This window comes from Actinoplanes sp. NPDC051537 (assembly GCF_055586105.1).
In genome coordinates, this window is record NZ_JBVJIU010000002.1 from 620348 (window position 1) to 677602 (window position 57255).

Genomic DNA, 57255 nt, shown 5'->3' on the forward strand with positions numbered 1-57255 from the left:
TTCTCCGTGGCTGGTGTGGGGGTGGGTTTCGGGCTCGTTTGGTGGGGGGTGTTGTTTTCTTCCTTTCTTCCTTGGTTGGTTGCCCCCTGGGCCCCGGCCGCCTCGCCCTCGAGCTTGAGCGAGTGCCGCAGGAACTGCCCGGTGTGACTCTCCGGCACCTCGGCGACCTCCTCGGGCCGGCCGACGGCGAGCACGAGACCACCCTTGCTGCCGCCCTCGGGGCCCATGTCGATCAGCCAGTCGGCCGTCTTGATCACGTCGAGGTTGTGCTCGATGGTGATCACCGTGTTGCCCTTGTCGACCAGCCCGTTGAGCACCAGCAGCAGCTTGCGGATGTCCTCGAAGTGCAGGCCGGTGGTCGGCTCGTCGAGCACGTAGACGGTGCGGCCGGTGGACCGCTTCTGCAGCTCGGACGCCAGCTTGACGCGCTGCGCCTCGCCGCCGGAGAGGGTCGGGGCCGGCTGGCCCAGCCGCACGTAGCCGAGGCCGACGTCGACCAGGGTCTTGAGGTGCCGGTGAATCGAGGTGATGGGCTCGAAGAAGGTCGCGGCCTCCTCGATCGGCATCTCCAGCACCTCGGAGATCGTCTTGCCCTTGTAGTGCACCTCGAGCGTCTCCCGGTTGTACCGCGCGCCCTTGCACACCTCGCACGGGACATAGACGTCGGGCAGGAAGTTCATCTCGATCTTGATGGTGCCGTCGCCCGCGCAGTTCTCGCAGCGGCCGCCCTTGACGTTGAACGAGAACCGGCCCGGGCCGTAGCCGCGCACCTTGGCCTCGACAGTCTCGGCGAACAGCTTGCGGATGTTGTCGAAGACGCCGGTGTAGGTCGCGGGGTTGGACCGCGGGGTGCGGCCGATCGGCGACTGGTCGACGCCCACCACCTTGTCGACGTGCTCGAGGCCGCTGACCCGGGTGTGCCGGCCGGGCACCATGCGCGCGCCGTTCACCTGGTTGGCCAGCACCGTGTAGAGGATGTCGTTGACCAGCGTGGACTTGCCCGAGCCGCTGACCCCGGTGACGGCGATGAACTGCCCGAGCGGGAACTCCACGTTCAGGTTGCGCAGGTTGTGCTCGCGGGCGCCCTGCACCACGAGCTCGCGGCCGGCCGTCTGCGGGCGGCGGGTGGCCGGCGTCGGGATCGACTTGCGGCCGGACAGGTAGGCCCCGGTCGGCGACTGCTTGTTCTTCAGCAGGCCCTCGACCGAGCCGCTGTGCACGATGTGCCCGCCGTGCTCGCCGGCGCCGGGCCCGATGTCGACGATCCAGTCGGCGGTACGGATCGTGTCCTCGTCGTGCTCGACCACGATCAGCGTGTTGCCGAGCTTCTTCAGCCGGACCAGCGTCTCGATCAGCCGGTGGTTGTCGCGCTGGTGCAGGCCGATCGACGGCTCGTCGAGCACGTAGAGCACGCCGACCAGGCCGGAGCCGATCTGGGTGGCGAGCCGGATGCGCTGCGCCTCGCCGCCGGAGAGTGTGCCGGCGCCGCGGTCCAGCGAGAGGTAGTCGAGGCCGACGTCGACCAGGAACCGGAGCCGGGCGTTGATCTCCTTGAGGACCCGCTCGGCGATCATCTTCTGCCGGTCGTCGAGCTCGATGGTGGACAGCAGCTCGGCGCAGTCGCCCACGGACAGGTTGCAGACCTCGGCGATGCTCTTGCCGGCGATGGTCACGGCCAGCACCTCGGGCTTGAGGCGGGTGCCGCCGCAGACCGGGCACGGCACGTCGCGCATGTATCCCTCGTACTTGTCGCGGGACCAGTCGCTCTCGGTGTCGTTGTGCCGCCGCTCGATCCACTGCACCACGCCCTCGAAGCCGGTGTAGTAGGAGCGCTCGCGGCCGTACTTGTTGCGGTAGCGGACGTGGACCTGGTCCTCCGACCCGTACAGGATCGTCTTCTGCGCGCGGGACGACAGCGCCCGCCACGGGGTGTCGACCGAGAACTTCTCGGCCTGGGCCAGGGCCTCGAGCAGACGCAGGAAGTACTCCATGGTCTGGCCGCCGGCCCACGGCTGGATCGCGCCCTCGCGGACCGACCGCTCCGGGTCGGGGATGATCAGCTCGGGGTCGACCTCCTTCTTGGTGCCGAGGCCGGTGCACTCGGGGCAGGCGCCGTAGGGCGCGTTGAAGGAGAAGACCCGGGGCTCGAGGTCCTCGATCGCCAGCGGGTGGTCGTTGGGGCAGGCCAGGTGCTCGGAGAAGCGGCGCTCGCGCTGCGGGTCGTCCTCGGGGAGGTCGACGAAGTCGAGCAGCACGATGCCGCCGGCCAGGGTCAGCGCGGCCTCGACCGAGTCGGTCAGGCGCTGCTTGCTGGCCGCCTTGACGCTGAGCCGGTCGACCACCACCTCGATGGTGTGCTTCTCCTGCTTCTTCAGCTTCGGCGGCTCGGTGAGCGGGTGCACCACGCCGTCGACCCGGGCCCGCGCGTAGCCCTTGGCCTGCAGCTCGGCGAAGAGGTCGACGTACTCACCCTTGCGGCCGCGGATGACCGGGGCCAGGACCATGAAGCGGGTGCCCTCGTCCATGGCGAGGACCCGGTCGACGATCTGCTGCGGCGTCTGCTTGCTGATCCGCTCGCCGCAGACCGGGCAGTGCGGGATGCCGGTGCGGGCGAAGAGCAGGCGCAGGTAGTCGTAGACCTCGGTGATGGTGCCGACCGTCGAGCGCGGGTTGCGCGAGGTCGACTTCTGGTCGATCGACACCGCCGGGGACAGGCCCTCGATGAAGTCGACGTCGGGCTTGTCCATCTGCCCGAGGAACTGGCGCGCGTACGACGAGAGCGACTCGACGTAGCGCCGCTGGCCCTCGGCGAAGATCGTGTCGAACGCGAGGCTGGACTTGCCGGAGCCGGACAGCCCGGTGAAGACGATCATCGCGTCGCGGGGCAGGTCGAGGTTGACGTCACGCAGGTTGTGTTCGCGCGCGCCTCGAATAGTCAAACGGTCGGCCACCAGCCAGCCTCTCCGTACATGTGTATGAAACGAGCAGAGCCGCGGCCACTCTAGCCATGGGGTACGACAAGTTTTCGCCGGAACCGGCCCGCCTAGGTGCAGCGCCTGTCACATGCTGCACATTCCCGCAGTTCAGGCGGGGCAATCTCACTCTGAAGGGGGAACTGGAAGAGAGCGTACGTCCCACAGGTCCACGCCACCGACCCGTGCCGGGGCGCCCAGCGCATCCGTCAGCGTGGCCAGCAGGGCGCCGCCGTTGCGGGTGTCCGGGATCAGCACCACCACGGCCGCCCGCCAGAAGATCAGGTCGGCCTTGATCCGTTCCCGGTCGGCGGCGGTCAGCACCGGACGCTGCCCGTACTCGCGCACCCGCCACAGCAGGTTGGAGGTGAAGCGGGCCGGGGCGTTCCACGAGCCGGTCAGGTCGGCGGGCGGGTTCGCCGGGCCCATGAAATACCCACGGGGCGATCGGTACGACAAACCCGACAGCGCGAGCCAGCGCATGCCGGCGCGGCCGGTGGTGACCTCGGGCAGCGGAACCGTCACGAGTGTGCGGTCGTCGGCGACGTACGAACGCCAAGTGTTCTGGGTTATGAAAGCGGGCAGCGGGGCGGCCGGCACCGTCGGGAGCGGCTTCGGGATGAGTGGCACGAGCGCCAGCACCAGCCCGGCGACGAACCAGCGGCGCCGCGCCGGCGAGAGTGCGGAAAGGCGATCGGTGGCCAGGGCGAGCAGCACCCCGGCGATCGTCGCGGCGACCATGCCGAACCTGGTGACGCTCACCAGGTTGATGATCGGCAGATGGCTGACGGCGCCGAACGGCAGCGGGATGCCGGTGTCCCGCCCGGCGACCTGGAGCGACGGGCCCATCGAGACCACCAGCAGCACCAGGCCGGCGATCGCGGCGGCCCGGGCGGCCACGGTGCGCCACAGCAGCACCACCGCGACCACGATCATCACGAGGCCGATCGGGCCGAAGAACGTGTTGTCCTCGGTGCCGCTGACGCTCAGGTGCCGGGCCAGGGCCCCGTTGCCGGCCAGCGACTGCCGGGCGAACGCGCCGACGGCGAGCAGGTCGGTGACGTACTCCCCGGCCTCGAACGGCTGGCCGTGGTAGCTGCCCGGGCCGGTGAACTGGAAGTGCAGCGGGTAGGCCAGGAGCACGCCGGCGGTCACCCCCGCGACCCCGAGGCCGGCGAGGAAGTGCCGCGCGGCGCGGATCGCGAGGCGGGGCGCCATGGCCGCGTACGCGATGACGAACGCACCCAGCGTGAGAGCGGTGAAGAGCAGGGTCTCCTCGTTGATGAAGACCTGAAGGGTGATCAGCAGCCCCAGGATCACGCCGCCGCGCAGGGCCCGGCCGGGCTCGCGCAGCCGCAGCACCTGCCAGACGATGAACGGCGTCACGTACTGGCTGACGAAGTTGACGTGCGCGTTCGCGTGCGAGACCAGCGCCGGCGCGAAGCCGCACCACAGGCCGCCGACCCAGGCCGCGACCCGGCTCGTCACCAGATGCCGGGAGAGCACCCAGTACCAGGCGTACGCGGTGCCGGCCAGGCCCAGCGTGAGCGCCAGCACCAGCGACACCCCGGGACCGAGGAGGTGGGTGATCGGCGCGAACGGCACGGTGATCGCCAGCACGGTGGTGTTGGCCATCATGTTGACGCCGTCGGGCACGTTCATCCGGCCGTCGAACAGCGGGTTGTCCCCGTGGAACAGCACCCGCTCGCCGTGCGCGAACACGTACAGGAAGAAGCCGTGGTCGTCGTCGTTGCTGGACAGCACCCGGCCGGCCGGGTCGATCCAGAGCCGGATCATCACCAGCACCGCCAGCACCAGGTAGCTCAGCGGGGCCAGCAGGTCGGTGCGGTCACGGGAGCGGCCCGCCGGGGGAACGGGGGCGACCTCGTTCTCGACCGCGGCCTGCATCGCAGCATTGTCGCAGAAGGCGCCTCAGTGCCGCCGGCGACGGTGCCCGGCGGCCACCCGGGCCTGCTGGCGGGCGCTCTCCACCTCGATCTCGTGGTGCAGCTTGCGCCAGCTCGCGAGCCGCCGCGGCGCCAGCGCGCCGGCGGCGAGCGCGGCCTGGACCGCGCAGCCCGGTTCGGCGCCGTGCCGGCAGTCGCCGTAACGGCAGTGGGCGGCCAGGTCGGCGATGTCGGCGAAGGCCCGGTCGAGGCCCTCGGCCGTGTCGAGCAGGCCGACCCCGCGGATGCCGGGGGTGTCGAGCACGGCGCCGCCACCGGGGAGCGGGACGAGGTTGCGGTAGGCGGTGGTGTGCCGGCCCTTGCCGTCGGCGTCGCGGATCGCCTGCACCGGCATCACGGCCGCCCCGGCCAGGGCGTTGACCAGCGTCGACTTCCCGGCGCCCGATCGGCCGAGCAGTGCCAGGGTGCGGCCGTCATCCACGTACGCCCGCAATTGCTCGATGCCGGGCGTGCCGCGCACGCTCACTGGAACCACCGGCACGCCCGGCGCGAGCTCCGCGAGCTGCCGGGCCACCGCCGACGGGTCCGCCGAGGTGTCGCTCTTGGTCAGCACCAGCAGCGGTTTCGCCCCCGACTCCCAGGCCAGGGCCAGCAACCGCTCGACCCGGGCATCGTCGGGCTCGGGGTGGATCGGCTCGACCACGGCGACCGTGTCCATGTTCGCGGCCAGCAGCTGGCCGGTGGCGTCCTTGTCGGAGGTGCGGCGGATCAGCGCCGTGCGGCGGGGCAGCACGGCCTCGAGCGTGGTGCGGCGGTCGGGCCAGTGCCGGACGACCACCCAGTCGCCGGCGCAGGGCAGCTTGACCGGGTCGCCGGCCGCCGCCAGCAGCACGCCCCCGGCGAGACTGGCGCGGAGGACGCCGGACTCGCCGAGCACGGTGCAGACGCCGCGGTCGGCGCGCAGCACCCGGGCGGGCTCGGCGTCGGGACGGTCGAAGGGACGGTACGCGGATGCGAGGGAGTCGTCCCAGCCGAGCCGGGACAGGTCGTGCGACATGAGAACCCTTTGCGGGACGGGAGGGCGCCTGGCCGGGCGGGTCAGGCCGCGGCCTCCGGGTGAAGGGACGCGGTAATGACGAACTGCACGTTCCCCACCTCCTCCGCGGGCCGGTCGGCGCGTCTGCCACCGACGGTACGGTCACCACTACCCCAGCGAAAGTGAATTTGGGTCCACTAGGGTTTGCCAGGTGACGATGGATCCGCTCGTGCTTCTCACCGAAGTCGACCGAGCCACCGAAAGCCTGCTGCGCACCGCGGCCGACCTCGACCCCGCGACGGTCTCCGCGCCGTCACTGCTGCCCGGCTGGACCGTCGGGCACGTCCTGACCCACGTCGCGCGCAACGCCGACATGTACACGCGACTGCTCACCGGCGCCCGCACCGGCGTGGTGGCCGAGGCCTACGCGCCCGGTCAGCGGGAGTCGGACATCACGGCGGGCGCCGGCCGGCCGCTGCGCGAGCAGGTCGAGGACATCCGCGCGTCGCACGAGCGGTTCGCCGACGCGGCCGCCGCGATGCCGGCCGAGGCGTGGACCTTCCGCCTGGAGTTCATCAAGCTGCCGGCGGCCGGGGTGCCGTGGGCGCGGCTGCGCGAGGTCGAGGTGCACCACGTCGACCTCGGGCGGGGCTACGCGCCGGGCGACTGGTCCGACGCGTTCGCGCTGCGGATGCTCCGCGAGATCGTCACCGGCGCCGGCCCGGACGCGCCGCCGATGGTCCTGCGCCCGTACGGCATCGACCACCCGCTGACCATCGGCACCGCGGACGACCCACCGGTCGTCGGCGGCCCGACCAAGTCCCTCGCCGCCTGGCTGTCCGGCCGCGGCGACGGCGCCGACCTGACCGTCTCGCCCGACGGCGAGCTCCCGACACCCGTGAGGTGGAAGTGACCATGGCCTACACCGGAGACGTCACCCGTGGCGGCGCGCCCGCCGTCCGCGACCTCGGCCACCTGACCGTCACCAAGGTCTCGGTCGGCCCGATGGACAACAACGCGTACCTGCTGCGCTGCGCCGACGGCGGTGAGCAGCTGCTGATCGACGCGGCCAACGACGACGAGACCCTGCTCGCGCTGATCGGCGACGGCGGCCTGGCCACGGTCGTCACCACGCACCGGCACGGCGACCACTGGCAGGCCCTGGAGGACGTGGTCGAGGCGACCGGCGCCCGCTCGCTGGCGCACGCCGACGACGCCGGTGAGATCCCGGTGGTGACCGGCACCCTCACCGAGGGCGACACCGTCACCGTCGGCGACTGCGCGCTCGAGGTGATCCACCTGGTCGGGCACACCCCGGGCTCGATCGCGCTGCTCTACCGCGACCCGGAGGGCCACGGACATCTCTTCACCGGTGACAGTTTGTTCCCGGGCGGTCACGGGAAGACGGTCACGGTCGAGGACCACATCTCGCTGATGAACGATCTCGAGGCCAAGATCTTCGGCAAGCTGGGTGACGACACGATCTTCGGCAAGCTGGGTGACGACACCTGGTTCTACCCCGGGCACGGCCGGGACTCGACGCTGGGCGCCGAGCGGCCGTCGCTCGCCGAGTGGCGCGAACGCGGCTGGTGACCCGGCCGTGGCGGGCCGCCGCTCGCCAGGACCGGTAAGGATCGAGTACACGGCGCCGATACACAGGTGTGGCAACTCGACGAGAGGCTCCGGTGCGCACGCCGACCGCGTTTCTCATGATCGCGGCCGCAGTGCTGCCGGCGGTCTTCGTCCTGGGCGACGCGACCCAGCGGCAGACGGCGCTGCTCGCGGCCGGCGTCGTCGCCCTGATCGCGGCCACGGCGACCACGCGTATGCATCGCCACGCGTACCGGTTGCCGTGGAATCTGGTGGCCATCGCACTGTCACTCCTGACGGTGGTGAACGTCCTGGCCTGGATACGGATCGCTTCGCACGGGAGTGTCGCCGCCTGGCCGATCGCACCGTTCCAGATCGCCGGCTATCTGGCGATGCTGGGGGCGAGCCTGCTCGTCGTCAGGCAGCGGGCCGCACGCGACAGCGGCGATGTCATCGATGCGGCCGTCGTCGGTATCGCCGCCGCCGCGCCCGTCTGGGAATACGCGCTGCGCCCCGCACTGCTGGACGCCGGCACACCCACTCCCGGACAGATCAGAGTGCTGGTGCAGATCTTGGCGCTGATGGGCATTCTGGGCTCGATGCTCCGGGTCGCTCAGGCCGCCGGACGCCGGCAGGTCAGTGTGTGGCTGTTCCTGGGCGCGCTTGCCTGCGCCGTCCTGGGTGACGTGTTGTTCACGGCCGGCGGCAACGCTCCCGGCATCCCCTCGGCGGCAACCGGCCTGTGCTACCTGATCAGCTATCTGCTCATCGGAGCGGCCGCGCTGCATCCGACGGCAGGCACCTTGACGCTGCCGATCACCGATCGCGAACTGGTGAACACGAAGATCCGATTCCGCCTGTTCGGCGGCGCACTCGTCGTCATGCCCGTGGTGGGCGGCATTCCCCAGCTGGTCGGCGAGGCCCCGGACGGATTGCTGCTCACTCTCGGTCCCCTGACGATGGTGCCCCTGGTCCTGATCCGCGCTCGTCAACTTCTGGCTCAGCGATCACAGGACCGCGATGAACTGGAGTACCAGGCCGGCCACGACGACTTGACCGGCTTGGTCAACCGGCGAAAACTCTTCGCCGACATCAATCACGCCTTGACCGGGGCTGCGGGAAGCCCACCGTCTCCGGCCACCGTTCTGTACTGCGATCTCGACGATTTCAAGCCGATCAACGACCGCTACGGCCACGAAGCCGGCGACGAAGTACTTCGATGCGTTGCCCGCCGCCTCACCGATACTCTGCGACAGAACGACATCGTCGCCCGCGTCGGCGGCGACGAGTTTCTCGCGTACTGCCCCGGCGTTGATGAGGTCGCCGCCGGGCTGGTTCAGCAAAGCGTCGAGGACGCCCTCAAGAAGCCGATCAGGTGGAACGACACGTCCCTGACCGTCGGTGTGACGGTGGGAACGGCAACCAGCGTGCAAGACGGGATTCCTTCGCCGGATGCGTTGATCGCCGCCGCCGACGATGCCATGTACACGCGTAAACGCGCCCGAAAGGACCGCATTTCGCCGATGAACGGCCTCGAGGCCACGGTCTTCGGCAAGCTTGGGTGACGACACCTGGTCCCACCGGGGCACTGCCGCGGCCCGGCGCCGGTAGGACCAGTGGCGCGAACGCGGCTGTGACCCGACCTATCCTCGCCCGCCGCCGCTCCGAATACCCGGCGTGGGATCTGTGCGGCGAAGGGTGGGCTCATGACGGGACCGGGTATCGGCCGGCGGCCGGATCACTTGTCGGCGGTGCCGGACGCGCCACCCGACCCCGGTCAGCTGCTGCGGGCCGTGGCCCGCGGTGACGAACGGGCGTTCGAGCAGCTCTACGAGCTGGTCGCGGCCCGGGTCTACGGCCTGATCCGGCGGGTGCTGCGCGATCCGGCGCAGGCCGAGGAGGTCGCCCAGGAGGTGCTGGTCGAGGTGTGGCGCACGGCCGCCCGCTTCGACCCGGCCCGGGGCTCGGCCACGTCCTGGGTCTTCACCATCGCGCATCGGCGGGTGGTCGACCGGGTGCGGTCCGAGCAGGCGGCGACCGACCGGGACATGCGGGTCGGCGCGGGGTCGATCGACACCCCGTACGACGCCGTCGCCGACGAGGTGACCGGCCGGCTGGAGCGCCAGCAGGTGCGGCGCTGCCTGGACGACCTCACCGAGCTCCAGCGCGAGGCGGTCACCCTCGCCTACTACCAGGGCCACACGTACGCGCAGGTGGCCGAGCTGCTCGGCGCCCCGCTGACGGCGGTGAAGGCGCGCATGCGCGACGGCCTGGTCCGGCTGCGCTACTGCCTGGGGGTGCCGGCATGACCATTCATTCCCTGCTCGGCGCGTACGTCCTGGACGCCGTCGACGATGTGGAACGGGCCTCGTTCGACCGGCACCTGCGCGAGTGCGAGGAGTGCCGGACCGAGGTCGACGAGCTGCGCGAGGCGGCGGCGCGGCTGGCGGGCGGCGCCTGGTCGGTGCCGCCGCCCGGTCTGCGGGCGAACGTGATGGCGGCGGTCCGCACGACCCGGCAGCTGGCGCCCGAGACGCGTGTGGCGCGTCCGGCGATGCGGTGGCGCCGGTGGACGGCCGCGGCCGCCGCGGTGGTCGCGGTGGGTGGGGTCACCTACGCCATTCAAGATCAGCGCGTACGCCGTGAGCACGCGGCCGCCGAGGCGGCTCGGTCGTCCGAGGCCCAGGTCCGCGCCGTGCTGGCGGCCCCCGACCTGGTGGTGCGCGACCAGGTCGTGGACGGCGGCGGACGGGTGACGGTGGCCGTCTCCCGGCTGCGGAACTCCGGCGTGATCATGCTGGCCGCCGGGTCGGCCCCGACCGGCCGGGTCTATCAGCTGTGGACGGTCCGCGACGGGTCGCCGCATTCCGAGGGCGCGCTCGACCCCGGGCAGACCTCGGCCGTGCGGATCGTCGAGGGCATCGACCAGGCCTCCGACGTGGGCGTCACGGTCGAGCCGCCGGGTGGTTCGCGCACGCCGACACTGCCGATGGTCGCCGATCTCAAACTCGCGTGAAGTCGCACGTCTCCAGGACGTCGTTCGCTCCGAATTAAGGGTGTAAATCCCGACAATGGAGGAACGAAAATGCGCACGACGCGATTCACCGCCCTGGCCGCCGCCGCTCTCTTCTCGATCTCGGTGGCGGCCTGCGGCTCCTCGTCCGGCGACTCGTCCGCGGCACCGGCGACGACCACCACCACCACCACCGCGCCTTCACCGATGGCCACGTCGGCGATGCCCACGATGGACGCGATGACCAACTTCGGGACGGGCTGTTCGGCCGTGCCGACCGACCCGTCCGACAAGGGCAGCTTCCAGGCCATGGCCCAGGTGCCGGTCGCCACCGCGGCCTCCGGCAACCCGCTGCTGTCCACCCTGGTCAGCGCCGTCAAGCAGGCGGGTCTCGTGGACTCGCTCAACTCGGCCGACGGCATCACCGTGTTCGCGCCGACCAACGACGCGTTCAAGAAGATCCCGGCCGCCGACCTCAAGAAGGTGCTGGCCGACAAGAAGACGCTGACCAGCATCCTGACCTACCACGTGGTGTCCGGGAAGCTGACGCCCGCCGACCTGGCCGGCAGCCACAAGACGCTGCAGGGCGGCGAGCTCACGGTGAGCGGCAGCGGCCAGGACTTCAAGGTGGACGGCGACGCGTCGGTGATCTGCGGCAACGTGCAGACGGCCAACGCGAACGTCTACATCATCGACACCGTCCTGATGCCGAAGAAGTGATGCGGGGCGCGATCGCCGGCGTGCTCGGCGCCGGCACCGGGGTCGCGGTCGCGGAACTGCTCGCGGCCGTGACCCGGCCCGCCTCCGGACCCCTGGTCGCGGTGGGCGGCGCGGTGATCGACGCGACCCCGACCGCGGTCAAGGAGCTCGCGGTCCGCGAGCTCGGCACCCACGACAAGCCGGTGCTGCTGACCGGCATCGCGCTGGTGGTGGCCCTGGCCGCGGCGGCGGTCGGCGTGCTCGGCCGGCGGCGGCGCTGGGTGATCCCGGCCGGCGCCGGGGTGCTCGGCCTGGCCGGGGCCGGCGCCGCGCTGTCCCGGCCGGCCGCGGTGGCGTTCGACGCGGCGCCGGCCCTGCTCGCCGCCGCGGTCGCCGGACTCATCCTGTGGTGGCTGACCCGCGTGCCGGCCGCCACCCGGCCGACTGGCATGCCGGCCGCCACCCAGGCGGTCGGCGCGCCGGCCGCCACCCGGGCGGACCGCCGGCGCTTCCTGCGGGCCGCCGCCCTCATCGCCGCCGGCGCCGTGGCGGCCGAGGGCGGGGCGACCGTCGTGAAGCGCACCCGGGGCGGCGCGGCGGCCCGGTCCCGGTCGGCGATCCGGTTGCCGGCCCCGGCCGACCCGGCACCGCCGTTCGCGGCGCCACCCGGTTTCCGTACCCCCGGCGCCGATTTCTACCGGGTCGACACGGCGCTCACCGTGCCTCGGCTCGACCCGGACACGTGGTCGCTGCGCGTGCACGGGATGGTCGGCCGGGAGCTGCGGCTGTCCTTCGCCGATCTGCTCGACCGGCCGCTGATCGAGCGGGACGTCACGCTGAACTGCGTGTCGAACGAGGTCGGCGGCCCGTACATCGGCACCGCGCGCTGGCTCGGCGTGCCGCTGGCGCCGCTGCTGCGCGAGGCCGGCGTCGACGCCGGCGCCGACCAGCTGGTGGCCCGCTCGGCGGACGGCATGACGATCGGCACGCCGGTCGCCACGGCGCTGGACGGGCGGGACACGATGCTGGTGGTCGGCATGAACGGCGAGCCGCTGCCGCTGGAGCACGGCTTCCCGGTGCGGATGCTCACCCCCGGCCTGTACGGCTACGCCGGCGCCTGCAAGTGGCTGACCGAGCTGGAGCTGACCCGGTTCGACCGCTTCGACGCGTACTGGGTGAAGCGGGGCTGGGCCGCCGACGGCCCGGTGAAGACCGCCTCCCGGATCGACCGCCCCCGCCCGTTCGAGCGGCTCGCCGCCGGCCGGGTCACGGTCGCCGGCGTCGCCTGGGCGCAGCGCCGGGGCATCCGGAAGGTGGAGGTCAGCGTCGACGGGGGCGCCTGGTCACCGGCCGAGCTGCTGCCCACGGCGTCGGCCGACACCTGGGTGCAGTGGCGGTACTCCTGGGCCGCGGCGGCGGGCCCGCACTCGCTCTCGGTGCGGGCCACCGACGGCACGGGGGCGGTGCAGCCGGCGGCCCGCGCCACCCCGTTCCCGAGCGGTGCGACGGGGCGTCACACCATCTCGGTGACGGTTGCCTGAGGGACCGATTACTCGAGGGATCAGCCCCGGCCCTGCACCGCGCCCGGCAGCACGTGGATGCCGGCGCCGAACTCGACGATGGCGGCGTCCGACCAGCCGCGCGAGTCCCAGATCTGCACCTGGAGCCAGCCCTTGGACGGCACCTTCACCCACAGGTTCTTGACGTGGTCGGTGCCGAGCCCGACGTTGATCACGCCGGGGTTGCCGCCGACCTTGACCGCGGTGCCGGTCGGCGTCGAGTGGTCGTCGGCCGACTGCAGCATGATCGCGATCTTGCCGACGAAGCTGTCCGGGTTCTTGTCCTTGAGCCCGACCGGCCCGATGGTCAGCACGGCGGCGTTCACGCCCTGCACCTCCCAGCCCGCGGGCACCTTGTCGATCGTGAAGCCCTTCGGCTGCTCGCCGCGGTAGGCGACGAGGCGGGTGGCGACCACGGCGGGGTCACCGGCGGCCGGCGAGCCCACGGCCGGTGAGCCGGCGGCGGGCGAGCCCGCGGCCGTCGCGCCGGACGGGGACGACGCGGCGCCGCCCCCGGCCGAGACGCCGTAGCTGATCGCCGCGGCCACGGCGGCGGCCGCGAAGACCGAGGCGCCGGTGCCGCGGACCGCCCGGCGGCGCAGCAGCGCCCGCCGGCCACGGGCCACGTCGGCGTCCGCCTGCTCGGCGGTGGCCGGGCCGGCCGGCCCGGCGAGGGAGGAGAGCCGGTCGTGCAGATCCATCATCGGATGACTCCTGTCAGGGGGATTTCGGTCTGGGCCAGCACGTCCCGCAGGCGCTCGAGCGCCCGGGCGGTCTGGCTCTTCACCGTGCCCTCGGAGCAGCCGAGGGCGTCGGCGGTGTCGGCGACGCCAAGGTCGTAGAAGTACCGGAACACGAGCGCGGCGCGCATCTTGGGCGGAAGCTCCCGCATCGCGGCCCGGATCCCGTCGTTCCCGTCGTCGGTCTCGCCGGTCTCCGACAGCGGCCGGTCCGGAAGCTCGGCCACCGTGCGCTCGTGCCGGCGCCACCACCGCCGACGCTCGTCGGTCAGCGCGTTCACCAGCGTGCGGCGCAGGTAGCCCTCCGGGTTGTCGGCCCGCCGGAACGCCGGCCAGGCGACATAGAGCTTCGTCAGGGTGGACTGGACCAGGTCCTCGGCCAGGTGCTGGTCACCCGCCGTCAGCAGTGTCGCCGTACGCACCAGCTGGGCGCGGTGGCTGAGCACGAAGCTGTGGAACTGCTCGTCACGCTCTGTCTTCACGTGCCCTCCTTCGCTCTCACAGACCCCTGACGTTTCACCGCACCGGCCAGGTTGCATGAGAACGCCGCCGGATCAAAAAGATCCGACGGCGGAAGGTGATCTTCATCAAGCGGGTTCCGGCACACCACCCGGTTCCCCGGCCGGTTCCTCGGCCGGCTCGGGCGCCGGCTCGACCGGCGCGGGCGGCAACGGCTCCGGCGCGTTCGGCTCGAGCTCGCCCGGGTCGTCGGGAATCGGCGCGCCCGGGTCGAGCGGCGGATAGCGGTCGGGGTCCGGCTGAATCATGGCCATATGCCCGGGTTACCCCCGGTGCGACGATGCCATTCATCCGATTTCCCGCCAGTGCGAAGGATCATCCACGGTGGACGGACGGGGCATCGCGACGGCCCGTGCCGACCGTAAGATCTCTCCGCTGTCGCCGGCCGGGCGTCGCAACGACCCAACCGACCAGGGGGAACAATGCCCGTCAAACCACTCAAATGGGCACGTCACACCATGACCAGGCGGCTGGCCGCCGTCGTCGCGCTCGGCGCGCTGATCCTCGGCATCACGGCCATGCCGGCGCAGGCGAGCTCGAACCAGCAGTGCGCGGTGGTGAGCGGCGAGATCATGGCGGGAACCAACGTCTCGGTGTGCGTGACGTGGTACTGGGAGAGCCGCAACGACAACCCGACCCATCTGGTCATCTACACCGAGCCCTACTTCGGGCCGAACTGGCAGACCAGCGCCACTCGCTGCACGGTCAGCCTCAGCGGGCAGCTGTCCACGTCCAGCGGGACGTGGAACATCCCGAGCAACAGCAACAACTGCTACACCAACATGAAGCACACGGCCGAGTACGTCTACCGCGGCTACGAGTCGGACACGGTCGCCACCGGGTTCCACCCCACGGTCAGCGCCGTCATCTACTGGGGCGCGACCACCCACAACACCTACGCCCACACGTTCGGCTGGATCGGCCGGGCCGACGGCTGCTGCGACTGACACCCGGTCCCGGTGATCCGGCGGGACGGCGGCGTTGATCCGATTCCCCGATGATGGGGTCATGACCTATCCGCCACCGCTGTACCACGGGGACGAGGGCGAGATCAGCGCCGTCCACCGTCCCGCCGCCACCGAGCCCGAGCTCGTCTACCCGAACGGCACCAAGGTCCACTACCTGTCGACCGGGGCGTCGACCGGCGGGCTCTTCGGGATGTACCGATGGGAGTGCGGACCGGGCGTCACCGGCCCCGATCCGCACTTCCACCACACGCTGTCGGAGTCGTTCTACATCCTCTCCGGCGCCATGCGCATCTATGACGGCCGGAAGTGGCTCGACACCGAGCCGGGCGACTGGGTGCACGTGCCCCCGGGCGGCGTGCACGGCTTCAAGAACGAGTCCGGCGCGCCGGCCTCGATGCTGCTGCACTTCTCCCCCGGCGCGCCGCGCGAGGGCTACTTCGAGGGCCTCGCGCACCTGTCGGAGATGAGCGAGCAGGAGCGCGTCGCGTTCTACCTCGAGCACGACAACCACTGGCTGTAGGGCCCGGGTATCGCCCGGCGTGATGCCGCTCTACGCCCCGGCGGGAGGCTGCGCCGCCACGAACGGGGTGTCCTTGTCGATCTTGCCGATCTTCGCGGCCCCGCCGGGCGAGCCGAGGTCCTCGAAGAACTCGTAGTTCGCGTTCGTGTAGTCCTTCCACTGCTCCGGCACGTCGTCCTCGTAGAAGATCGCCTCGACCGGGCAGACCGGCTCGCACGCGCCGCAGTCGACGCACTCGTCCGGGTGTATGTAGAGCATCCGATTGCCCTCGTAGATGCAGTCGACGGGGCACTCCTCGACGCATGCCTTGTCGAGCACATCAACGCAAGGCTCCGCGATGATATACGTCATGACTGCAATGTAGAGCACGCCGCGCTTGCCGCTTACAGCGCCGCCACCACCTGGGACGCCTCCACCGGGATGGAGAACATCGGGTAGTCGTACGCGATCGCGTTGTCGTGCTCCTCGGGCGAGGTGGCCGCGGTGCAGTCGGTCAGCGTGATGACCCGGTAGCCGTTCTCGTAGGCGCTGCGCATGGTCGACTCGACGCAGCAGTTGGTCAGGAACCCGGCGAGGATCACGGTCTCGATGCCCTTGCCGCGCAGGATGAAGTCGAGGTTCGTGCTCGCGAAGGTGTCCAGCCCCCGCTTGCCCTCGATCACGATGTCCCCGTCGGCCGGCGCGAGGCGGTCGACGATCGCCGCGCCCCACGTTCCCTTCACGAACGCGTTCCCGTCCACGACCCCCTTGAGGATCCCGTACGGATGCCGCGACAGCTCGCCGTACCCGGGCGCGAACGTGATCGGCGCGTGCATGATGGTCACCCCCGCCGCGCGGGCCGCCTCCACCAGCGCCACGGTCTTGTCCAGCATCCCGGTCTTGTCCATCACCGGCGCCACCGCCCCGTGCAGCACGCCGCCCTCGGTGGTGAACTCGTTCTGGTACTCGATCAGCACGACCGCGGTCTTCGCCGGGTCAAGCTGCAAGATCTCGGACATCCCAGCCTCCTGTGGCCCTCGTCACTCCCCCCTAAGCAAGCACGCCGGCCCCGCCCGGGCAACCCCCTCCCTCTGCTGACAGCGGAAGCCGTCGATCCCGGGTCCGCGCGCTGGATACGCTGGCCGCAGCCGACGAGAAGGGGTTTCGGTGAACCTGCGACACGACCCGATGCGCTGGGGACAGCCCCCGCACCACTCCCCCGAGCCCTGGCCGCCGCCGCATCCCGGCGGCGCGGCGCTGCCCGGATGGCTCGAGGAGCGGCTGTTCGACCAGCGGATCGTCATGGTCCGCGGCCAGCTCACCAACGAGGTCGCCACCGGCATCGCGGCCGCGCTGCTCAGCCTCGACGCGGCCGGGCCGGCCCCGGTGCAGCTGCACGTGGCCAGCGACGGCGGGGAGCTCACCGCCGCGCTCGCGGTGATCGACGTGATCGACACGATGGCCGCGCCCGTGCACGCGCTGGTCACCGCCCAGGCGGCGGGCGCCGTGATCGCGGTGCTCGCGGCCGCCGACAAGCGGATGGCCTACCGCCACGCGCGCTTCAAGCTCGCCGAGCCGCGCTCGGCCGGGGTGACCGGCACCGCCGACGAGGTGACCCGGGCCGCCGGGCAGCACCTGCGGGAGCTGGAGGAGGTCGTGCTGCGCCTGGTCGACGTGACCGGGCAGACGCGCAGCCGGATCGAGGACGACCTGCAGGCGGGCCGTTCGCTCAGCGCGGCCGAGGCGGTCGAGTACGGCCTGATCGACGAGATCGTCGGGAAGGCATGAAAAAGGGCCCCCGATCGGGGGCCCTTTTCACAAGCTGCGGGTCAGCTGGGGACCTTCACGCCCATGGACCGGGCGGTGCCCGCCACGACCTTGATGGCCGCGTCCATGTCGTTCGCGTTGAGGTCGGGAAGCTTGCGCTCCGCGATCTCCTTGATCTGCTGCTCGCTGAGCGTGCCCACGGTCTGGGTCAGCGGGTTCGACGCGCCGGACTGGATGCCGAGAGCCTTGCGGATCAGGAAGCTGGTCGGCGGCGTCTTGTAGACCAGGGTGTGGCTGCGGTCCTCGTAGACCGAGACGATGACCGGGATGATCTCGCCCCGGTTCTTCGCGGTGGCCTCGTCGTACTCCACCTTCACGGCACGCATGTTGGCCCCGGTCGGACCAAGCATCTTGCCGAGGTCGACCATCGCGGCGTTACCCGCCTCAAGCGCGAGGGTTACCTCATGGGTCTTTTTCTTGGGCGGCATTGCGTAGGGCTCCTTAGGGTGAGCTGCAAGCCGAAAAGTATGCAGCTCGCCAGCATCATCAACACACGACAGCCCCGGGACCTTACTACCGCGTCGAAGGACGGGTCAAAACCGGGCCCCGGGTCTCAGTCGTCAAGTGTAGCGCGACTCCGGCCGGGGCCCCGCGTGGGGCCGCCGGTCAGTAGCTGTCGCAGAAGCAGGACTTCATCAGCGCCCGCACCACGCCGACGTAGTCGCTGCTGGGCACCTGTTTGCTCGAGCCCGCCGCCTCGACGGTGCCGACCCCCGCGTGGTACGCCGAGATCACCAGGTTGAGCAGGCACCAGGACGACGACGAGGAGCATTTCGACGTACTCAGGCTGTAGTTCGCCTTGAAGTAGAGGTCGCCGATGTACTTCGTCAGCCAGGCCAGATAGTTGGCGCCGAGGACCGCGTTCTGCTTGTAGTTCTTGACGTCGTAGGACTGCTCGAACCGCGAATTGATCATCGAGACCGTGTCCGGCATCAGCTGCATGAGGCCGAAGCCGCCGTCGCAGTTCACGATGTTCGACTGCCAGCCGCTCTCGTTCCACGCGACGCTGCGCACCAGGTCGGACGGCACGGTCAGGGTGGGCGCGCTCTTCGGCCAGTACTTCTTCGCCGCGGCCGCGTTCAGCGCCGACTTCGCCGACGTCTTCGAGATCGCCTTGCCGTCGTAGTGGAAGCATGCCGCGTGCTCGAAGTTGTTCACCGGCCCGGTCGGGGTCGGCTTCGTCGTCTTCGGCTTCTTCGAAGGCGTCTTCGACGGCTTCGGCGAGGGCGACTCGGTCGTAGGCTCCGGCGTTGGCGACTCGGCCAGCGGCTCGAACGACGGCTCGTCGGCGGCGGCCGCGGCCGCGGTGCCCGAGTCGTTGTTGTCCTTGCCACCGGTCAGACCACAGCCCGCGGCGACCACCAGGGCGACCGCCACTACAAGAATTCGTGCACGCATCGACGAACGACCTCCCCGTGAGACGTCGATGGCGAACGCTAACAGGCCCCCCACAAGATCCGCTGCCCCGCGAACCCGACAAAACCCCCATGATCGGGCGCTCTACCCCGGACCCGTGACAGCAACCGAGACCGGGGACAATGGATGCATGCAGACCCGCACCGACCTCCGCAACGTCGCCATCATCGCTCACGTCGACCATGGCAAAACCACCCTGGTCGACGCCATGCTCCGGCAGGGCGGTCAGTCCCACGCCCGCGGCGAGATGACCGACCGCGCCATGGACTCCATGGACCTGGAGCGGGAAAAGGGCATCACCATTCTCGCCAAGAACACGGCCATCAGCTACCAGCCGGCCGACGGCGAGCCCGTCACCATCAACATCATCGACACCCCCGGCCACGCCGACTTCGGCGGTGAGGTCGAGCGCGGCCTCACCATGGTCGACGGGGTGGTCCTGCTGGTCGACGCGTCCGAGGGCCCGCTGCCGCAGACCCGCTTCGTGCTCCGCAAGGCGCTGCAGGCCCGGCTGCCGATCATCCTGGTGATCAACAAGGTGGACCGGCCCGACGCCCGGATCAAGGAGGTCGTCGACGACACGTACGCCCTCTTCTTCGATCTCGACGCCGACGAGGGCCAGATCGACTTCCCGATCGTCTACGCCTGCGCCCGCGACGGCGTCGCCTCGCTGGGCCAGCCCGCCGACGGCACCGTCCCGCAGGACAGCGACAACCTCGAGCCGCTGTTCACCACGATCCTCGAGACCATCCCGGCGCCGACCTACCACGAGGACGCGCCGCTGCAGGCCCACGTGGTCAACCTCGACTCGTCGCCGTTCCTCGGCCGGCTCGCGCTGTGCCGCGTGCACGAGGGCACGATCCGCAAGGGCCAGACCGTCGCCTGGTGCAAGACCGACGGCACGATCGCCAGCGTCCGCATCTCCGAGCTGCTGATGACCGAGGGCCTCGAGCGCAAGCCGGCCGAGAGCGCCGGCCCCGGCGACATCATGGCGATCGCCGGCATCCCCGAGATCATGATCGGCGAGACCCTGGCCGACGCCGAGAACCCGCTGCCCCTTCCCCTGATCACCGTCGACGAGCCGGCCATCTCGATGGTCCTGGGCACGAACACGTCGCCGATGGTCGGCCGGGTCAAGGGCGGCAAGGTCACGGCCCGCATGGTCAAGGACCGGCTCGACCGCGAGCTGGTCGGCAACGTGTCGCTGCGCGTGCTGCCCACCGACCGGCCGGACGCCTGGGAGGTGCAGGGCCGCGGCGAGCTCGCGCTCGCGATCCTGGTCGAGCAGATGCGGCGGGAGTCGTACGAGCTGACCGTCGGCAAGCCCCAGGTGGTGACCCGGACGGTCGACGGCAAGATCCACGAGCCGGTCGAGCGCCTCACCATCGACGCGCCGGACGAGTTCATGGGCGCGATCACCACGCTGCTGTCGACCCGCAAGGGCCGCATGGAGCAGCTCACCAACCACGGCACCGGCTGGCTGCGGATGGAGTGGCTGGTCCCGGCCCGGGGCCTGATCGGCTTCCGCACCGAGTTCCTCACCGAGACCCGCGGCACCGGCATCATGCACCACCTGTTCGAGGACTACGAGCCGTGGTTCGGCGAGCTGCGCACCCGCAGCAACGGCTCGCTCGTGGCCGACCGGGCCGGCGTGGTGACGGCGTTCGCGATGACCAACCTCCAGGAGCGCGGCCAGCTCTTCGTCGAGCCGACCACCGAGGTGTACGAGGGCATGATCGTCGGCGAGAACTCGCGCCAGGACGACATGGACGTCAACATCACCAAGGAGAAGAAGCTCACCAACATGCGGCAGTCGACGTCCGACGAGACCGAGAAGCTGATCCCGCCGCGCAAGCTGTCGCTGGAGCAGGCGCTCGAGTTCTGCCGCGAGGACGAGTGCGTCGAGGTGACGCCGGCCGCGGTCCGCATCCGCAAGGTGATCCTGGACCAGCAGACCCGGGGGCGCACGGCGGCTCGGCGCAAGCACGCGCAGGCCTGATCCCACAGCAAAAAACGGCCCATCATCCCGTACGCGGGAATGGGCCGTTTTTTGCTGTTGATCAGACCTTGGCGTTGAGTAACTCGCGTTTGCGGTCGCGCGAGGATTTGGCCAGGCTCGCGAGCGTGGCCGCGCCCAGCGTGCCGATGATCACCAGCAGCGAGAGCCAGATCGGGATCTCCGGGGCCCAGTGGACGCCCTCGCCACCGTTGATGAACGGCAGGCTGTTGGTGTGCAGCGCCTCGAGGAAGAGCTTGGCGCCGATGAACGCGAGGACCGCGGCCAGGCCGTAGTTGAGGAAGACCAGGCGCTCGAGCAGGCCGCCGAGCAGGAAGTACAGCTGGCGGAGGCCCATCAGGGCGAAGACGTTGGCGGTGAAGACGAGGTACGGCTCTTTGGTGATCCCGAAGATGGCCGGGATCGAGTCGAGCGCGAAGAGCAGGTCCGTCGTGCCGATCGCGATCATCACGATGAGCATCGGCGTGAACAGGCGCTTGCCGGTCTGGGTTGCGGTCATCATGCGGCCGTCACCGAACGACGAGGACACCGGGAACGCCTTCTTGGCCCAGCGGATGAGGATGTTCTCCTTGAAGTCGTCCTCGTCGTTCTCGCCCTCCTTGAGCAGCGAGATCGCGGTGTAGACCAGGAACGCCCCGAAGATGTAGAAGACCCACGAGAACTGGGCGATGAGGGCGGCGCCGGCGGCGATGAACAGACCGCGCATGACCAGGGCCAGCACGATGCCGATGAGCAGCACCTTCTGCTGGAACTGCCGCGGCACGGCGAACCGGCCCATGATGATCACGAACACGAAGAGGTTGTCGACGCTCAGCGAGTACTCGGTGAGCCAGCCGGTGTAGAACTCACCCGCGGACTGCCCACCGGCCGTGACCCAGACACCGGCGCCGAAGAGAACGGCGAGCCCGACGTAGAACGCGACCCAGGCGCCCGACTCCTTCATCGAGGGCTCGTGCGGTCGCCGGCCGATGATCAGCAGATCGACGGCCAGAACGGCGACGAGGGCGATGAGGGTGGCGATCCACACCCAGGGGGACACGATCAACGACGACCTCCGGCAGACACGGTTCGACGCTGTGTCCACCCGGAGTAGGGCAAGCACAGCGGCGTGCGGCTGTCGGAGGTCTCTTCCGCCGCCTGCGGCGACCGCCGGCCCCGGGTAGCCCACCAGGGCATTCCGTGTTGACGAGACCGGCGCGAGGGAATACTCCCCTCCTACGGCAGCCATTGTGTCTCATCGAGAGACCCAATGACACGGCACCCCGGAAAAGCGTGGGCCGTCTCTCGGTCCAAACCGCCCATCCGGTCATGTAATTCTCACCAGAGTAACGCGTTCCGGACGATTTGCGTTCCGTCGAGGCCGCCGATTCCCCGTCCGGTGGGGGTTCGCCCTGGGCCGGCCGCCGTTTGAGCTGGCCCTCTCCGCCCGCCTATCGCCTGCCGCTCCGAGCCCGCGTTCGTCTTGAGAGTGCTCTGCCCCACGCTCGCCGGCAGCTCGCGCCTGCCTTCAGCCCGCCGCCATCGCCTCACGCCCGCCTGTCCCCCGAGCCCGTGCGCCGCCCCCAACCTCGCCGCTCCGAGCCCGCCCCAGACCCGCCTTCTTGAGCATCCTAGGAACCTAGCCTGTTCGTGTACCGCGCCCGGCGGCCGCGGTGAGCGAACCCGAGCCGGCGATAGAGGGCGGCGGCGCCCGGGTTGTTGACGTTGACGTTCAGCCAGGCCTCGGTGGCGCCGTCCGCGGCCATCCGGGTCAGCGACTCACGCACCAGGCCTGCGCCGAGGCCGCGACCCCGGGCCTCCGGCCGGACGCCGACCTGGACGACCCAGCCGAGCGCGGAGGTGATGAAGCCGACATCGCCCAGGTCCGGAACCGTGACCAGCACGGACCAGGCCGGGCGGAACTCGTCGTCCTCGTCGTATTCGGCGATCCACTCGGCCGGGGGTTCGTCGGGGAAGCCCGGCCGATCGCGGAAGGACGCCCGGTAGACGGCGTGGAAGCGCGCGGCCGCATCCGTCGACCACTCGGTGAGGGTGGCGTCGGCGGGCCAGGTGGCCGGGGTGGTGTCGTCGAGGCCGACTCGCATGACGTCCTCGGCGAAGATCTGCCGGAAGCCGCGCGAGGCGAAGAGCGCATCGGCGGCGTCGGTGAGCGACTCGGTCTCGAGGGTGATCGCGGGGGGCGCGCTTGTCGCTTCGGCCGCCAGGGCCAAGGCCCGGTCGAGCACTTCCGCGCCGAGACCCCGACCGCGTGCGTCGGGATCGACCAGCGCGGTGACGATCACACCATCGCCGCCGGGACACACCGCCCCGGCGGCCAGCAGTCCACCGCCGGCTCCAACCAGGCCGGCCGATGGCGCCGAGCCAACGGGCACCGCCGAGCCAACGGGCACCGCCGAGCCAGCGGGCCCCGCCAGGCCAGCGGGCCCCGCCAAGCCAGCGGGCCCCGCCAAGCCAGCGGGCCCCGCCAAGCCAGCAGGCCCTACCAAGCCAGCAGGCCCCACCAAGCCAGCAGGCCCCACCGAGCCAGCAGGCGCCGCCGAACCGACGTGCGCCGCCGGAACAGGTGCCGCGGCGGGTGCCCCGCCTGCGGAGGCGCGGAGGGCGAACACCCGCCCACCGTCCGCGGCCCAGCGCCGGCGGAGGAACCACGGCTCGGTGGCGAGCGGCATTCCGCCGTCGGCCCGGACGCAGCGCTCGGCCAGGCGCACCAGCTCGTCGGGTAGGCCATCGACCGTCGTCCAGGCAAGAGTCACCCGGCGAGGCTAGCGAACTGGCCTTACTTCACGCCTGCCATATCCATGCCGCGCAGTTCCTTCTTCAGCTCGGACATCTCGTCGCGGATGCGGGCCGCCAGCTCGAACTGCAGCTCGCGCGCGGCGGCCAGCATCTGGTCGTTCAGATCCTGGATCAGCTGCGCCAGCTCGGCGCGGGCCATGCCCTCGCGGGCCGTGCCGCTCGACGCCCGCGCCCTCGACCTGGTCTCGGGGACCGGGGCCTTGCCGCGGGACATCTGCCGGCCGCCGCCGCCGACCATGGGGCCGGAGTTGACGGTGGCGTCCGTGTCCTCCGCCTCGCGGTAGATGTCGTCGAGGATGTCGTGGATCTTCTTGCGGAGGGCCTGCGGGGTGATGCCGTTCGCCTCGTTGTGGGCGATCTGCTTGGCCCGGCGCCGGTCGGTCTCGTCGATCGCGTCGCGCATCGAGGGGGTGACCTTGTCGGCGTACATGTGGACCTCGCCGGAGACGTTACGCGCGGCCCGGCCGATGGTCTGGATCAGCGACCGGCCGCTGCGCAGGAAGCCCTCCTTGTCGGCGTCGAGGATCGCCACCAGCGACACCTCGGGCAGGTCGAGGCCCTCGCGCAGCAGGTTGATGCCGACGAGCACGTCGTAGTCGCCCTTGCGCAGCTCTTTCAGCAGCTCGACCCGGCGCAGCGTGTCCACCTCGGAGTGCAGGTAGCGCACGCGAATGCCGTTCTCCAGCAGATAGTCGGTGAGGTCCTCGGACATCTTCTTGGTGAGCGTGGTGACCAGCACCCGCTCGTCGCGCTCGGTGCGCAGCCGGATCTCGTGCATCAGGTCGTCGATCTGGCCCTTGGTCGGCTTGACCACCACCTGCGGGTCGACCAGACCGGTCGGCCGGATCACCTGCTCGACGAACTCGCCCTGCGCCTGCTGCATCTCCCACGGCCCGGGGGTCGCGGAGAGGAACACCATCTGACCGACCCGCTCGAGGAACTCGTCCCACCGCAGCGGGCGGTTGTCGGCGGCGCTGGGCAGCCGGAAGCCGTGCTCGATCAGGATGCGCTTGCGCGACGCGTCCCCCTCGTACATGCCGCCGATCTGCGGAATCGTCTGGTGCGACTCGTCGATGACCGTGACGAAATCGTCGGGGAAGTAATCGAGAAGGGTGAACGAGGGCTCGCCGGGCGATCGGCCGTCCATGTGCATCGAATAGTTCTCGATGCCATTGCAGAAACCGACCTGACGCATCATTTCAACGTCATATGTCGTACGCATCCGGAGCCGTTGCGCCTCGAGCAGCTTGCCCTGCCGCTCGAGCTCGGCCAGCCTCTCCTCGAGCTCGGCCTCGATGCCCCGGATCGCCCGCTCCATCCGCTCCGGGCCGGCCACGTAGTGCGTCGCCGGGAAGATGATCAGCTCCTCGACCTCGCGGATCACCTCGCCCGTCAGCGGGTGCAGGTAATACAGCTTTTCGACCTCGTCACCGAACAGCTCGACGCGAATGGCCAGTTCCTCGTACGCCGGGATGATCTCCAGCGTGTCGCCACGCACCCGGAAGGTCCCCCGCTGGAATGACATGTCGTTCCGCGCGTACTGAATGTCGACCAGGCGGCGCAGCAGCTTGTCGCGATCGACCTCCTCGCCGACCTTGAGGCGGACGGACCGGTCGACATACTCCTGCGGGGTGCCGAGGCCGTAGATCGCGCTGACCGTGGCCACCACGATCACGTCGCGCCGGGTCAGCAGGGACATCGTCGCCGAGTGGCGCAGGCGCTCGACCTCTTCGTTCACCGAGGAGTCCTTCTCGATGTACGTGTCGGTCTGGGCGATGTAGGCCTCGGGCTGGTAGTAGTCGTAGTAGCTGACGAAGTATTCGACCGCGTTGTTGGGCAGGAGCTCGCGGAACTCCTTGGCCAGCTGCGCGCAGAGGGTCTTGTTGGGGGCGAGCACCAGCGCCGGCCGCTGCAGCCGCTCGATCAGCCACGCGGTCGTCGCGCTCTTGCCCGTGCCGGTGGCGCCGAGCAGCACCGAGTGCCGATCGCCGCGCCGGACGCGCCGCTCCAGCTCATCGATGGCCGTGGGCTGGTCGCCGGCGGGCTGAAACTCACTGATGACCTCGAAGCGGCCGTCGCGAACTGGGATGTCGAGCGCCATGGGACCAACCGTACGTCGGGGGTATGACAACTTCTGCGAACCCCGTGCTGAGGGTGCACATTCCCGCGGTTGTCGGCGGTTGCGCGGCTCGCCTAGCCTGTTCGGGTAGGCCGCTCGCGGCGGCCGACCGGCTCGCTGACGGATCACCACACGGTCCGTCCGAGTCGGCCCGTGGTCGATGCGCCCCGGCTCTCCGGGCAAGCGCACCCATGGCGGTCGCGCTGAGCGCAGACCGGCCGCCGCGAGCGCCTAACTATTCCCGGCGGAGATCATTCCCGCGGGCAGGCGCGGGGCAAGGCAGCCGCATCACTCCACCGCGGAAGGCTGCCACCCCATCTCCTCCGCCCAGTCGTCCGCGGCCCGCGCCTCGGTGTCGAACCACGGTTCCTTCGCCTCGGCGTAGCTGTACCGGTCGCCGTGCTCGCGGGCCCACTGCTCCTTGGCGTCCGCGTACCCCTCCCGCGCCGCCGGCACTGCCCGCAGGTGGTCGCGCATCAGCAGCGCGAACCGCCACCCCGGCGACCCGTGCACCCGGACGTGCAGGTTGACCGGCCGCCCCGGGTCCGCGCCGCCGTGCAGCCGCTTCGGCCAGGTCTCGCCCGGCACGCCCCGCGCGTTGTCGACCCACTCACCCTCGCGACGGGGAAAGCCGGCCTCCCCCAGCCGCCCGGCCAGCGCGTCCGCCTCGTCCAGCGTCCGTACGGCCAGCATGAGATCGATGATGTTCTTGGCCGGCAGCCCGGGCACCGCCGTCGAGCCGATGTGGCTCACGAACGAGCCGTCCCCGACCGCGTGCCGGATGCGGGCGATCAGCCGCGCCGCCTGCGCCGGCCAGGTCGGGTCCGGCTCGGCGATCGTCAGCGCCGTCTCGGGCCGGGCCCTCGTCCTCAGCCGCACGTGCTCCTCGAACGGCACCAGCCGCTCCCGGAAGATCTCATCCACCCGCGCGTGCAGCTCGTCGAGCGTCCCGTCGTTCTCGATCACCACGTCGCACGCGGCCCGCCGTTGCGCGTCGTCCGCCTGGGCGCCGATCCGCGCGGCCGCCTCCTGCCCGCTCATCCCGCGCGTCTCGGCGAGACGGCGGATGCGCAGGTCACGCTGGGTTTCCACGACCAATACGAGGTGGTACGAAGGGGACAGCCCCGTTTCCACCAGGAGCGGCACATCGTTCACCACGATCGCTCCCGGGGGTGCCGTCCGGGTCAGTTCGGCGGTCCTCGCCCGTACGCGCGGATGAATGATCTTCTCCAGCCGCCGCCGGGCCGCCTCGTCGCCGAACACCTTGGCGCCCAGCGCCGGACGATCGAGGTCGCCGGCGGCGGTCAGCACCCCGGCGCCGAACGCCCCCACGATCTCCGCGAGCCCGTCCGTCCCGGCCGCCACGACCTCCCGGGCCAGCTTGTCCGCGTCGATGATCACCGCGCCGAGCCCCGCAAGCCGCGCCGCGACCGCGCTCTTGCCCGCCCCGATCCCGCCGGTCAGTCCCACTCTGAGCACGATGACAAGTATCGCCGCTGAGACCCGGCGAAAGCATCATCGCCGATCCGGAAGCCGGGGCGCGAAACATCACCTCTGATACGGAGGCGAGGCCGCGGTTGCGCCATGCAGAGGCGAGGCGGGGGAAGCGAGGCCGCCGGAAACGGCGCCGCGGAAGGCGGAACGGCGAAAGGCCGCCCCGACCGAAGTCGGGACGGCCTTTCGGACTACGAAACGGCTACCTCACTTGCCGCCCGCGAGCTTCTCGCGCAGGGCGGCGAGAGCCTCGTCGGTGGCCAGGGTGCCGGACGGCTCCTCGGCCGCGCGCGCCGGGGCCGGCGAGCTCGACGACGCGGTGCCGGCGGGAGCGCTCGCCGCGGCCGGAGCCGGGTTGAGCGCGGCCTCGGCGTCGGCGTCGCGGGACGCCTGCACCTGCTTGGTGTGGGCCTCCCAGCGCTCGCGAGCGTCGGCGTACTGCTTCTCCCACGTCTCGCGCTGCTTCTCGAAGCCCTCGAGCCACTCACCCGTCTCGGGGTCGAAGCCCTCGGGGTAGATGTAGTTGCCCTCGGTGTCGTAGGTCGCCGCCATGCCGTAGAGGGTCGGGTCGAAGTGCTCCTCGCCCTCGACGAAGCCCTCGTTGGCCTGCTTGAGCGACAGCGAGATGCGCCGGCGCTCGAGGTCGATGTCGATGACCTTGACCAGGACGTCGGAGCCGACCTGGACGACCTGCTCGGGCAGCTCGACGTGCCGCTCGGCCAGCTCGGAGATGTGCACCAGGCCCTCGATGCCGTCGTCGACGCGGACGAACGCGCCGAACGGAACCAGCTTGGTGACCTTGCCCGGGACGATCTGGTTGATCGCGTGGGTGCGGGCGAACTGACGCCACGGGTCTTCCTGGGTCGCCTTCAGCGACAGCGAGACGCGCTCGCGGTCCAGGTCGACGTCGAGCACCTCGACCTCGACCTCCTGGCCGACCTCGACGACCTCGGACGGGTGGTCGATGTGCTTCCAGGAGAGCTCGGAGACGTGCACCAGGCCGTCGACCCCGCCGAGGTCGACGAAGGCGCCGAAGTTGACGATCGAAGAGACGACGCCCTTGCGGACCTGGCCCTTCTGCAGCTTGTTGAGGAACTCGGTGCGAACCTCGGACTGCGTCTGCTCGAGCCACGCGCGGCGGGACAGGACCACGTTGTTGCGGTTCTTGTCCAGCTCGATGATCTTCGCCTCGAGCTCCCGGCCCACGTACGGCTGGAGGTCGCGGACGCGGCGCATCTCGACCAGCGAGGCCGGCAGGAAGCCGCGGAGACCGATGTCGAGGATGAGGCCACCCTTGACGACCTCGATGACGGAGCCACGGACGACGCCGTCGTCTTCCTTGATCTTCTCGATCGTGCCCCAGGCGCGCTCGTACTGTGCGCGCTTCTTGGACAGGATCAGGCGGCCTTCTTTGTCCTCCTTGGTGAGAACAAGAGCCTCGATGTGGTCACCGACCGACACCACTTCCGCGGGGTCCACGTCATGCTTGATCGACAACTCGCGCGAGGGGATGACACCCTCGGTCTTGTAGCCGATGTCGAGCAGGACCTCGTCCCGATCGACCTTGACGACGGTGCCTTCGACAATGTCGCCGTCGTTGAAGTACTTGATGGTCTCGTCGATGGCGGCGAGGAATGCTTCCTCGGACCCGAGATCGTCGACGGTGACCTTGTTGGCGCTCGAGGTGGCCTCGATGCTGCTCGTCATGTGGACAGTTGCTCCGAACGGATGGGTTTTGTGGTGTCTCGCGCGCTCCACGGAACTGCCGCCGGGCACGGCACGACCGAGCGAAACGATCACCAACGGTTAGTCAGGATCAACGCAGTCGATCATGCCAAGATCGACGACCACGGAACCTGCTCCCTGCCGAGGCACACGATCCGCGAGCGCATCGACTAGCTTACCGTGCGCATTACCACAGGTTGCAAGCCCTCCTGACGACGGCGGCACAATGTTCGGCGGAAACCTCGTAGCATGCCCGTAATATGCTGAATTCGGACGACGACCCTCCCTGCCGTACCGTTGGCGGGTGATCGAGATTCCCGCGCCGTCGCGCCGCCCGGTTACCGACGACGAGAGCCGGCACGCGAGCCGCGCCTGGTGGGATCTCGACGCGGACGTCTACCAGGCCGAACACGGCGCTTTCCTGGGCGATGCCGACTTCGTGTGGTGCCCCGAGGGCCTGCGTGAGGCCGATGCGCACCTGCTCGGCGACGTGCGCGGGAAGCGGGTGCTGGAGCTCGGCGCGGGCGCCGCGGCGGGCGCCCGCTGGCTCGAACGCCAGGGCGCCGAGGTGGTGGCCATCGATCTCTCGGCGGGCATGTTGCGGCAGGCGATGGCCGGGGCCGAACGTTCGGGCGTACGCGTTCCGCTCCTGCAAGCCGACGCGCTGGCGCTCCCGTTCGCGGACAGCGTATTCGACATCGTGTGCACCGCCTTCGGAGCGATCCCGTTCGTGGCCGACTCCGGCGCCGCCATGCTCGAGGTGGCGCGCGTGCTGCGACCGGGCGGCAGCTGGGTCTTCTCGATCACCCACCCGATGCGCTGGATCTTCTGGGACGAGCCGGATGAGAGCGGCCTGATCGCCCGGAACTCGTATTTCGACCGCCACCCGTATGTGGAGACCGACGACGAGGGCCGGGTCACCTACGTCGAGCAGCACCGCACGCTGGGTGACCGGATCCGCGAGCTGGTGGCGGCCGGGTTCGTGCTCCGCGACCTGATCGAGCCCGAGTGGCCGGCCGGCCACGAGCAGATCTGGGGCCAGTGGAGCCCGCTGCGGGGCCGGCTGTTCCCCGGCACCGCGATCTTCGTCTCGGACCTGCCCGGCGGCCCGGACCACTGACACCGCCGTTTCCGGCAGGCCCGGCCGGGTATCCGACCGGGGTGAGCAATGACAAGGACCTCGGCAAGGGCGACAAGGTGAGCTGGCAGAGCCACGGCCAGACCGTCAAGGGCACCGTCGAGCAGAAGATCACCAGGCGCACGAAGACGGCCGGCCGTGAGGTGGCGGCGTCACCGGAGGAGCCGCAGTACCGGGTGACGAGCGACAAGACGGGCAAGGACGCCGTGCACAAGCCGGAGTCGCTCCGCCGCCGCGGCTGACCGCCGCTCGGGCGCGCAACGCGGTAAGGCCGGCGCTCGATGCGGCCGACGCCCGGTGCGGCCGGCGCTCGGTGCGGCCGGCGCTCGGTGCGGCCGGCGCTCGGTGCGGCCGGCGCTCGGTGCGGCCGGCGCTCGGTGCGGCCGGCGCGCGGGAAAGGCCGTCAGCCGCCGCTGATGATGCTTCCGGCGTCGAGCAAGGCGGCCAGGACCGTCAAGCCGGCCGGGATCAAGCGGTAGTAGACCCACGTGCCGCGGCGGTCGCTGTCGACCAGGCCGGCCTCGCGCAGGACTCGCAAGTGGTGCGAGATGGTGGGGCCGGTCAGGTGGAAGGCGCCGGTCAGGTCGCAGACGCAGACCTCGCCACCGCCGGCCGAGGCGATCATCGAGAGCAGGCGCAGACGCACGGGGTCGCCGAGCGCCTTGAACATCGGGGCGAAGCGGCTGGCCTGTACCGGATCCATCGGGCTATTAGTGAGTGGCCCGCCGGCGACAGCGGCGACTGCCTCCTCGGAGTGTTTCCTCACCATCGTCCCTGCCTTACTGAGGTTGTTACACGTACCGCCGGGCGAACATTACCTCCCCGAGCCCGTGGACGTCATCGCGCCCACGGGCACTTGTTCGATCAGTGGTCGGCGCCGTTCCAGTCGCGGCCGGAGCCGACCGAGACCTCGAGCGGCACCGACAGCGGATGCGCGCCGCCCATCTCGCGCCGAACCAGCTCCTCGAGCGCCTCCCGCTCGCCCGGCGCCACGTCGAAGACGAGCTCGTCGTGGACCTGCAGCAGCATGCGCGAACGCAGGCCGGACTCGCTGAGCGCGGCGTCGACCCGGAGCATGGCGACCTTGATGATGTCGGCCGCGGAGCCCTGGATCGGCGCGTTGAGGGCCATCCGCTCGGCCATCTCGCGGCGCTGCCGGTTGTCGCTGGACAGGTCGGGCAGGTACCGCCGGCGGCCCATGATGGTGGCCGTGTAGCCGTCCTGCACGGCCCGGCGCACCACCGCCTGCAGATAGTCGCGAACGCCACCGAACCGCTCGAAATACTCCTCCATCAGGCCACGCGCCTCGTCGACCGCGATGCTGAGCTGGTTGGAGAGGCCGAACGCCGACAACCCGTACGCGAGCCCGTAGTTCATGGCTTTGATCTTGCGGCGCTGGTCGGGGACGACCTCCTCGACCGGCACGTGGAAGACCGACGACGCCGTGGCCGCGTGGAAGTCGAAGGCCGAGTTGAACGCGGCGATCAGCGCCTCGTCCTCGGAGAGGTGCGCCATGATGCGCATCTCGATCTGGCTGTAGTCGGCGGTCATCAGCTGCTCGAAGCCCGGCCCGACCACGAAGGCGCGGCGGATGCGGCGGCCCTCCTCGGTGCGGATCGGGATGTTCTGCAGGTTGGGGTCGGTCGAGGACAGCCGGCCGGTGGCGGCGACGGTCTGGTTGAACGTCGTGTGGATGCGGCCGTCGTCGGAGACCGACTTGAGCAGGCCGTCGACCGTGGACTTGAGCTTGGCCACGTCGCGGTGGCGCAGCAGGTGGGCCAGCAGCGGGTCGCCGGTCTGCGCGAACAGGCTCTGCAGCGCGTCGGCGTCGGTGGTGTAGCCGGACTTGATGCGCTTGGTCTTGGGCAGGCCCCGCTCGTTGAACAGGATCTCCTGCAGCTGCTTGGGCGAGCCGAGGTTGAACTCGCGGCCGACCACCTCGTGCGCGGCCTGCTGGGCGGCCTTGACCTCGGCCGCGAAGTGCGCCTCGAGCTCGGAGAGGTAGTCGGTGTCGGCGGCGATGCCCAGGTGCTCCATCTCGGCCAGCACCCGGGACAGCGGCTGCTCGACCTCGGTGAGCAGGGCCTGCGACTCGCCGCCGTCGCGGGACAGCTCCTCGGTGAGCACGTCGGCCAGGTCGAGCGTGGCCCGCGCGCGCAGCATCAGGTATTCCTCGGCCGCGCCCTGGTCGCCGAGCCCGTCCAGGGTGAGCTGGCCGTTGTCGGGCTCCTCGACGCGCAGCTCGCGCTTGAGGTAGCGCAGGGCGAGGTCGGTCAGGTCGTAGGCGCGCTGGTCGGGCTTGGCCAGGTAGGCCGCGAGGGCGGTGTCGACGCGGACGCCCTCGATGCGCCAGCCGTGCGCGCGCATGGCCAGCGAGGCCGGCTTGGCGTCGTGCACGACCTTGGGCCGGTCGGGGTCGGCCAGCCAGAGGGCCACCGCCTTCTCGTCGGTCTCGTCCAGAGCGGACGGGTCGAACCAGGCGGCCGGCCCGTCGCCGGTCGCGACCGCGATGCCCGACAAAGAACCGGCCCCGCGCCCGAATTGTCCGGTCACGGCGACACCGACCGGCGCGCCGGCGGCATGCGCGGAAAGCCAGTCACCGACACCGGCGGTCAACACCGAACCGGACAAATCGAACCCGGACTCGGCCTCCGGCTCGACGGCATCCAGGTACGAGTACAGGCGCTCGCGCAGCACCCGGAACTCGAGCGCGTCGAAGACCTGGTGCACCGCCTCGCGGTCCCACCCCGGCCAGCGCACCTCCTCGGGCTTGAGCGGCAGCTCGAGGTCGCACACCAGCGCGTTGATCTCGTAGTTGCGCAGCACGTCGGCGAGGTGGGCGCGCAGGCTCTCCCCCGCCTTGCCTTTGATCTTGTCGACGTTCGCCACGATGCCGTCGAGGCCGCCGAACTCGTTGATCCACTTGGCGGCGGTCTTGTCGCCGACACCGGGGACGCCGGGCAGGTTGTCGCTGGCCTCGCCGACCAGGGCGGCCTTGTCGCGGTAGCGGGTCGGGGGCACGAAGTATTTCGCCTCGATCGCCTCCGGCGTCATCCGCCACACCTCGGAGACGCCGCGCACCGGGTAGAGGATCGTGGTGTGCTCGTCGGCGAGCTGGAACGCGTCGCGGTCGCCGGTGGAGATGACCACCTCCATGCCCGCCGCCCGGCCCTGCGTGGCCAGCGTGCCGATCACGTCGTCGGCCTCGTAGCCGGGCTTTTCGACGACCGGGATGCGCAGCGCCTCGAGGATCTCCTTGATCAGGCTGACCTGGCCCTGGAACGGCTGCGGCGTCTCGGACCGGCCGGCCTTGTACTCCGCGTATTTCTCGGTGCGGAACGAGACCCGGGAGACGTCGAACGCGACCACGATGTGCGTCGGCTTCTCGTCACGCAACATGTTGATCAACATGGAGGTGAAGCCGAAGACCGCATTCGTCGGCTGGCCGGTCTGGGTGCTGAAGTTCTCCACCGGCAGCGCGAAGAAGGCCCGGTACGCCAGCGAGTGGCCGTCGAGCAGCAGCAAACGGGGGGTCAGGGCATCGTCGCTCACGTCAGGGAACTCTAGACCCGGCGTACGACAAGAATGGTGACCGCCCCGGTCGCCTTTACAGCACTTTGCTGAGGAATGCCTTGGTTCTCTCATGACGAGGATTGGCGATGATCTCCGAGGGTGTGCCCTGCTCGACCACGACGCCGCCGTCCATGAACACGACGTTGTCGCCGACCTCGCGGGCGAAGCCGATCTCGTGGGTCACCACGACCATGGTCATCCCGTCGCGGGCCAGGTCCTTCATCACGTCCAGGACCTCGCCGACGAGCTCCGGGTCGAGCGCGCTGGTCGGCTCGTCGAACAGCATGAGCTTCGGCCGCATCGCCAGCGCCCGGGCGATCGCCACCCGCTGCTGCTGGCCGCCGGAGAGCTGACCCGGGTAGCTGTCCTTCTTCGCACCGAGGCCGACCCGCTCCAGGAGGCCGGCCGCGCGATCGCGTACGGCCGCCTTGTCCTCTTTTTTCACCCGGCAGGGCGCCTCCATGACGTTCTGCAGGGCCGTCATGTGCGGAAAGAGGTTGAAGCGCTGGAAGACCATGCCGATCTGCTGGCGCTGGCGGGCGACGTCGCCGCCCTTCATCTCGTGCAGCTTGCCGCCGCGCTCGTGGTAGCCGACCAGGTCGCCGTCCACGAAGATCTTGCCGGCGTTGATCTTCTCGAGGTGGTTGACGCAGCGCAGGAACGTCGACTTGCCGGACCCGGAGGGGCCCAGCACGCAGCACACCTCGCCCGACCGGACGACCAGGTCGACGCCCTTGAGCACCTCGAGCGAGCCGAACGACTTGTGCACGTTGTCGGCGCGCACCATCTCATCGGTCATGTCGCACCTCCTCCCTCGGCGGCGATCCGCCCGCTCTGCTCGACCTCGATGTCGCGCAGCTTCTGCCGGGCGCGACCGGCGGCGCCGTAGCCCCGGCCGAAATGCCGCTCCAGGAAATACTGACCGATCATCAGGATCGTGCACAGGATCAGGTACCAGATCACGGCCGCCACCAGCACCGGGAACACCACGAACGTACGCGCCTTGATGGCGCTGAGCTGGAAGTAGAGCTCGATGCTGACCGGCACGAACGCGACCAGCGACGTGTCCTTGATCATCGCGATGACCTCGTTGCCGGTCGGCGGCACGATCACCCGCATCGCCTGCGGCAGCACCACCCGCCGCAGCACCTGCCCGCGGGACAGGCCCAGCGCGGTCGCGGCCTCGGCCTGACCGGGGTCGACCGACTGGATGCCGGCCCGCACGATCTCGGCCATGTACGCGGCCTCGGACAGCCCCAGCGCGAGCATGCCGGCCACGAAACCGGCCAGCAGGTCGCTCGCCTTGACGCTGTAGAACTGCGCGTTCAGGTCGTCGATGCCGAACAGCTTGCCGATCTGCTGGTCGAACGGCAGGCCGAAGCCGATCCGGTTCCACAGGATGTTCAGGTTGCCGAACAGCACCGCGAGCACGAGCCGCGGCACCGCCCGGAAGAACCAGGTGTAGAGGAACGCGACGGCCTTGAGGATCGGGTTGTCGGACAGCCGCATGATCGCGACGATCACGCCGAGCACCACACCGATCAGCATCGACGTGATGGTCAGCAGCACGGTGCCGCGCAGGCCCTCGAGCACGGGACCGGTGAACATCACGCCGCGTTTGCCCGGCTCGTACGAGACGAAGATGAACTTCCAGTCGAACTGGTCGTTCGTCAGCAGCACGTGCAGGAACATCGCGGCCAGCACGCCGATCACCGCGATCAGCGCCCACCGCCCGGGGTGCCGGACGGGCACAGCCTTGATCGGTTCAGGCCGTGCCCGCTCGGTCGTTGTCTGGTCGGTCATCGACTCAGGAGGCGGGGTTCACCGCGGGCGAGGTGATCGCGCCCGCGTCGACGCCCCACTTCGCCAGGATCGTCTTGTACGTGCCGTCGGTGATCAGCGCCTGCAGGGCGCCCTGGATCGCGGCGCCCATCGTGTCGGCCTGGTCCTTGGGCAGGACGTAGCCGTACGGCGCCGAGTCGTAGATGTCGCCGACCAGGGCCAGCTGGCCGTTGGTCTGCTTCACCGCGTACGCGCAGACCGGCGAGTCGGCCAGCATGGCGTCGTCCTTACCGGTCACCACGGCGTTGGTGGCGTCCGACTGGGCCTGGTACTGGTCGACGGTGATCTTGGCCTTGCCGCCGTCGGTGCACTTCTTCGACCGGGCGGCGATGTCGTCGGCCTGAACCGTCGACGTCTGCACCGCGATCTTCTTGCCGCAGGCGTCGTCCGGGGTGATGGTGGCGTCCTTCTTGGCCGCCCACTGGGTGCCCGCGTTGAAGTAGCTGACCATCGTGACCTGCTTCAACCGGTCCGGGTTGATCGTGAAGGAGGACACGCCGGCCGCGTACTTCTTGCTGGTCACGCCCGGGATGATGCTGTCGAACGAGGCCGACTGCCACTCGGTCGTGAGGCCCAGCTTCTGGGCGACCGCGTTGAACAGGTCCACGTCGAATCCGATGACGGTCTTGCCGTCGGCATCCAGGAACTCACTCGGCGCGTACGTCGAGTCGGTGCCGATGACGAGCTTGCCGGCCGACTTGATGTCGGCCGGGACCTTGTCGGCCAGGCTGGTGTCGGCCGAGGCACTGGAGACCGGGGCCGAGCCCGTGCCGGAGCCGTCGCCGGACTCCGAACCGCAGGCGGCGACCGAGGTGGTCAGCGCCGCCGCGAGGGCCAGGCCGAGGATCGCCCGCCGGCCAGGGGTGGTGCGGAACATGGGGATATCTCCTCTGCGAGAGAGTCAATTCAGTTAGGCGACGCCGAGGTAGGCGTCCTTGACCGCCGGATCGTGCAGCAGCCCGGAGCCGGTGCCTTCCTTCACGATCCGTCCAGTCTCCAGAACGTACGCCCGGTGCGCGCGGGAAAGCGCCTGCTGGGCGTTCTGTTCCACCAGCAGCACCGTGGTGCCCTGTTGGTTGATCTCGACGATGATGTCGAAGATCTGCTGAATGAGCATCGGCGCCAGGCCCATCGAGGGCTCGTCGAGCAGCAGCAGCTTCGGCCGGCTCATCAGCGCCCGGCCGACCGCGAGCATCTGCTGCTCGCCGCCGGACAGGGTGCCGCCGGACTGCTTCTCCCGCTCCTGCAGGCGCGGGAACAGGCTGAACGCCCGCTGCAGGTCCTCGTCGATCTCGGCCCGGTTGCGCCGGGTGTAGGCGCCCATCTCGAGGTTCTCCCGGACGGACATGCCCGGGAAGATGCCGCGGCCCTCGGGCGACTGCGAGACGCCCCGGACCACCCGGATGTCGGCGCGCAGCTTGGTGATGTCCTGCCCGTCGAAGCGGATCGAGCCGGACTGGACCGGGCGCAGGCCGGAGATGGCCCGCATCGTCGTCGACTTCCCGGCGCCGTTGGCGCCGATCAGCGCGACGACCTCACCCTCGCCGACGGTGAGGCTGATCCCGTGCAGGGCCACGATGCGGCCGTACGCGAGGGAAACGTTGTCAAGCTCAAGCAGCATCGGTCGGCACTCCCAGGTACGCGGCGATGACCGCCGGGTTCTCCCGCACCTCGGCGGGCGTCCCCTCGGCGATCTTCTTGCCGAACTCCAGCACCACGATCCGGTCGGTGACGCCCATGACCAGGCGCATGTCGTGCTCGATCAGCAACACGGTCACCCCGGTGTCGCGGATCTTGCGGATCAGCGCCAGCAGGTCGGCCTTCTCCGCCGGGTTGAAGCCGGCGGCCGGCTCGTCCAGGCAGAGCAGGGTGGGGTTGGTCGCCAGCGCCCGGGCGATCTCCAGGCGCCGCTGCTCGCCGTACGAGAGATTGCGGCTGACGTCGCCGGCCCGATGCGAGATGCCGACGAACCGCAGCAGCTCCATCGACCGCGCCCGGCCCGAGCGCTCCTCCTGCCAGAACCGGGGCAGCCGGAACAGCGCGCTGAGCACGCTCGTCTTGTGATGCGCGTCGGCGCCCACCATGACGTTCTCCAGCGCGGTCATCTCCGGGAACAGGCGGACGTTCTGGAACGTACGCGCGATGCCGCCCCGGGTGATCTCGTGCTTCTTCTTGCCGACGATCGACTGGCCCTGGAACCGGATCGCCCCGCTGGTCGGCCGGTACACCCCGGTCATCGCGTTGAAGCAGGTCGTCTTGCCGGCGCCGTTCGGGCCGATGAGGCCGAAGATCTCGCCCTTGCGCAGCGAGAAGCTGACGTCGTTGAGCGCCACCACGCCGCCGAACCGCAGCGTCACGTGGTCGACCTCGAGCAGGAGGTTCGGGTCGCCGGGACTGGTGTCGATGTGGCCGGATCCGCCGGTCGGCGCGGCCTGGTCCACCGGCCGCGAGTCCTCCCGGTCGAGCTCCTCCGGAGTCTCCATGTGCGGCTCACTCAACGGGAGCCACCTCCTTCTCGCGGTCCTTGAGCTCCATCGCCCGGCGCCGGCTCGGAATGAGACCCTGCGGCCGCACGATCATGATCACGATGATCACCACTCCGAAGATCGCGAACCGGTACTCGTACAGGTCGGTGTGGAAGAACGGGTCGGAGATGCCGCGCAACCGGTCCGGGATGTACGAGATCAGCGCGCCGCCGAGGATGGCGCCCGCCATGTTGCCGGAACCACCCATGACCACGCCGGCCAGCACCAGGATCGAGAACTGCAGCACGAACGTCTGCGAGTTGACGAAGCCCTGCTCACCGGCGAACAGCACGCCGCCGAGGCCGCCGATGAAGGCGCCGATCGAGAACGCCCACAGCTTGAACTTGGTGGTGCGCACGCCCATGATCTCGGCGGCTTCCTCGTCCTCGCGGATGGCCAGCCAGGACCGGCCGACCCGGCTGCGGTCCAGGTTCCGGACCCCGAAGACGACCACGATGATCACGCAGAGGCCGAGCCAGAAGTACGGCGTCGCGTCGGTCACGCCGAAGATCGGCTTGCCGTCGGTGCCCTGGCCCGGCGGGTGCGGGATGTTGGTGAAGCCCCGGTCGCCGCGCAGGAAGTTCGGCGTACTGGTCGCCACGATCCGGATGATCTCGGCGAAGCCCAGCGTCACGATGGCCAGATAGTCGCCGCGCAGCCGCAGCGTCGGCCAGCCCAGGATCAGGCCCGCCGCCATCGTGATGGCCAGCGCCACCGGCACCGCCGCCAGCCAGGCCCAGCCGGTGTGCGAGTACAGCAGCGAGTCGCGGGAGGTCAGCAGCGCCGTGCCGTACGCGCCGATCGCGAAGAAGCCCACGTACCCGAGGTCGAGCAGGCCCGCGTAGCCGACCACCACGTTCAGGCCCAGCGCCAGCAGCACGTAGTAGGACATGTTGAACAGGGCGCTCGGCCAGTCGATGCCCTGCGTGATGATCTGCGGGCCGATGCCCGGGATGTCGCCGGCGTACGGCAGCAGGAAGGCGAGGACGGCCGCCGCCAGCGCGACGATGGCGCGCACCCAGCCCGGCTGCCGGCCGAACCAGCCTCGCACGCCGCCGCTCTGCCGGAAGGTCGGCTGCTTCGCCTTCTCCGGGGCCACTGCGGTGTCGCTCATGCTCGTGCCCTTCCGAGAGACTCACCCAGCAGACCGGTGGGGCGGAACAGCAGGATCAGCACCAGCAGCACGAACGCCGCCGCGTGCAGCCACTGCGAACCGAACAGACCGGCCGCGTACGCCTGAAGCACGCCCAGCAGCAGGCCGCCGACCAGCGCGCCCCGCAGATTGCCGATACCGCCCAGCACGGCCGCGGTGAACGCGTCGATGCCGAGCAGGAAGCCCGCGTCGTACTTCGTCACGCCGATCTTCAGGTCGTACATCACCGCCGCGATGCCGGCCATCAGGCCACCGAGCAGGAAGACCAGCGCGATGACCCGGGACTTGTTCACGCCCATCAGCGCCGCGCTGTCCGGGTTCTGCGCCACCGCGCGAATGCCCCGGCCGAGCCGCGATCCGTTGATGAAACGATCCAGCACGAACATCATCACCAGCGCCAGCGCCACGATCAGGATCTGCAGGTTGGTGATGTGCGTGTTGCCGATCGTGATCACCGTCCGGGCCTCGATGATCGGCGGGACACCCCTCTGATTGCGGTGCGTCAGTACACCCACCGTCTCCGAGATCGCCAGCGACGCACCGATCGCCGTGATCAGGAAGGCGAGCGGCGGGGCGTTACGCCGGCGCAACGGCCGGTAGGCGACCAGTTCCACGCCCAGCGCCGCGATGCCCGAGATCACGATGGCCGCGACCAGGCCGAGCGCCATCAGGCCGAGCATCGCCGCGATACCCGGCGCGGCCGAGTTCTGGTCCAGGCCGAACCATCCCCAGGCGATCAGGCACGCGTACGTACCGAGCAGAAACACCTCGGAATGGGCAAAGTTGATCAGCCGCAGAACACCGTAGACCAGGGTGTATCCCAGCGCGAACAGGGCGATGATCGCACCCTGCGCCAACCCGGAGACGGTGAGCGGCCCGAAATCGTTGATCAGACCGGAGAAGTTCACAGAGGGGGCTCCAAAACGACGAGGTCGGTGCGGCCGGAGATCATCCGGCCACACCGGCCCTACGAAGAGTTACTGCGCGATCAGGAGGTCTTGATCTCCTGGTCCGACTTCGCGTCGCCGCTCTGGTCGAACTTGAACGCCCACACCTTGATCAGGGAGGGGTCGAGCTCACCGGTCGAGGTGAACTTGTACGTGTTGGCGATGCCCTTGTAGTTGGCCGTCGACAGGTACGTGTTCAGCTTCTCCGGCGTGGTGTTGCCCGCGTCGATGCCCTGCAGGAAGACGTTGGCCGCGTCGAACGCCACGTCCGAGTACGTGCCGGCGTCCTGGTTCCACTTCGCCTTGTAGTCGTTCACGAACGTGCCACCCGCGGCCTCCGGCGGAGAGCAGGGGCAGGTCACGACGGTGCCGACAGCGGCCGCCGTGCCGGACGCCTTGGACAGGCCCGGGTCCTTCATGCCGTCGCCGCCGAGCAGCGTGCCCTTCCAGCCGGCCGCGGTCAGCTGCTTACGGATGACGCCCGCGTTGGTGTAGTAGCCGCCGTAGAACAGCGCGGTCGCGCCGCTCGACTGAACCTTCTGCACCAGCGCCGAGAAGTCGGTCTGCTTGCCGTCGCCCTCGGTCTTGTCCGAGGCCACGACCAGCGCGCCGAGCTTGCTCTTCACGACGTCGGCCAGGCCCGCGCCGTACGCCGACTGGTCGTCCGCCACGAAGACCTTCTGCGCCTTCATGACGTCCTTGATGTAAGACGCTGCCGCCGGGCCCTGGGCGTCGTCGTTCGCCACCGCGCGGTGGAACGTCTTCCAGCCGTTCGCCGAAAGCGACACGCGGGTCGCCGACGGCGTGATCGTCGGGATGCCGGCCGCCTCGAAGATCGGGTCCGCGGCCTCCGACTCACCGGAGAACGGCGGGCCGACCACGCCGAGGATCTTCTTGTCCGCCACGAGGTTACGAGCGACACCGGGGGCCACCTCGGCGGCGCCCTGCGAGTCGAACTTCGCGACCGTGATGCAGTCGGAGCCCTTCTGCTTGTTGTACTGCTCCACGGCCAGCTCGAAGCCCTGCTCGATGTTCACACCGAGGTTGGCGGCCGAGCCGGTAAGAGCGCCGAAGTATGCGAGCTTGTAGCCGCAGTTCGAGCCGCTCGCCGTGTCATCGCTGCTCGACGACTTATTGCAAGCAGCGGCACCGGCGATGAGCCCGATGATGGCCACCCCGCCGATGGCTCGTGCGAGAACCTGCCTCAAGGTTGGAACCCTCCTCCATACCGAACCCACCGAGCCACCGCTGGCCGATTGGCACTTGCGTGTGCCCACGGCCACACTGCGCCCGTCATGGGGCGGGACGCTATCCCAGGTTCCGGGCCTGCCAAAAGACTTCGATCGGGCTTTCACCGAACCGTTACGTCTGCTCATTCCCAGGCAGGAGGAGGTGTTACAACATGAGTGTTACGCCGCGGTCAACTGGTGGCCGGCTGCGCGCCGCCCGCCTCCTGACTCTCCGCCAGAATCCGGTCGGCCACCTCACGCATGGTCATCCGGTGGTCCATCGCCGTCCGCTGGATCCACTTGAACGCCTGCGGCTCGGTCATCTGGTACTTGGTCATCAGCTCGCCCTTGGCCCGCTCGACCGACTTGCGCGTCTCCAGACGGTCGGTCAGCCCCGCCACCTCGGACTCCAGGGCGGCGATCTCCGCGTACCGGGAGAGGGCGATCTCGACCGCCGGCACCAGGTCGGACTTCTGGAACGGCTTGACCAGGTAGGCCATCGCCCCCGCGGCGCGCGCCCGCTCGACCAGATCACGCTGGCTGAACGCGGTCAGGATGACCACCGGCGCGATCCGTCCGCCGGCGATCCGCTCGGCGGCCGCCAGCCCATCCATGATCGGCATCTTGATGTCGAGGATGACCAGGTCCGGGCGGAGATCCTCGGCCAGGCGGACGGCGGTCTCGCCGTCACCGGCCTCGCCGACCACGTCGTAGCCCTCTTCGACCAGCATCTCGGCCAGGTCCAGACGGATGAGTGCCTCGTCCTCGGCGATCAGCACCCGCTTGCGATCGGCCCCAGCCTGCGTGTCGGCCACGGAACCCCTACCCCCAAGACTCCTGAAGTCGCGACACCCCGGTATGTGGGTACCGCCTCCCTAAGCCTAGTAGGTAGGCTGTCCCCTGCTTGGGTCAGCGTGACCTTGCCACACGGCGCCCGGGCAACGCCGGGGTGGCGCAATCGGCTGACGCGGATGACTCAAAATCATCTGTCCGAGAGGACATGCGGGTTCGAATCCCGTCCCCGGCACCACAAGAAACTGTCATACCCCCGTCCGAGGATGGGGGGCATGCATCCGCCTCACGTTCGCCAATACGCATTGCGACTCCGCGCGCAAGGCGTTCCTTTCCGCGATATCTGCGAGATTCTCGGGCTGTCCCGAAATACCGTCGGCCATTGGTTCTACGGCGACCGGGCGCGCCGTCGCGCCGAGCTCGACGCCGAGCCGCCCCGGTGTCCACGATGCACGGATCCGCCCCGCCCGCCGGACGATCAAGGGGCCTACGCCTATCTCCTCGGTCTTTACCTCGGAGACGGCCACCTGGTCACGTCGGCGCGCGTGCCGGTCCTCCGGGTCTACTGCGCCGACGCCTGGCCCGGATTGATCAAGGAGTGCGAGGCCGCGATGCTCGCCGTGCTCGCGCGGAGTGTCCAACGAGTCCAGAAGCAGGGCTGTGTCGGCGTGCAGAGCTACTCCCGGCACTGGCCCTGCCTGCTGCCGCAACACGGGCCCGGGCACAAACATCATCGGCCGATATATCTGGCCGATTGGCAAATACCGATCATCGACCGTCGGCCCGGCGACCTTTTGCGCGGCCTATTTCACTCGGATGGCTGCCGGGTTACGAATCGAATTCGACGTCGCGGAAAGACCTACGAATATCCGCGGTACAACTTCTCCAACGAATCGGCCGACATCATGCGCCTCTGCCAGGAATCGCTCGATCGACTGGGCGTCGGCTGGCGGATGTGCCGTCCCAACATGCTGTCGGTGGCGCGGCGGGAGGCGGTGGCCCGGCTGGACGTGTTCGTCGGGCCCAAATGGTGAGCGGGCCTGGCCGATCTTGCCCGATCCCACATCCTCGCCGGTGGTAAACGGGCGCGGCCGACCACTTTCCGTTAACGGACCCTCGCGGCGCGCGCGTGAATGTCACTCACGTATGTGACGTAGCGCTCACGACGCGGGCGTCGGCGGCCCGGCCTTCTCCGCCCCGGGCGGCGGGGGCGGGGCCCCGGTCGGCGGCGGGGCGGCCGGCCCGCCGTTCGGCAACGCGGTCGGCTTCTCCGCCGGAGCCGGCGTCTCCTCCCCGGGGGACGACGACGAGGGCGCGGGTGAGGGCGACGACGTGGCGCCGGACGATGGGGCCGACGGGGCCGGTGGCGACGCGACAGGCGCCTTCGGCGCCCCCTTCGGCCCGGCCGACGCCGACTTCCGCAAATCGGCGCAATACCGGTCGATCCCGTCCTTCCCCCCGGCCGCGACCTCGAGCTTCCGCCGGTTCTCGCTGCTCATCGACGCTCCTCGCCCCCACGTGTCGCACCAGCCCAGGGCCACGATCGGGAGGGCGGACGAGGACGCGGACGGGGTGGGGGACGGAGACCGGGACGACGACGGCGCCGGGGACGGGGAGCCTGTTCTCGGCGCCGGTACGCCCAGCGCCGAGAACAGGCGGTGCGCGTGCTGCTGGGCCCCCTGAGGGAGGTTGCCGGTGCGGGCCGCGACGGCGGTCCCGCCGAGGATGAGGAGAGCCAGACCGGCCGCGGCGGTCACGACAGCGGTCCGCATCCTCGCCGGGTGCCGGGCGACTCGGGCAGCACGTCTGCGATGCGCGGTGAAGGCGGCGACCGCGGCCTTCTCGCCCTTGAGCTCCTCGGCCGTGGCAGGGGCGCGTGCGGCCGCGAGCAGCTCGTCAAGTGCGGCGTGTGAAGGTCCGGGATGGTCGCCGGCGACCAGTCGGTCGGCCTCGGCGGGGCCGATGCGGTGGGTTCTCCGGGTGCGCATCGCATGGAGAAGAGCGCGTGGGGTCCGCATTGCGTTACACCTCCCCCGCCGCGATGCCGGTGGCCCGGTCCTTGACCTGGGGGTAGGTCGCGAGGCGCCGTAACCCGCGCATGGTGGCGATGCGGACGGCGCCGGGGCGCTTGCCGAGGATGCGGGCGGTGGCGGCCACGTCGAGGCCGGCGACGATGCGCAGCATGACCGCCTCGGCCTGGTCGCTGGGAAGGCTGGCGATCAGGTGCAGCGCCCAGTCGGTGCTGACCCCTTCGAGGGCGGCGGTGGCCGCATCGGGCGCGACGCCGTCGATCCCGGTGGCGGGGGTGGGCCGCCGGCGGCGGCGCTCATCGAGGGCGCGGTGCCGGGCGATGCGGAACAGCCAGCCACGGAAGTCGGCCAGGTCGCCGCGGAAGCGGTCGAGGTCGCGGATGACCTGCAGCCACGTCTCGCTGGCGGCGTCCTCGGCGTGGTCGCCGATGACGACGCGCAGGTAGCGCAGGACGGCGGGCTGCAGGCCGCGCCAGAGGAGGGCGAACCCGTGTGGGTCGCCGTCCTGAGCGGCGCGGAGGGCGTGCTCGAGGTCCGGTTCGGCGGGGCTGGGGCGTCGCACGGGCGGGCTCCGGGGGTCGGCGCCAGGGTGGGCGGTTGTGCGCCTCTTACCCCGCACGGCCGCGGCCCGAACACGTCCCTGGTGGCGCGCTGTGAATCTGCCCGAACCGCCGGTCGGCCCGAACGAGGGATGTTGTCATGGCAGGGACACCTTCGCTGGAGGCTCCATGTTGTGGTCGGGTTCCTCTCCCCTGCGGGTTGTGCGTGACAGCATGTGGGGCTTTCTGATGTTCGCGGGGGTGGCGTGGCTGGCGATCTCGTGGAGCGTGCTGCGGCTGGAGCCGGCGGGGGTGGCGGCGGTGGCCGGGCCGGTGGTTCTCTTCGGGGCGCTGACCGAGGCCGTGCGGGCGCTGGCCGGCACCCGGACCTGGTGGCTGAACGCCGGCATGTCCGCCCTGTTCGTGGCGACCGCGGTGCTGTTGCTGCTGGACCAGGACGCGACGTGGACGACGCCGGCGGCGCTGGTCGGCTGGTTCCTGATGGTGCGCGGGGCGCTGGACGTCGCGGTGTCGACGATGAACCGGGGCACGGACCGCACGTGGGGCGTCATGATGGCGCTCGGCGTCACCCAGGCCGGTCTCGGCTTCTACGCGGCCGGACCGCTGGCCCGTGACGCCGACCCGATGATCATGCTGCTCGGCGGGCTCGGCCTGCTGCGGGCGGTGGCCGATCTGGTGACCGCTCTGCGATTGCGGGAGGTTTCCGGCGTACGGGCGCATGAGGTTTTGCAGTTGTCACCGGAGCGCGAGGCAGGCGTCGCGGGCTATTCCGCGGGTTTGTCGGATTTCGAGGCGCCGGCGGCGAAGCATCGGGCCGACCCGAAGGCGTTCCACGACGAGGTGCTGCGGACCACCAAGGATCTGGACACGATGATCGCCCAGGCGGGGGTGACCGGGACCGGCGTCCGGACCGAGCCGGACGAGATGCCGGTCGTGCCGGACACCCCGGAAGGCGCCGAGCAGGCGGCCGAGAAGCATCACTGAGGAATGTGTCCCCACCTCGCTGAGCGGGATCCCGACAAAACGGCCGGTCGCCAGGCCGGGGATCCCGTTCAGCGGGGCAAACTCACCGGGGCAGGCGCTCGCCTACCCGGCGCAGCAGGCCCTCCTGGACGGCGCTGGCGATGTGCCGGCCGTCGCGGGTGAACATGCGCCCGGTGGCCAGGCCGCGGCTGCCGCTCGCGGACGGGCTGGTGCAGTCGTAGAGGAACCACTCGTCGGCGCGGAACGGCCGGTGCATCCACAGCGCGTGGTCGAGGCTGGCCCCGATGACGCCGCCCGGACCCCACACCTCGCCGTGCGCCGAGAGCACCGCGTCGAGCAGGGACAGGTCGGACGCGTAGGTCAGCGCGCAGGCGTGGATCAGCGGGTCGTCGGGCAGCTTGCCGTCGATGCGCATCCACACCCGCTGCTGCTCCTCGGCCACCCGGTCGCCGGGCGGCACCCAGCCGGGCACGCCCACGTACCGCACGTCGATGCCGCGCGGGGCGGCCGCGAAGTTGCCGGCGCGGCTGGGGTACCGCGAGATCCAGTCGGTCATGGTCGGTACCTCGTCGGGGCCGGGCACGCCGACCGGCGCCGGGAGGTAGTGGTCGAGGCCTTCCTCGTGGACCTGGAAGGACGCCGACATGAAGAAGATCGTGCGGCCGTGCTGCTGCGCCACCGAGCGGCGGACCGAGAACGACCGGCCGTCGCGGATGGTCTCGACGGTGAACTCGATCGGCTCGGTCGGGTCGCCGGGGCGCACGAAGTAGCCGTGCAGGGAGTGCACCGTGCGGGCCGGGTCGACGGTGCGGCCGGCCGCGACCAGGGCCTGGCCGGCGACCTGGCCGCCGAAGACGCGCTGGGCGCCGGTCTGCGGGCTCTCGCCGACGAACGTGGCCGCGTCGACCTGCTCCAGATCGAGAAGACCGAGGAGCTGGTCGACGGCGGCCTGTCCGGACAGCGGCAAGGTCACACCGTGGCCGGGTCGACGAGCGATCCGAGCTGGTGCACGCGCAGCGTGTTGGTGGAGCCGGGCGCGTTCGGCGGGGAGCCGGCCACGACGACCACGAAGTCGCCGGGCTTGGCCAGGCCGAGGCCGAGCATCTTGGCGTCCACCTGACGGAACATGTCGTCGGTGTGCTGCACGAAGTCGGTGAGGAACGTCTCGACGCCCCAGCTCAACGCCAGCTGGTCGCGCACCGCGGGGACCGGGGTGAACGCGTAGAGCGGGAGCTCGCAGTGCAGCCGGGAGAGGCGGCGGACGGTGTCGCCGGTCTGCGAGAACGCGACCAGCGCCTTGGCCCCGATGTTGCGGGCGATCTGCGAGGCGGCCACGGTGAGCGCGCCGCCGTGGGTGCGCGGGTCGTGCTGCAGGCGCGGGACCGGGATCGAGCCGGCCTCGGTGGTCGACACGATCTTGGCCATCGTGCTGACCGTGAGCACCGGGTACTTGCCGACCGACGTCTCGCCGGAGAGCATGACCGCGTCGGTGCCGTCGAGCACCGCGTTGGCGACGTCGGAGGCCTCGGCCCGGGTCGGGCGCGAGTTCTCGATCATCGAGTCGAGCATCTGGGTGGCGACGATGACCGGCTTCGCGTTCTCCCGGCAGAGCTGCACGGCGCGCTTCTGCACCAGCGGCACCTGGTCGAGGGGCAGCTCGACGCCGAGGTCGCCGCGGGCGACCATGACGCCGTCGAAGGCGAGCACGATCTGCTCGAGGTGGTCGACCGCCTCGGGCTTCTCGACCTTGGCGATGACCGGGACCGTGCGGCCCTCCTCGGCCATGATCGCGTGCACGAGCTTGATGTCGTCGGGCGAGCGCACGAACGACAGCGCGATCAGGTCGACGCCGAGACCGAGCGCGAACCGCAGGTCTTCCTCGTCCTTGTCACTCATCGCGGGCACGCTCACCGCGACGTTGGGCAGCGAGACGCCCTTGTTGTTGCTGACCGGGCCGCCCTCGATGACCAGGCAGCGGATGTCGTTGCCCTCGACGGCGGCGACCTCGACGGCCACCTTGCCGTCGTCGATGAGCAGCCGGTCGCCGACCTTGACCTCCTGCGGCAGCTTCTTGTACGTGCAGGACACCCGGTCGGGGGTGCCGAGGATGTCGTCGCTGGTGATGGTCACCAGGTCCCCGGTGCTCCACATGTGCGGCCCGTTGGCGAACTTGCCCAGGCGGATCTTCGGGCCCTGCAGGTCGGCGAGAACCGCCACGGCGCGCCCGGTCTGGCGGGCGGCTTCGCGCACGAGGTCGTACACCTTCTGGTGGTCCTCGTGGCTGCCGTGGCTGAAGTTCAGGCGGGCCACGTCCATGCCCGCCTCGACGAGCCCGAGCATGCGCTCGGTGGATGCGGTGGCGGGACCCATGGTGCAGACGATCTTTACGCGGCGTGTCACAGCCATCAGGCTAGTCTCTCTTTCGAATCGGCCCGGCGGCCGACCCCCGTCACAGGGATGAAATCTGGCGGGCCGTCTGGTTCGCATCCGCGGGCGGGTCAGCGGGCGCACGAGGGCCACGAGCGGGCGTCGGCGACCGCGCGGCCAACAGCTTATCGGGCGGCAATTCCGAAGCATTCAGTGATACGGGATTTGGGAGCGTTCCCCACCCGCATCGCCGGCCGTCCCGCCTCGACCAGCGCGAGCCAAGCACGGCGAGACGCCGAGGACGCGCCTCTCGCGCGACGCGATGGGTCAGCCTTCCCATTCCAGCCCCGGCACCGCGACGGTGGCCGGCCCCGAATAGCCCTTCCGCGCGGCCGCCAGGTGCTCCGCGTGATCGCTGCCCGGCCACAGATGCGTCAGCCACAGCTCCCGCACCCCCGCCCGTGCGGCGAACTCCCCCGCCGACTCCGCCGTGCCGAGGTTGCCCACCATCCGCGGCGGCAGCGACGTGGCGTGCGTGGCCTCCGCGATCAGCAGGTCGGCCCCCGACGCCAGCTCGGTGAACGCGCCCTTGTCGCCGCTGTCCCCGGTGTAGGCGACCCGCACGCCCCCGGCCGCGACGCGCACCCCCGCGTTCGGCAGGAAATGCGGCAGCGGCACGGTCTCCACGACCAGCGGCCCGACCGTCAGCCGGCCCGGCATCGGCAGGTCGTCGACCCGGTAGGCGCCGGCGAGCGTGGCCGGGTCGTCCAGCCGCAGCACCGCGTCGAGCGCCCCGGCCGGCGCGTGCACCGGCAGCGGTCCCGGCACCCCGGTCATCGCCCGCGAGCGCAGCAGCGGATGCAGGTCGGCGCAGTGGTCCGGATGCCCGTGCGTGATCAGGACCGCGTCCACGTCGCCGGGCGCGACGTGGGTGAGCAGCGCGTGGTGAGTCGCGTATCCGGGGTCGATGAGCAGCGTGAACCCGTCGTGCCGCAGCAGATAGCCGCTGCAGCCACGCTCCGGCTCGGGAAACGCCCCCGCCCCGCCCAGCACCGTGATTCTCATGGGACCACGGTAGGCCGGGCGGTGCGGGTCAGGCGCTCAGCGGTTGGGCGTGGGCCGGGACCGGCGCCGGCAGGTCGCCCTTCGCGCCCAGGTAGTCGTGGATCGCGGCGGCGGCGGACCGGCCCTCGGCGATCGCCCAGACGATGAGCGAGGCGCCGCGGTGCATGTCGCCGGCCACGAAGACACCCTCGGCCTCGGTCTGCCAGGTGCCGTCGGCGTCGAGCACGCCGCGGCGGTTGCGGCCGATGCCGAACTGCTCGAGCAGCGGCTGCTGCTCGGTGCCCTCGAAGCCGATCGCCAGAAGCACCAGGTCGGCGCGCAGGTCGCGCTCCGAGCCGGGGGTCACGGTGACCGTGCGGACGCCGTCGATGCGCTCGACCACGACGTCGGCGACGCGCACCGCGGTGACGTTGCCGTCCCCGTCGCCGGTGAACTCCTGCACGGCCACGCCGAAGACCCGGTCGCCGCCCTCCTCGTGGGCCGGGTAGTTGCGCAGGATCACCGGCCAGGTCGGCCACGGCTGCTGCTCGGCGGCGCGGGCCGCGGGCGGCAGCGGGTACTGGTCGAGCTGGATCACGTTGGCCGCGCCCTGGCGGTGGGCGACGCCGAGGCAGTCGGCGCCGGTGTCGCCGCCGCCGATGATGACGACGTGCTTGCCGGCGGCGTCGATCGGCGTGGTGTCCTGCAGGCCCGCGACGATCCGGTTGGCCGGCACCAGGTGCTCCATGGCCATGTGCACGCCGCGCAGGTCGCGGCCGGGGGTCGACGGGGTGTCCCGGCCGGCCAGCGCGCCGGCGGCCAGCAGCACCGCGTCGAACCGCTCGCGCAGGTCGTCGGCGGTGATGTCGGCGCCCACGTTCACGCCGGTCTGGAAGACCACACCCTCGGCCTCCATCTGGGCGAGCCGGGCGTCCACGACCTCTTTCTCGATCTTGAAGTCGGGGATGCCGTACCGCAGCAGGCCGCCGATCCGGTCGTCGCGCTCGAAGACCGTCACCGCGTGCCCGGCGCGGGCCAGCTGCTGGGCGGCGGCCAGGCCGGCCGGGCCGGAGCCGACCACCGCGACCTTGAAGCCGGACGCGGCGGGCGCCGGCTGCGGCGTCACGTAGCCGAGGTCGAACGCGTGGTTGGCGATCTCGACCTCGACCTGCTTGATGGTGACCGGGTCGTCGGAGATGCCGAGCACGCACGCGGCCTCGCACGGCGCCGGGCACAGCCGCCCGGTGAACTCCGGGAAGTTGTTGGTGGCGTGCAGCGCCTCGGACGCCGCCTGCCACGCCCCGGTCCGCACCAGGTCGTTCCAGTCCGGGATGCGGTTGCCCAGCGGGCAGCCCTCGTGACAGAACGGGATGCCGCAGTCCATGCAGCGGGTGGCCTGGTCGCGGATCAGCTCCTCGCCGGCCGGCGGGTAGACCTCCCGCCAGTCCCGGATGCGCACCGGCACCGGGCGCCGCTTGGGCAGCTGCCGCTCGTAGCGGAGAAAACCGTTCGGATCAGGCACCCTTGACCCCCATGACCGCCTCGTCGACGTTGCGACCGGCGGCTTCGGCGGTCCTGATCAGCTCCATCACGCGCTTGTAGTCGCGCGGCACCACGGCGGTGAACCGCTCGACCGCGGCCGGCCAGTCGGCCAGCAGCTTGTCGGCGACCGACGAGCCGGTCTCGGCCAGGTGCTTGCCCACCAGGCCGCGCAGCACGTTCTGCTCGTCCGGGGTGAGCGGGGTCAGGTCGACCAGCTCGGGGTTGACCCGGGTCGGCACCAGGTCGAGCACGAAGGCGGTGCCGCCGCTCATGCCGGCCGCGAAGTTGCGCCCGGTCGGGCCGAGCACCACCACGGTGCCGCCGGTCATGTACTCGCAGCCGTGGTCGCCCACGCCCTCGACGACGGCGGCGGCGCCCGAGTTGCGCACCGCGAACCGCTCGCCGGCCCGGCCGCGCAGGAACAGCTCGCCGGCCGTCGCGCCGTACAGGATGGTGTTGCCGGCGACGATGTTGTCCTCGGCCACGAACGGCGCCGCCTCGTCCGGCCGCACCGCCACCCGGCCGCCGGAGAGACCCTTGGCGACGTAGTCGTTGGTGTCGCCGATGAGCCGCAGGGTGACGCCGTGCGGCAGGAACGCGGCGAACGACTGCCCGCCGGTGCCGCGCAGGGTGAACGTGATCGTGTCGTCGGGCAGCCCGGCCCCGCCGAAGCGGCGGGTGACCTCGCCGCCGAGCATGGCGCCGACGCTGCGCTGGTCGTTGCGGACCGGCAGCTCCTCGCTGACCTTGTCGCCGCCGGTGAGGGCGGGCTGGGCCAGCTCGATGAGCTTGTTGTCGAGCGCCTTGTCGAGGCCGTGGTCCTGGGCCACGATGCCGCGGCGGGCCGCGCCCTCGGGCAGCTCCGGCACGAACAGCACCGGGGCCAGGTCGAGGCCGTGCGCCTTCCAGTGGTCGACGGCCGGCCGGACGTCGAGCACCTCGGCGTGGCCGATCGCCTCGTCGATGCTCCGGAACCCGAGCGCGGCCAGGTAGCCCCGGACCTCCTCGGCCAGGAACAGGAAGAAGTTCTCGACGAACTCGGGCTTGCCGGTGAAGCGCTCGCGCAGCACCGGGTTCTGCGTGGCGATGCCGACCGGGCAGGTGTCCAGGTGGCAGACCCGCATCATGATGCAGCCCGACACGATCAGCGGCGCCGTCGCGAAGCCGAACTCCTCGGCCCCGAGCAGGGCCGCGATCACCACGTCCCGGCCGGTCTTGAGCTGACCGTCGACCTGCACGGTGACCCGGTCGCGCAGCCGGTTGAGCAGCAGCGTCTGCTGCGCCTCGGCCAGGCCCAGCTCCCACGGGGAGCCGGCGTGCTTGAGCGAGTTCAGCGGGGACGCGCCGGTGCCGCCGTCGTGGCCGGAGATCAGGATGACGTCGGCCTTGAGCTTCGCGACGCCGGCCGCGACCGTGCCCACGCCGATCTCGCTGACCAGCTTGACGTGCACCCGGGACGCCGGGTTGACCATCTTGAGGTCGTGGACCAGCTGCGCGAGGTCCTCGATCGAGTAGATGTCGTGGTGCGGCGGCGGCGAGATGAGGCCGACGCCGGGGGTGGCGTGCCGGGTCTTGGCGATCCACGGCCACACCTTGTTGCCCGGCAGCTGACCGCCCTCGCCCGGCTTCGCGCCCTGCGCCATCTTGATCTGCAGGTCGTCCGCGTTCACCAGGTACTCGCTGGTCACGCCGAAACGACCGGAGGCGATCTGCTTCACCGCCGAGCGCCGCTCCGGGTCGTAGAGGCGCTCGACGTCCTCGCCGCCCTCGCCGGTGTTCGACTTGCCGCCGAGCCGGTTCATGGCGATCGCGAGGGTCTCGTGCGACTCGGCCGAGATCGAGCCGTACGACATGGCGCCGGTGGCGAACCGCTTCACGATCGCCGACGCCGGCTCGACCTCGTCCAGCGGAACCGGCGTGCGGTCGTTGCGGAACTCGAAGAGCCCGCGCAGCGACCCGGCCTCGGCCGCCAGCTGGTCGACCTTCTCCGTGTACTTCAGGAAGACGTCGTACTGGCGCGAGCGGGTCGCGTGCTGGAGCAGGAACACCGTCTCGGGGTTGAACAGGTGCAGCTCGCCCTCGCGGCGCCACTGGTACTCGCCGCCGACCTCGAGGCGGCGGTGGGTGCGCTCGGCCGGGTTCGCCGGGTACGCCTTCTCGTGCCGCGCCTTCACCTCGGCGTGGATCTCGGCGAGCCCGGAGCCGCCGATCCGCCCGCTGGTGCCGGCGAAGTAGCGCTGGAGCAGCTTGTTGTCGAGCCCGACGGCCTCGAAGACCTGGGCGCCGCAGTACGACGAGACGGTCGAGATGCCCATCTTCGACATGATCTTCAGGACGCCCTTGCCGAGCGCCTTGACGTAGTTGCGCACCGCGAGCCGCGGGTCGAGGCCGGCGAGCGTCCCGGTGGCGATCAGGTCGTCGACCGACTCGAAGGCCAGGTACGGGTTGACCGCGGCGGCGCCGAAGCCGATCAGCGTGGCGGCGTGGTGCACCTCGCGGCAGTCACCGGACTCGACCACCAGCGCCACCTGGGTGCGGGTCTGCTCGCGTACCAGATGCTGGTGAACCGCCGCGGTGAGCAGGAGCGACGGGATCGGCGCGAGGTCCGCGTTGGAGTCCCGGTCGGACAGGACCAGGATGCGTACGCCGTCCTCGATCGCCTCCGACACATGTCGGCAGATCTGGGTGAGCCGGGCCTTGATGCCGTGGGCGCCGTCCCGCAGCGGATAGAGGCCGGAGACCCGCACCGCCTTGAAACCGGGCAGGTCGCCGTCCTCGTCGATCGACAGCAGCTTGGCCAGGTCGTCGTTGTCGAGGATCGGGTACGGCAGCACGATCTGCCGGCAGGACGCCGGGCCCGGGTCCAGCAGGTTGGCCTCGGGGCCGAGCGTGGACGACAGGCTGGTGACCAGCTCCTCCCGGATCGCGTCCAGCGGCGGGTTGGTGACCTGCGCGAACAGCTGGTGGAAGTAGTCGAACAGCAGCCGCGGCCGGGTCGACAGCGGCGAGATCGGCGTGTCGGTGCCCATCGAGCCCAGCGGCTCGGCGCCGGTCCGGGCCATCGGCGCCACCAGGATCTTCAGCTCCTCCTCGGAGTAGCCGAACACCTGCTGGCGGCGGGTCACCGAGTCGTGCGTGTAGATGACGTGCTCGCGCGGCGGCAGGTCGACGAGGTTGATCAGACCGGCGTGCAGCCACTCGTCGTACGGCTCGGCGGCGGCGAGCCCGGCCTTGATCTCGTCGTCGTGCACGATCCGGCCCGCGGCGGTGTCGACCAGGAACATCTTGCCGGGCTGGAGCCGGCCCTTGGCGACCACCGTGGCCGGGTCGAGGTCGAGCACGCCGGCCTCGGAGCCGAGCACGACCAGGCCGTCGGCGGTGTGCCACCAGCGGCCCGGACGCAGGCCGTTGCGGTCGAGGACCGCGCCGATCTGGGTGCCGTCGGTGAACGCGACCGCGGCCGGCCCGTCCCACGGCTCCATCAGCGAGGCGTGGAAGCGGTAGAACGCGCGCCGCTTCGGCTCCATCCCCGGGTCGTTCTCCCACGCCTCGGGGATCATCATGAGCATCGCGTGCGGCAGCGTGCGCCCGGCCAGGTGCAGCAGCTCGAGCACCTCGTCGAAGCTCGCCGAGTCGGACGCCTCGGGCGTGTTGATCGGGAACAGCCGCTTGATGTTGCCGGGCAGCACCTTCGACTGCAGCAGCGCCTCGCGGGCGGCCATCCAGTTCTTGTTGCCGCGGATGGTGTTGATCTCGCCGTTGTGCGCGATGAAGCGGTACGGATGGGCCAGCGGCCACGACGGGAACGTGTTCGTCGAGAACCGGGAGTGCACCAGGGCGATCGCGCTGGCGACCCGCTCGTCGGTCAGGTCCGGGAAGAACGCCGGCAGCTGGTCGGGCGTGAGCATGCCCTTGTAGGTGATCGTCCGCGAGGACAGCGAGGGGAAGTACGCGCCGACGCCGCGCTGCGACGACTCCCGCTCGGCCTGCTTGCGGATCGTGAACACGACCCGGTCGAGCTCGAGGCCGGACAGCGGCTCGTCCTTGGCGCCGGCCGGCGTGTCGGTGAGCCGGTGTGCCGCGAGGAACACCTGCTTGATCGCGGGGCGGGCCTCGTCGGCGGAGGCGCCCAGGCCGTCCGGGTCGACCGGCACGTCCCGCCAGCCGAGCACCTCGCCGCCCTCGACCAGCGCGTACTTCTCGAAGATCTTGGTGGCGCGGGCCGCCTCTTCGGCGTCGTTCGGCAGGAAGACCAGGCCGGTCGCGTACGAGCCGGCCGCGGGCAGGTCGAAACCGGCGACCGCGCGGTAGAACGCGTCCGGGACCTGGATCATGATGCCGGCGCCGTCGCCGGTGTTCTGCTCGGCGCCGCGGGCGCCCCGGTGGTCGAGGCGGATCAGCGCCGACAGGCCCTTGGCAACCACGTCGTGGGAGCGGCGTCCGTGCAGGTCGGCCACGAAGGCCACGCCGCAGGCGTCACGCTCGGCAGACGCGTCGTAAAGCCCCTGGGGGTGCGGATATGCCACCGGGCCTCCTGTCGTCTCTGGTGTTTCAGATCAAGGTCGGGACGACGTCGGCCCTGCAAAGTCTCTAGAGTCTACGTTAAGGAGCACCGATCTCCGCCAGTTCGGATGGATCACACTTGGATCGGGTCGAACCGGCACGCATCGACATCATTTGCTACGTTCGCCTTTTCGGCAGCGGATGCTCGCTCTTATGGAAGGCGCTTCGTTGCGCCATTCGGTAGTCTCGCGCGGTGGCGCTACCGGAATCCGACGTCTTCGTCAGGCTCGAGCGGTTCTATGACGCTCTCCCCCGACCCTACGCACGTGTGGAGGACTTCGGGGGGCTTGTGCTCTTCGTCCGCGAGGGCGAGGGGTGGCCCTACTACGCCCGGCCCCGGATAGGGGCGGAGACGCCTTCTGCCGCCGATATTACTGCCGCGCGACGCCGGCAACGAGAGCTGGGCATCCCCGAGGCGTTCGAGTGGGTGCACGAGAACTCGCCCGACCTGCTCGCCGTGGCCCGGTCGGCCGGCCTCGACGTGCTGCTCGCCCCACTGCTGGTGCTCGACCCGGCCGCGCTGGTCCCCGACCTGCCGGTGCGCGGCGCGGCGATCTCGCTGCTCGACCCGTCGGCCGAGACGTACGCCACCGACCTCGCCGCCTCGCGCGCCGTGGCCCAGCTCGCGTTCGGCAACCCGCCGCACGCCACGCCGCTGGAGGAGGTCGCCGCCGTGGCGGCCGAGGCCGTGACGCCGGTCGAGACCGCCCTGACGATCGAGCCGGCCGGCCCCGCCCAGCGCGACGCCGCCCTCGAGACGCTGAGCGACGCCCTGGTCGACGGCTTCCGGCAGCGGGCCGCCACCGGCGGCTACCGCACGGCGGTCGCGGTCTCCCCGGCCGAGGGCATCCTGGCCACCGGCGCCCTGATGCGCGAGGGCGACGTGGCCGAGATCGCCGGCGTGGCGACCCTGCCGACCGCGCGCGGCCGCGGCTACGCCTCCCAGCTCACCGCCGTGCTGGCCCGCCGGGCCCTGCACGACGGCGTCCCGCTGATCTTCCTGTCGGCCGGCGACGACGACGTGGCCCGCCTCTACACGAAGGTCGGCTTCCGCCGCGTCGGCACGGCCTGCATCGCCGAGCCGGCCGCCACGCCGCTCTGAGGCCGCGCGTATAGGTGAGCAGAGCTCCCGACGCCCGTCCCGGCGCGCGTACAGGTGAGCAGAGCTCCCGACGCCCGTCCCGGCGCGCGTATAGGTGAGCAGAGCAAAGGGGTCACGCACGGTTCAGGGCGTCGTCCAGGACCAGTGCCGAGTTGATCAGGGCCAGGTGGGTGAAGGCCTGCGGGAAGTTGCCGATCTGCTCGCCGGTCAGGGCGATCTCCTCGGAGTAGAGGCCGAGGTGGTTGGCGTAGGTGAGCATCTTCGCGAAGGTCAGCCGGGCCTCGGTGAGCCGGCCCGAGCGGGCCAGGGCCTCCACGTAGTTGAAGGTGCACAGCGAGAACGTGCCCTCGCCGCCGCTCAGGCCGTCGGGGGACGCGGCCGGGTCGTAGCGGTAGACCAGGCTGTCGGAGACCAGCTCGCCGGCCATCGCGTCGAGTGTGGAGAGCCACATCGGGTCGGTCGGCGCGATGAAGCCGCAGCTCGACATGCGCAGCAGCGACGAGTCGAGCACGTCGGTCTCGTAGTGCTGGCGGAACGCCTGGCGCGACGGGCTCCAGCCGAGCTGCATGATCTGGTCGTAGATGGCGTCCCGCTCACGCAGCCAGCGCGGCAGCGGCGCGGGCCGGCCGTGCTCGGTGGCCAGCCGGATGCCGCGGTCGAGCGCCACCCAGCTCATCAGCCGCCCGTAGGTGAAGTCCTGCCGGCCGCCGCGGGTCTCCCAGATGCCCTCCTCCGGCTGATCCCAGTTGTCGGAGAGCCAGCCCAGCAGGTCGCAGATCTTGCGCCAGCCGCGGTGGCCGGCGGCGGCGCCGTGCCGGTCGGCGAACCAGAGGCTGTCCATCGCCTCGCCGTAGATGTCGAGCTGGAGCTGGCCGGCCGCGCCGTTGCCGATCCGCACCGGCGCCGAGCCGCGGTAGCCCTCCCAGTGGTCGAGCGTCTCCTCGACCAGGTCGCTGCTGCCGTCGACC

Annotated in this window: 50 protein-coding genes and 1 tRNA gene (1 of these 51 running past the window's edge); 17 read left to right on the forward strand and 34 right to left on the reverse strand. The window is 70.5% G+C overall.

Going from position 1 to position 57255, the window contains the following annotated elements; translation table 11 throughout:
* The 3 genes from uvrA to rsgA form a co-directional block, all read right to left on the reverse strand.
* On the reverse strand, positions 1 to 2951 hold a 2951-nt coding region (gene uvrA, locus ACZ6TB_RS06635), incomplete at its 3' end, for an excinuclease ABC subunit UvrA (RefSeq protein ID WP_465551323.1).
* 147 nt (positions 2952 to 3098) lie between these two features.
* A complete protein-coding gene (locus tag ACZ6TB_RS06640; protein ID WP_465551325.1) occupies positions 3099 to 4880 on the reverse strand; it encodes a hypothetical protein in 1782 nt (593 codons plus the stop codon).
* A gap of 24 nt (positions 4881 to 4904) precedes the next feature.
* Complete coding sequence (rsgA, locus tag ACZ6TB_RS06645; protein ID WP_465551327.1) at positions 4905 to 5936, reverse strand: ribosome small subunit-dependent GTPase A; 1032 nt, start codon at positions 5934 to 5936, stop codon at positions 4905 to 4907.
* Between the two features lie 190 nt (positions 5937 to 6126).
* Here rsgA and ACZ6TB_RS06650 point away from each other — a divergent pair, with 190 nt between their 5' ends.
* The 7 genes from ACZ6TB_RS06650 (at position 6127) to ACZ6TB_RS06680 (ending at position 12758) form a co-directional block, all read left to right on the forward strand.
* Positions 6127 to 6828 (forward strand): maleylpyruvate isomerase family mycothiol-dependent enzyme, encoded by a 702-nt coding sequence (locus ACZ6TB_RS06650; protein ID WP_465551329.1) that lies wholly within the window; start codon positions 6127 to 6129, stop codon positions 6826 to 6828.
* A gap of 2 nt (positions 6829 to 6830) precedes the next feature.
* Positions 6831 to 7508 (forward strand): MBL fold metallo-hydrolase, encoded by a 678-nt coding sequence (locus ACZ6TB_RS06655; RefSeq protein WP_465551331.1) that lies wholly within the window; start codon positions 6831 to 6833, stop codon positions 7506 to 7508.
* 92 nt (positions 7509 to 7600) lie between these two features.
* Complete coding sequence (locus ACZ6TB_RS06660) at positions 7601 to 9070, forward strand: GGDEF domain-containing protein (RefSeq protein WP_465551333.1); 1470 nt, start codon at positions 7601 to 7603, stop codon at positions 9068 to 9070.
* Positions 9071 to 9211: 141 nt separating this feature from the next.
* Positions 9212 to 9814, forward strand: coding sequence for an ECF RNA polymerase sigma factor SigK (gene sigK / locus ACZ6TB_RS06665; RefSeq protein ID WP_465551335.1), 603 nt, complete (start codon positions 9212 to 9214; stop codon positions 9812 to 9814).
* The gene (locus ACZ6TB_RS06670) at positions 9811 to 10521 is read left to right on the forward strand and encodes an anti-sigma factor (RefSeq protein ID WP_465551337.1); all 711 of its coding nucleotides are present in this window, start codon (positions 9811 to 9813) and stop codon (positions 10519 to 10521) included. The genes sigK and ACZ6TB_RS06670 overlap by 4 nt, the downstream gene beginning before the upstream one ends.
* Before the next feature lie 69 nt (positions 10522 to 10590).
* Entirely contained in the window at positions 10591 to 11238 is a 648-nt protein-coding gene (locus ACZ6TB_RS06675) for a fasciclin domain-containing protein (protein ID WP_465551339.1), read from the forward strand.
* The gene (locus tag ACZ6TB_RS06680; protein WP_465551341.1) at positions 11238 to 12758 is read left to right on the forward strand and encodes a molybdopterin-dependent oxidoreductase; all 1521 of its coding nucleotides are present in this window, start codon (positions 11238 to 11240) and stop codon (positions 12756 to 12758) included. The genes ACZ6TB_RS06675 and ACZ6TB_RS06680 overlap by 1 nt, the downstream gene beginning before the upstream one ends.
* 20 nt (positions 12759 to 12778) lie before the next feature.
* Here the strand turns inward: ACZ6TB_RS06680 and ACZ6TB_RS06685 are convergent, their stop codons facing one another.
* The 3 genes from ACZ6TB_RS06685 to ACZ6TB_RS06695 all read right to left on the reverse strand — a co-directional run bounded on the left by ACZ6TB_RS06685 (position 12779) and on the right by ACZ6TB_RS06695 (position 14283).
* Positions 12779 to 13480 carry a hypothetical protein gene (locus tag ACZ6TB_RS06685; RefSeq protein ID WP_465551343.1) on the reverse strand — a complete coding sequence of 234 codons (702 nt, stop codon included), beginning with the start codon at positions 13478 to 13480 and terminating at the stop codon, positions 12779 to 12781.
* Entirely contained in the window at positions 13477 to 13998 is a 522-nt protein-coding gene (locus ACZ6TB_RS06690) for a SigE family RNA polymerase sigma factor (protein WP_465551345.1), read from the reverse strand. Before ACZ6TB_RS06690 ends, ACZ6TB_RS06685 begins: the two co-directional genes overlap by 4 nt.
* Before the next feature lie 105 nt (positions 13999 to 14103).
* Entirely contained in the window at positions 14104 to 14283 is a 180-nt protein-coding gene (locus ACZ6TB_RS06695) for a hypothetical protein (protein WP_465551347.1), read from the reverse strand.
* 210 nt (positions 14284 to 14493) lie between these two features.
* Here ACZ6TB_RS06695 and ACZ6TB_RS06700 point away from each other — a divergent pair, with 210 nt between their 5' ends.
* Together ACZ6TB_RS06700 and ACZ6TB_RS06705 are read left to right on the forward strand one after the other, a co-directional pair.
* Positions 14494 to 14982 (forward strand): hypothetical protein, encoded by a 489-nt coding sequence (locus ACZ6TB_RS06700; protein ID WP_465551349.1) that lies wholly within the window; start codon positions 14494 to 14496, stop codon positions 14980 to 14982.
* 61 nt (positions 14983 to 15043) lie between these two features.
* A complete protein-coding gene (locus ACZ6TB_RS06705; RefSeq protein WP_465551351.1) occupies positions 15044 to 15523 on the forward strand; it encodes a cupin domain-containing protein in 480 nt (159 codons plus the stop codon).
* A 30-nt stretch (positions 15524 to 15553) separates the two neighbouring features.
* Here ACZ6TB_RS06705 and fdxA read toward each other — a convergent pair whose 3' ends face one another.
* Together fdxA and ACZ6TB_RS06715 are read right to left on the reverse strand one after the other, a co-directional pair.
* Positions 15554 to 15874 carry a ferredoxin gene (gene fdxA / locus ACZ6TB_RS06710; RefSeq protein ID WP_465551353.1) on the reverse strand — a complete coding sequence of 107 codons (321 nt, stop codon included), beginning with the start codon at positions 15872 to 15874 and terminating at the stop codon, positions 15554 to 15556.
* Between the two features lie 32 nt (positions 15875 to 15906).
* On the reverse strand, positions 15907 to 16521 hold the full coding sequence (locus ACZ6TB_RS06715) for a cysteine hydrolase family protein (RefSeq protein ID WP_465551355.1): 615 nt from the start codon (positions 16519 to 16521) through the stop codon (positions 15907 to 15909).
* Between the two features lie 148 nt (positions 16522 to 16669).
* Here ACZ6TB_RS06715 and ACZ6TB_RS06720 point away from each other — a divergent pair, with 148 nt between their 5' ends.
* Positions 16670 to 17290, forward strand: coding sequence for an ATP-dependent Clp protease proteolytic subunit (locus tag ACZ6TB_RS06720; RefSeq protein WP_465551357.1), 621 nt, complete (start codon positions 16670 to 16672; stop codon positions 17288 to 17290).
* 41 nt (positions 17291 to 17331) lie between these two features.
* Here ACZ6TB_RS06720 and ACZ6TB_RS06725 read toward each other — a convergent pair whose 3' ends face one another.
* Together ACZ6TB_RS06725 and ACZ6TB_RS06730 are read right to left on the reverse strand one after the other, a co-directional pair.
* Entirely contained in the window at positions 17332 to 17757 is a 426-nt protein-coding gene (locus ACZ6TB_RS06725) for an uL11 family ribosomal protein (protein WP_465551359.1), read from the reverse strand.
* A gap of 178 nt (positions 17758 to 17935) precedes the next feature.
* A complete protein-coding gene (locus tag ACZ6TB_RS06730) occupies positions 17936 to 18727 on the reverse strand; it encodes a transglycosylase SLT domain-containing protein (protein WP_465551361.1) in 792 nt (263 codons plus the stop codon).
* Positions 18728 to 18875: 148 nt separating this feature from the next.
* Between ACZ6TB_RS06730 and typA the strand changes: the two genes are divergently transcribed.
* Entirely contained in the window at positions 18876 to 20744 is a 1869-nt protein-coding gene (gene typA, locus ACZ6TB_RS06735) for a translational GTPase TypA (protein WP_465551363.1), read from the forward strand.
* Between the two features lie 61 nt (positions 20745 to 20805).
* Here the strand turns inward: typA and ACZ6TB_RS06740 are convergent, their stop codons facing one another.
* The 5 genes from ACZ6TB_RS06740 to rpsA form a co-directional block, all read right to left on the reverse strand.
* The gene (locus ACZ6TB_RS06740) at positions 20806 to 21801 is read right to left on the reverse strand and encodes a TerC family protein (RefSeq protein ID WP_465551365.1); all 996 of its coding nucleotides are present in this window, start codon (positions 21799 to 21801) and stop codon (positions 20806 to 20808) included.
* 571 nt (positions 21802 to 22372) lie between these two features.
* Complete coding sequence (locus ACZ6TB_RS06745) at positions 22373 to 23431, reverse strand: GNAT family N-acetyltransferase (RefSeq protein WP_465551452.1); 1059 nt, start codon at positions 23429 to 23431, stop codon at positions 22373 to 22375.
* Positions 23432 to 23538: 107 nt separating this feature from the next.
* Positions 23539 to 25659, reverse strand: a complete 2121-nt coding sequence (uvrB, locus tag ACZ6TB_RS06750) for an excinuclease ABC subunit UvrB (RefSeq protein WP_465551367.1) — start codon at positions 25657 to 25659, stop codon at positions 23539 to 23541.
* 306 nt (positions 25660 to 25965) lie between these two features.
* Positions 25966 to 27156 (reverse strand): dephospho-CoA kinase, encoded by a 1191-nt coding sequence (gene coaE / locus ACZ6TB_RS06755; protein WP_465551369.1) that lies wholly within the window; start codon positions 27154 to 27156, stop codon positions 25966 to 25968.
* A 222-nt stretch (positions 27157 to 27378) separates the two neighbouring features.
* Positions 27379 to 28878 carry a 30S ribosomal protein S1 gene (gene rpsA / locus ACZ6TB_RS06760; RefSeq protein WP_465551371.1) on the reverse strand — a complete coding sequence of 500 codons (1500 nt, stop codon included), beginning with the start codon at positions 28876 to 28878 and terminating at the stop codon, positions 27379 to 27381.
* A gap of 322 nt (positions 28879 to 29200) precedes the next feature.
* Here rpsA and ACZ6TB_RS06765 point away from each other — a divergent pair, with 322 nt between their 5' ends.
* On the forward strand, positions 29201 to 30016 hold the full coding sequence (locus ACZ6TB_RS06765; RefSeq protein ID WP_465551373.1) for a class I SAM-dependent methyltransferase: 816 nt from the start codon (positions 29201 to 29203) through the stop codon (positions 30014 to 30016).
* A 41-nt stretch (positions 30017 to 30057) separates the two neighbouring features.
* A complete protein-coding gene (locus ACZ6TB_RS06770; RefSeq protein WP_465551374.1) occupies positions 30058 to 30276 on the forward strand; it encodes a hypervirulence associated TUDOR domain-containing protein in 219 nt (72 codons plus the stop codon).
* Between the two features lie 161 nt (positions 30277 to 30437).
* Here ACZ6TB_RS06770 and ACZ6TB_RS06775 read toward each other — a convergent pair whose 3' ends face one another.
* The 11 genes from ACZ6TB_RS06775 to ACZ6TB_RS06825 form a co-directional block, all read right to left on the reverse strand.
* Entirely contained in the window at positions 30438 to 30737 is a 300-nt protein-coding gene (locus tag ACZ6TB_RS06775; protein ID WP_465551376.1) for an ArsR/SmtB family transcription factor, read from the reverse strand.
* Positions 30738 to 30898: 161 nt separating this feature from the next.
* The gene (gene polA, locus ACZ6TB_RS06780; protein ID WP_465551378.1) at positions 30899 to 33586 is read right to left on the reverse strand and encodes a DNA polymerase I; all 2688 of its coding nucleotides are present in this window, start codon (positions 33584 to 33586) and stop codon (positions 30899 to 30901) included.
* Positions 33587 to 33641: 55 nt separating this feature from the next.
* Positions 33642 to 34406 carry an amino acid ABC transporter ATP-binding protein gene (locus tag ACZ6TB_RS06785; protein ID WP_465551380.1) on the reverse strand — a complete coding sequence of 255 codons (765 nt, stop codon included), beginning with the start codon at positions 34404 to 34406 and terminating at the stop codon, positions 33642 to 33644.
* A complete protein-coding gene (locus ACZ6TB_RS06790) occupies positions 34403 to 35410 on the reverse strand; it encodes an amino acid ABC transporter permease (protein WP_465551382.1) in 1008 nt (335 codons plus the stop codon). The genes ACZ6TB_RS06785 and ACZ6TB_RS06790 overlap by 4 nt, the downstream gene beginning before the upstream one ends.
* A gap of 4 nt (positions 35411 to 35414) precedes the next feature.
* The gene (locus tag ACZ6TB_RS06795) at positions 35415 to 36326 is read right to left on the reverse strand and encodes an ABC transporter substrate-binding protein (RefSeq protein ID WP_465551384.1); all 912 of its coding nucleotides are present in this window, start codon (positions 36324 to 36326) and stop codon (positions 35415 to 35417) included.
* A gap of 33 nt (positions 36327 to 36359) precedes the next feature.
* A complete protein-coding gene (locus ACZ6TB_RS06800) occupies positions 36360 to 37070 on the reverse strand; it encodes an ABC transporter ATP-binding protein (RefSeq protein WP_465551386.1) in 711 nt (236 codons plus the stop codon).
* Entirely contained in the window at positions 37060 to 37947 is an 888-nt protein-coding gene (locus tag ACZ6TB_RS06805) for an ABC transporter ATP-binding protein (protein ID WP_465551388.1), read from the reverse strand. The genes ACZ6TB_RS06800 and ACZ6TB_RS06805 overlap by 11 nt, the downstream gene beginning before the upstream one ends.
* Positions 37940 to 39088: a branched-chain amino acid ABC transporter permease gene (locus ACZ6TB_RS06810; protein WP_465551390.1), complete on the reverse strand. Its 1149-nt coding sequence runs from the start codon at positions 39086 to 39088 to the stop codon at positions 37940 to 37942. Before ACZ6TB_RS06810 ends, ACZ6TB_RS06805 begins: the two co-directional genes overlap by 8 nt.
* Entirely contained in the window at positions 39085 to 40035 is a 951-nt protein-coding gene (locus ACZ6TB_RS06815) for a branched-chain amino acid ABC transporter permease (protein ID WP_465551392.1), read from the reverse strand. Before ACZ6TB_RS06815 ends, ACZ6TB_RS06810 begins: the two co-directional genes overlap by 4 nt.
* An 80-nt stretch (positions 40036 to 40115) precedes the next feature.
* Positions 40116 to 41282, reverse strand: coding sequence for a branched-chain amino acid ABC transporter substrate-binding protein (locus ACZ6TB_RS06820; protein WP_465551394.1), 1167 nt, complete (start codon positions 41280 to 41282; stop codon positions 40116 to 40118).
* A gap of 212 nt (positions 41283 to 41494) precedes the next feature.
* Positions 41495 to 42118, reverse strand: a complete 624-nt coding sequence (locus ACZ6TB_RS06825) for an ANTAR domain-containing response regulator (RefSeq protein WP_465551396.1) — start codon at positions 42116 to 42118, stop codon at positions 41495 to 41497.
* A 128-nt stretch (positions 42119 to 42246) separates the two neighbouring features.
* On the opposite strand from ACZ6TB_RS06825, the gene ACZ6TB_RS06830 reads away from it, so the two are divergent.
* Together ACZ6TB_RS06830 and ACZ6TB_RS06835 are read left to right on the forward strand one after the other, a co-directional pair.
* Positions 42247 to 42333 (forward strand) — tRNA-Leu (locus tag ACZ6TB_RS06830).
* Between the two features lie 37 nt (positions 42334 to 42370).
* Positions 42371 to 43129, forward strand: a complete 759-nt coding sequence (locus tag ACZ6TB_RS06835; RefSeq protein WP_465551398.1) for a helix-turn-helix domain-containing protein — start codon at positions 42371 to 42373, stop codon at positions 43127 to 43129.
* 126 nt (positions 43130 to 43255) lie between these two features.
* On the opposite strand, the gene ACZ6TB_RS06840 is transcribed toward ACZ6TB_RS06835, so the two are convergent.
* Together ACZ6TB_RS06840 and ACZ6TB_RS06845 are read right to left on the reverse strand one after the other, a co-directional pair.
* A complete protein-coding gene (locus tag ACZ6TB_RS06840; protein WP_465551400.1) occupies positions 43256 to 44083 on the reverse strand; it encodes a hypothetical protein in 828 nt (275 codons plus the stop codon).
* Positions 44084 to 44117: 34 nt separating this feature from the next.
* Complete coding sequence (locus tag ACZ6TB_RS06845) at positions 44118 to 44687, reverse strand: RNA polymerase sigma factor (RefSeq protein WP_465551402.1); 570 nt, start codon at positions 44685 to 44687, stop codon at positions 44118 to 44120.
* Between the two features lie 199 nt (positions 44688 to 44886).
* Here ACZ6TB_RS06845 and ACZ6TB_RS06850 point away from each other — a divergent pair, with 199 nt between their 5' ends.
* A complete protein-coding gene (locus ACZ6TB_RS06850; RefSeq protein ID WP_465551404.1) occupies positions 44887 to 45669 on the forward strand; it encodes a hypothetical protein in 783 nt (260 codons plus the stop codon).
* An 82-nt stretch (positions 45670 to 45751) separates the two neighbouring features.
* Here the strand turns inward: ACZ6TB_RS06850 and ACZ6TB_RS06855 are convergent, their stop codons facing one another.
* From ACZ6TB_RS06855 to gltB, 5 genes are all read right to left on the reverse strand, one after another.
* A complete protein-coding gene (locus ACZ6TB_RS06855) occupies positions 45752 to 46642 on the reverse strand; it encodes an acyl-CoA thioesterase (protein ID WP_465551406.1) in 891 nt (296 codons plus the stop codon).
* Entirely contained in the window at positions 46639 to 48075 is a 1437-nt protein-coding gene (gene pyk / locus ACZ6TB_RS06860) for a pyruvate kinase (protein WP_465551407.1), read from the reverse strand. Before pyk ends, ACZ6TB_RS06855 begins: the two co-directional genes overlap by 4 nt.
* Positions 48076 to 48363: 288 nt before the next feature.
* The gene (locus ACZ6TB_RS06865) at positions 48364 to 49101 is read right to left on the reverse strand and encodes an MBL fold metallo-hydrolase (RefSeq protein ID WP_465551409.1); all 738 of its coding nucleotides are present in this window, start codon (positions 49099 to 49101) and stop codon (positions 48364 to 48366) included.
* A 28-nt stretch (positions 49102 to 49129) separates the two neighbouring features.
* On the reverse strand, positions 49130 to 50602 hold the full coding sequence (locus tag ACZ6TB_RS06870) for a glutamate synthase subunit beta (protein ID WP_465551411.1): 1473 nt from the start codon (positions 50600 to 50602) through the stop codon (positions 49130 to 49132).
* On the reverse strand, positions 50595 to 55148 hold the full coding sequence (gene gltB / locus ACZ6TB_RS06875) for a glutamate synthase large subunit (protein WP_465551413.1): 4554 nt from the start codon (positions 55146 to 55148) through the stop codon (positions 50595 to 50597). Before gltB ends, ACZ6TB_RS06870 begins: the two co-directional genes overlap by 8 nt.
* A 230-nt stretch (positions 55149 to 55378) precedes the next feature.
* Between gltB and ACZ6TB_RS06880 the strand changes: the two genes are divergently transcribed.
* Positions 55379 to 56287, forward strand: coding sequence for a GNAT family N-acetyltransferase (locus ACZ6TB_RS06880; RefSeq protein WP_465551415.1), 909 nt, complete (start codon positions 55379 to 55381; stop codon positions 56285 to 56287).
* 112 nt (positions 56288 to 56399) lie between these two features.
* On the opposite strand, the gene ACZ6TB_RS06885 is transcribed toward ACZ6TB_RS06880, so the two are convergent.
* On the reverse strand, positions 56400 to 57255 hold the 3' end of the coding sequence (locus ACZ6TB_RS06885; RefSeq protein WP_465551417.1) for a glycoside hydrolase family 15 protein. 977 nt of this gene lie beyond the right edge of the window; only the last 856 of its 1833 coding nucleotides appear in the window; its start codon lies beyond the right edge, outside the window; the stop codon is at positions 56400 to 56402.

Excerpts from the sequence above, each read along its gene's own strand:
- ACZ6TB_RS06790 (WP_465551382.1), bottom strand. The coding sequence starts at position 35,410 with ATGACCGACCAGACAACGACCGAGCGGGCACGGCCTGAACCGATCAAG.
- ACZ6TB_RS06835 (WP_465551398.1), top strand. The coding sequence starts at position 42,371 with ATGCATCCGCCTCACGTTCGCCAATACGCATTGCGACTCCGCGCGCAA.
- ACZ6TB_RS06730 (WP_465551361.1), bottom strand. The coding sequence starts at position 18,727 with ATGCGTGCACGAATTCTTGTAGTGGCGGTCGCCCTGGTGGTCGCCGCG.
- rpsA (WP_465551371.1), bottom strand. The coding sequence starts at position 28,878 with ATGACGAGCAGCATCGAGGCCACCTCGAGCGCCAACAAGGTCACCGTC.
- uvrB (WP_465551367.1), bottom strand. The coding sequence starts at position 25,659 with ATGGCGCTCGACATCCCAGTTCGCGACGGCCGCTTCGAGGTCATCAGT.
- pyk (WP_465551407.1), bottom strand. The coding sequence starts at position 48,075 with ATGGCTGTGACACGCCGCGTAAAGATCGTCTGCACCATGGGTCCCGCC.
- ACZ6TB_RS06640 (WP_465551325.1), bottom strand. The coding sequence starts at position 4,880 with ATGCAGGCCGCGGTCGAGAACGAGGTCGCCCCCGTTCCCCCGGCGGGC.
- ACZ6TB_RS06705 (WP_465551351.1), top strand. The coding sequence starts at position 15,044 with ATGACCTATCCGCCACCGCTGTACCACGGGGACGAGGGCGAGATCAGC.
- ACZ6TB_RS06685 (WP_465551343.1), bottom strand. The coding sequence starts at position 13,480 with ATGATGGATCTGCACGACCGGCTCTCCTCCCTCGCCGGGCCGGCCGGC.
- ACZ6TB_RS06725 (WP_465551359.1), bottom strand. The coding sequence starts at position 17,757 with ATGCCGCCCAAGAAAAAGACCCATGAGGTAACCCTCGCGCTTGAGGCG.
- ACZ6TB_RS06775 (WP_465551376.1), bottom strand. The coding sequence starts at position 30,737 with ATGGATCCGGTACAGGCCAGCCGCTTCGCCCCGATGTTCAAGGCGCTC.
- ACZ6TB_RS06700 (WP_465551349.1), top strand. The coding sequence starts at position 14,494 with ATGACCAGGCGGCTGGCCGCCGTCGTCGCGCTCGGCGCGCTGATCCTC.
- ACZ6TB_RS06675 (WP_465551339.1), top strand. The coding sequence starts at position 10,591 with ATGCGCACGACGCGATTCACCGCCCTGGCCGCCGCCGCTCTCTTCTCG.
- ACZ6TB_RS06715 (WP_465551355.1), bottom strand. The coding sequence starts at position 16,521 with ATGTCCGAGATCTTGCAGCTTGACCCGGCGAAGACCGCGGTCGTGCTG.
- ACZ6TB_RS06800 (WP_465551386.1), bottom strand. The coding sequence starts at position 37,070 with ATGCTGCTTGAGCTTGACAACGTTTCCCTCGCGTACGGCCGCATCGTG.
- ACZ6TB_RS06670 (WP_465551337.1), top strand. The coding sequence starts at position 9,811 with ATGACCATTCATTCCCTGCTCGGCGCGTACGTCCTGGACGCCGTCGAC.
- rsgA (WP_465551327.1), bottom strand. The coding sequence starts at position 5,936 with ATGTCGCACGACCTGTCCCGGCTCGGCTGGGACGACTCCCTCGCATCC.
- ACZ6TB_RS06840 (WP_465551400.1), bottom strand. The coding sequence starts at position 44,083 with ATGCGCACCCGGAGAACCCACCGCATCGGCCCCGCCGAGGCCGACCGA.
- sigK (WP_465551335.1), top strand. The coding sequence starts at position 9,212 with ATGACGGGACCGGGTATCGGCCGGCGGCCGGATCACTTGTCGGCGGTG.
- ACZ6TB_RS06745 (WP_465551452.1), bottom strand. The coding sequence starts at position 23,431 with ATGCCGCTCGCCACCGAGCCGTGGTTCCTCCGCCGGCGCTGGGCCGCG.
- ACZ6TB_RS06655 (WP_465551331.1), top strand. The coding sequence starts at position 6,831 with ATGGCCTACACCGGAGACGTCACCCGTGGCGGCGCGCCCGCCGTCCGC.
- ACZ6TB_RS06680 (WP_465551341.1), top strand. The coding sequence starts at position 11,238 with ATGCGGGGCGCGATCGCCGGCGTGCTCGGCGCCGGCACCGGGGTCGCG.
- ACZ6TB_RS06785 (WP_465551380.1), bottom strand. The coding sequence starts at position 34,406 with ATGACCGATGAGATGGTGCGCGCCGACAACGTGCACAAGTCGTTCGGC.
- ACZ6TB_RS06695 (WP_465551347.1), bottom strand. The coding sequence starts at position 14,283 with ATGATTCAGCCGGACCCCGACCGCTATCCGCCGCTCGACCCGGGCGCG.
- ACZ6TB_RS06810 (WP_465551390.1), bottom strand. The coding sequence starts at position 39,088 with ATGAGCGACACCGCAGTGGCCCCGGAGAAGGCGAAGCAGCCGACCTTC.
- typA (WP_465551363.1), top strand. The coding sequence starts at position 18,876 with ATGCAGACCCGCACCGACCTCCGCAACGTCGCCATCATCGCTCACGTC.
- ACZ6TB_RS06795 (WP_465551384.1), bottom strand. The coding sequence starts at position 36,326 with ATGTTCCGCACCACCCCTGGCCGGCGGGCGATCCTCGGCCTGGCCCTC.
- ACZ6TB_RS06865 (WP_465551409.1), bottom strand. The coding sequence starts at position 49,101 with ATGAGAATCACGGTGCTGGGCGGGGCGGGGGCGTTTCCCGAGCCGGAG.
- fdxA (WP_465551353.1), bottom strand. The coding sequence starts at position 15,874 with ATGACGTATATCATCGCGGAGCCTTGCGTTGATGTGCTCGACAAGGCA.